The organism is Streptomyces rapamycinicus NRRL 5491 (assembly GCF_024298965.1).
Lineage (GTDB): Bacteria > Actinomycetota > Actinomycetes > Streptomycetales > Streptomycetaceae > Streptomyces > Streptomyces rapamycinicus.
Map to the genome: position 1 here is coordinate 7,086,254 of NZ_CP085193.1, position 57,671 is coordinate 7,143,924.

Below are 57,671 nucleotides of genomic sequence, written 5' to 3' on the forward strand. Positions count from 1 at the left end.
CGAGAATCGGCGCCCGCACGGTCCTCCAGGGCGCGGTAGTCGGCGACGGCGCCCTCGTCGGCCCCGACAACGAACTACGAGACGGCGTCCGGGTGTGGTGCGGAGCCGACATCCCGGCCGGCGCGGTCCGCTTCTCATCCGACCAGTAACAAGCCTGACATCCAGCCGCCCCACCACACCCCCGCCTACGGCGAGAAACCCAGCCCCCGGGGGAACCCCAGCCCCCGGGGGAACCCCAGCCCCCGGGGGAACCCCAGCCCCCGGGGGAACCCCAGCCCCCGGGGGAACCCCAGCCTGCCCGGCGGAAGCCCAGCCTGCCCGGCGGAAACCCAGCCCCTCCGGCGCTTGAGGAGCGGGATCCGGGGCGGAGCCCCGCAACCCCAGCCACCCGGCGCTCGAGAGACGAGACCCGGGGCGGGGCCCGCAACCCCAGCCCCTCCGGCGCTTGAGGGGCGTGGCCCGAGGCGTGGCCCGCAACCCCAGCCACCCGGCGTTTGAGGAGCGGGACCCGGGGCCGAGCCCCGTATTCCAGCCCCTCCGGCGATTGAGGAGCGGGGCCGGGGGCGGAGCCCCGGCGGGGGCCGAGGGGGCGGAGCCCCATCGTTTCGGGAAGGGGCGGGGTGGGGGCTCCCCGCCGAAGGCGCCCACCGCCCCGCACCCAGCAACGGCGATGGCGACCGCTGGCGGGGCGGGGGCTCACCGCCGAAGGCACCCCCGCACCCAGCGACGGCAACCGCACCCAGCAACGACAACCGCGACCGCGACCGCAACGGCGACCGTGCCCAAGAGCCCGAGGCAGGCCCTACATCCCCCGAAAGTCCCGCACAGCCAAACGAGGCGCCCGCCGAGGCGGCGTCCGCCCGGACAACAAAATCAGTCGCGCCGCTCGATACCGCTGCCCCGCATAAGGGGCCAAAAGCTCAAGCATCGCCTCATCATCCGCCCCCCGCACCCCCGTCAGCGCATACCCGACAATTCCCGGCAAATGCAGATCGCCAACCGTGATCGCATCCGGTATCCCATTACTGCGCTGCAATGTCTCCGCCGCCGTCCAAGGCCCAATACCCGGAATCAGCCGCAGCCGGGCCGAGGCGGCGGCAAGGTCCATGGAGGCGGCTTCCTCCAGCCGCCGAGCAACCCGTACCGCCCGCAGAATCGTCGAGGACCGCTTGACGTCCACGCCCGCCCGATGCCACTCCCACGACGGGATCAGTGCCCAGCCCCGCGGATCGGGCATGACCCGCATCCGCATCCCCTCCGCCGGGCCGGGCGCGGGCTCGCCGTGGCGTTGGAGCAGCAGCCGCCAGGCCCGGTACGCCTCGATGCCGGTGACCTTCTGCTCCAGGATCGAGGGGATCAGGGATTCCAGGACCAGCCCGGTCCGGATGAGCCGGAGGCCGGGGTGACGCCGATGCGTCTCGTGGACGAGTCGATGGCGGGGCACGAACGCCGACGGGTCGTCATCCGCCCCGAGCAGGGCGAGCAGCCCGTCCAGCAGCCATTCCGCCCCCGGCCCCCAGGCCCGCCCCTCGATCTCCGCGCCCTTGCGCGCGATCCGTAGGGTCCCGGGCCCGGCCGGAGTCCGGCTCGCCCGCCAGAACGCGCCGTCCGCGCCGACCTGAAACGCGGGATCCCCAGGCCCTCGCTGCAGTACACCGAGGTTACGCGCGAGGTCATAGGGGCCCGGGGGACTCCAGACACGTCTCTCACACACGCGGCCACCCTACGACCCACCGCCGCCCCACCGTTTCGGCCCCCGCCAAACCACCGACCCGCACCTGCCGCACCACGGACCGCACCCGCCAAACCACCGACCCGCACCCCGCCCTGCGGCGCCCAACCGCCCCCACCCACCCCGGCCAACCCCAAGGCGCACCCCAGCAACCGCCCCCGCACCCGCGCTCCCACTCCGCACAACGCGCGCCCCCAATCCCCGCGCACGCGACCCCACCGCGCAACCGGCCCGCACAACCCCGACCACCAGACAACCCAACCCTGGACAACCTGGCCCCAGACACCCCAAACCCCAAACAGCCGACCAAACACCCACCGCCCACCACCTACCGCACCACCACGAACCCCTCGACCCCCCGCTCCGGCCGCGCCACCGGCGGCACCGCCGCCTGGCCGACCGCGACCGTGCCCATCGGGTCCCAGCCGTCCGGCAGGCCCAGGACCTCGCGCACCACGGGGCGGCAGAACATCGTGGACGACACCCACGCCGAGCCCAGCCCCTCACCCGCCAGCGCGACCAGCAGGTTCTGCACCCCGGCTCCGGCCGCGACCACGAACATCTCGCGCTCCGCCGTGTTCCGCCGCGGATCGGGATACGTGTGGGCGCCGTCGGCTACCAGGCACGGCACCACCAGGTACGGCGCCTTCCGCAGCACATCCCCGCGCCGCACCCGCTTGGCGATGCTCTCCTCCGAGAAGCCGTCCCCGCGCAGATCGGCGATCCAGGCGTCCCGCATCGCGTCCAGCAGCCGCGTCCGCGACTCCTCCGACTCCAGCAGGACGAACCGCCACGGCGTCGTATGGTGCGGCGCCGGCGCGGTGACGGCCGCGGCGACCGCGCGCCGCACCGCCGCGCCGTCCACCGGCTCGTCGGTGAACTCCCGCACCGTACGGCGCAGCGTCACCGCCTCCCGTACGGCCTCGGAGGTGCCCAGCCGGAACATGTCGTCCGCGGCCCCGCGCACCAACGCCCGCGCGCCCCCGTCCTCATCAACCCCCCGCCGCCCGGACCCCTCAGCCCCGTCCGGGCCCTCGGACTCCTCAGCCCCGTCCGGCCCCTCGAACGCGGCCACCCCGTCCAGCCCCTCGAACTCCACCACCTGCGGAAGCCCCCGCAACACGGCCACCGGCAGCCCCGCGGCCTTGCCCTTGACCAGGTCACCCGCGGCGGCCAGTTCGTCAGCGGTGGCGACGATGGTCGCGCTCAGCGCGTTCCCGTACGCGTCGACTCCGCCGCGCAGATCGTCCAGGACCCGCACTCCGGCCGCGCCGATGGCGACATCGGTGACCCCGGTCCGCCAGGGCCGCCCGAACGTGTCGGTGACGATGACGCCGACCTCCACACCGAGCGCCTCCCGCAGCCCGGCCCGGATCGCCCGCGCCGAGGCGTCGGGGTCCTCGGGGAGCAACAGGATCGTCCCGGAAGGGGTGTTGGAGGCATCGACCCCGGCGGCGGCCATGACCAGACCGTGGCGGGTCTCGACGATCCGCGTACGGCCGCGCCGCGCCACGACCCGTACCGTCTCGGCGTCTATGGCCGCCTCGCGGTCGGCCGCCTCGACGACGCGCCCCTCCGCCTTGCTGACGATCTTGGAGGTGACCAGCAGCACATCGCCGTGCGCGAGCCCCGGCAGACCGCCCGAGGTCGCGGCGTCGGCGATCAGCTTGGCGAGGTCGTCACCGGGCCGCACCTCGGGCATCCCGGGCAGCGCCCACACCTGGTACGACTGGTACGACTGGGGCGACGCATGTGACGCATGTGACGCATGTTCCGTCATGCCCGCACCTCTTCCGCCAGCGCCAGTGCCTCGGCCGCCATCGCCGCCGTGGCCTTGAGGTCCGCCATCATCAGCGGGATCGCCCGGCAGCGGATCCCGGCGGCCTCGACCTCCTCGACCGCGCCCGCGTCGACGGTGTCGACGAGCCAGCCGTCCAGCAGCCCGGAGCCGTAGTGCTTGGCGACGGCGGCGGCGGTGGACTCGACGCCGACGGCGGCGAGCACCTTGTCGGCCATGCCGCGCACGGGCGCGTCGCCCACGATGGGGGACAGGCCCACGACCGGGACCCCGGCGTCGGCGATGGCCTCGCGCACGCCGGGCACGGCGAGGATCGTGCCGACGCTGACGACCGGGTTGGACGGCGGGAAGAGGACGACGTCGGCGTCGGCGATGGCCTCCAGGACGCCGGGTGCCGGTTTGGCCTGGTCGGCGCCGACGGGCACGACGGCATGGGCGGGCACGGAGGCGCGCAGCCGCACCCAGTACTCCTGGAAGTGGATGGCCTTACGGCCCTCACCAGCGGGGTCGTCGATCAGGACGTGGGTCTCGACGCGGTCGTCCGTCATGGGCAGCAGCCGCACCCCCGGCTGCCACCGGGCGCACAGCGCCTCGGTGACGGCGCTCAGCGGATAGCCGGCGCCCATCATCTGCGTACGGACTATGTGCGTGGCGAAGTCGCGGTCGCCGAGGCCGAACCACTCGGGCCCCACCCCGTACGCCGCCAGCTCCTCCTTGACGGTGAAGGTCTCGTCGGCCCGGCCCCAGCCCTGCTCCTCGTGGATGCCACCGCCGAGGGTGTACATCACGGTGTCGAGGTCGGGGCAGACCTTGAGGCCGAAGAGGTGGATGTCGTCGCCGGTGTTCCCGATGACGGTGATGTCGGCGTCCGGAGCCGCCGACATCAGACCGCGGAGGAAACGGGCGCCGCCGATACCGCCTGCCAGAACCACAATGCGCATGGAGGACAGTGTTGCAGCAGCCCCGGACATCGGGGGCGTTCGGGGCGGCTCAGCCGCCGAGGGCGCCCAGCGCGTCCACCCCGGCCCCGGCGGGCAACTCGGCGCTCTGGGTGGGGTGCAGCGGCATCTCGGTCAGCCCGGGGGAGTAGATGTGCAGACTGACGGCCGGTTCGAGGGCGTCGTTGACCACGTCGTGCACATAACCGGGCGCGAAGACGCGCTGTGCGCCGGCACACAGTGTGTGCCGCGCGCCGCGCGTCCCCACCCGCTCGGTGAGCTCGCCCTGGAGCACGGTCAGCACCCCGGAGGAGCGGCCGTGGTCATGGGCCCCGCTGCCCTGTCCGGGCACCCAGCTGAGCAGCCACACCTCATAGCCGGGGCCGGTGCGCAGCCGGTGGTACCAGCGGCTGGTGGCGTCGTACTGGACGAGTTGCGCCCAGCCGTCGCGGTCGGCCGCGATGGTGCGGGCCAGGCCCGCGAAGTCGGAGACGGTGGAGGGATGTGCGGGTACGGGCGGCAGCAGATGCGGGATGTCGAGCGGGTCACCGGCGATCTGGACGTCGCTGTTCATGCGGTGGGGTTCCTCGGGCGGGAAGGGCGCGGAATGAGCGCCGTAAGGACGCGGTGGGGCGGAGGGGCGCGGTAAGGGCGCGAGGTGCGATCCGGACGCGGTGTGCGGTCTCAGTACGAGACGCCGCGTGCGGAACGCGGAGAAAGCTGGAGCTCAGGAGGCATCAACAGCTCGAACAGCGACAGCGAACCCGCACAGCGCAGCGGAACCCGTGGTCACGGGTCGGCAGGGGCGCATGGGTCACTGACATGCGACCTAGGAGACCCGGATCGCCGCGCCGCTGTCAACTTCATCTCACGTTTCAGGTCAAGGTTCACCTCATCCGGTCGCTGTGGAGGCAGAAAGGTTTGTGCGCGCGTTGTATTGGTGACACGGCGCATCAACGCGCATCACTCCGCACCACCCGCCCACTCCGCACCATCTCCCGCGCGATGCAACGGGACCGGCGCCGATGGCGTCCTCCTCAGTGAGTAAGAGGAGGGATCCCAGGCAACGGATGGGGATGCTGTCGCGTTTAGGCCGATTTGAACACTTTCCGCGCAGCCTTGGTTCCGCAGAGTGAATAAGAGGCCCAATAGCAGATCTCGGCTTGACTGGCCCGGATCGGCACACTTGTAATTTCACTCGTGTCGTTCTGCCGCTTCACCAACGGCATCAGGCACGGGGACGCAAAGACAGACGAGGGGCGCACATGACCGAGTTGTTCCAGCAACTGCTGGTCGAAGAGGCGGACGAGGAGCTCGGTTGGCAGGAGCGCGCACTGTGCGCCCAGACCGATCCCGAGTCGTTCTTCCCGGAAAAGGGCGGATCCACCCGTGAGGCGAAGAAGGTCTGCCTCGCCTGCGAGGTCCGTTCCGAGTGCCTCGAGTACGCCCTCGCCAACGACGAGCGCTTCGGCATCTGGGGCGGTCTGTCCGAGCGCGAGCGCCGCCGCCTGAAGAAGGCCGCCGTCTGACCCACGGCGTCCCGGGATCCGCCAGACCCGCCGGGCCCGCAGTCAGACCCGCCGGGCCCGTCGCCAGGTCCGCCGGGCCCGCAGTCAGGGCCGCCGGACCCTCCTCAGGGCCGCCGGACCCGTCGGACCTGGCAGAACCGCATGACCCGCGCTGACATATCCGCACAGTTCACGGCGGAGTGAGCCACCGCGACCGGTCCGCCCCCGAGCCCATGGCGACGGGAGGCGGACCGGTCGCGTACACAGCCGTTAGTGTGGGGCCCCGTCCGAGACGCTCCAACGCCCCCATGGGGCGCGCGCGTCCACCGCAGTCCAGCGAACCGGGGCCCGTACCTCGATGTCCGTGCACAGCCACCCGGCGGCCCAGTATCCGGCCGCCACCGCCGCGTTTGCGCCCGCTCAAGAACCGGTTCAGACACCGGCCTATCCGCGTCATGTCGTCACCGCCGTCCTGGTCGCCCACGACGGCGCCCGCTGGCTGCCCGACGCGCTGTCCGGTCTGCTCGGCCAGGAGCGCCCGGTCCAGAGCGTCATCGCGGCCGACACCGGCAGCGCCGACGACTCCGCCCGGCTGCTCACCGAGACCCTCGGCGAGGAGCGGGTGCTGCACATGGCGCGCCGCAGCGGTTTCGGCACGGCCGTCGCCGAGGCGGTCCGTACGGCCCCGGTGCTGGGCCCCGAGGAGCTCACGTACCTCAAGCGCCCCAGCGGCTGGGACCCCGTCAACCGCACCTGGCGCGACGACGCGTACGACATGCCGGAGCTGCCGCACGGCGAGCCCGTCCAGTGGCTGTGGCTGCTGCACGACGACTGCGCGCCCGAGCCCGACGCCCTGGCCGAGCTGCTGCGGGTGGTCGACGCCGAGTTCACCGCCAACCGCGAGCCCGCGATCGTCGGACCCAAGCTGCGCGGCTGGTACGACCGCCGGCAGCTGCTCGAAGTCGGCGTCAGCATCGCCCGCAGCGGCCGCCGCTGGACCGGTCTGGAGCGGCGCGAGCAGGACCAGGGCCAGCACGACCAGGTGCGCCCGGTGCTTTCGGTGTCCAGCGCGGGCATGCTGGTGCGCCGCGATGTGTGGGAGCAGCTGAGCGGTTTCGACTCCCGGCTGCCCCTGATGCGCGACGACGTCGACCTGTGCTGGCGCGCCCAGGCGGCCGGGCACCAGGTGCTGGTGGCCCCGGACGCCGTACTGCGGCACGCGGAGGCGTCCGCGCGCGAGCGGCGGCCCATCGACTGCGTGGGGCGCTCGGTGGCCCACCCGTCACCCGACCACCACCCCCCACGGAGACGCTTCGCGTCGCGCCGTTCGTCGCCGCATCGCGTGGACAAGGCGGGCGCCGTCTACACCCTGCTGGTCAACACCCGGGGCGCGCTGCTGCCCTATGTGATGCTGCGGCTCCTGTTCGGCACGCTGCTGCGCACCCTGGCCTATCTCGTGGGCAAGGTGCCGGGGCAGGCCCTGGACGAGGTCGCCGGTCTCTTCGGCGTGCTGCTGCGGCCGGGGCGGATCCTCGCCGCACGTAAGCGCAGAGGCCGCCCCGCGACGGAGCCGAGCGAGCTGCGGCCGCTCTTCCCGCCGCCGGGCGCGACCGTAAGGGCGACGGTCGAGCAAGTGGCCAGCAATATTGGCGGCCGTTCCGAGCCCGAGCTGTCCTCCGGCGGTCGGCACGGCGCGGTCGAGTCCGGGCCCGGCGGCGACGACGCCGACTTCCTGGAGATCGAGCAGTTCGCCCGGCTCAAGCGGATCGCGCGCAAGCCCGGCCCGATGCTCTTCCTCGTGCTGCTGGTGGTCTCGCTGGTCGCCTGCCGGGATCTGCTCGGCGCCGGCGCGCTCGCGGGCGGCGCCCTGCTGCCCGCGCCCGCCCATGTCTCCGAGCTGTGGTCGAGCTATGTGGACGGCTGGCATCCGGTCGGCACCGGCGGTACGCAGTCCGCGCCGCCGTATCTGGCCGCCCTCGCCTCGCTGGCCACGGTCTTCCTGGGCTCCACGGGTTTCACGCTGACCCTGTTGCTGGTGTGTTCGGTGCCGCTGGCCGGGTTCATCGCGTACTTCGCCTCCCGGCCGCTGGTCGAGTCCCGGCTGCTGCGCGCCTGGGGCAGCGTCGCGTACGCCTTCCTCCCGGCCGCGACCGGGGCGCTCGCGGGCGGGCGGCTGGGCACCGCCGTGCTCGCCGTACTGCTGCCGCTGATGGCCCGGGCGGCGGCCGCCGCGACCGGTTTCACCGGCAACGGGACGCGGCTGCCGAGCTGGCGGGCGACGTGGGCGTACGCGCTGCTGCTGACGTTCACCATGGCCTTCACCCCGGTCGTCTGGCCGATGGCGCTGCTCCTGGGCGCCGGTGTGCTCGTGCTGCGCCACCGGCAGAGCGGCACCGAGCAGCTCATGGGGTACGGGCTGCGGTTCCTGAGCCTCGTCGGCACCCCGCTCGTCGTGCTCGCCCCCTGGTCGCTGGACCTCGTCGCCGACCCGGCCCGCTTCTTCGAGGAGGCCGGGCTGGACCGCGGCGCCGGGTCCGCGTCCGCCCTGGACCTGCTCGCGCTCAGCCCCGGCGGCCCCAACGGCGGCGGCACGCTGCTGCTGCTCGGCTTCGTCCTGGCCGCGCTCGCCGCCCTGATGCGCGGGGAACGGCAGACCGTGGTGCGCACCGCGTGGGCCGTGGCGCTCACCGGCTTCCTCTTCGCGGCGCTCACGAACGGCTCCGGCTGGGCCGGGCCCGCGACCCTCGTCTACGGCCTGGCGCTGCTGACCGCCGCCGTGGTCGGCGCCGAGGACACGCGGGAGCGGGTGGCGGCGCAGAGCTTCGGCTGGCGCCAGCCGGTGGCGCTGCTGATCGCGGTCGCCACGGTCGCAGCGCCGCTGTACGCCGCCGTCACCTGGATGACGGGCGGCGCGGACGACCCGGTGGGGCGGCGCGAGCCCTCACAGGTCCCGGCGTTCGTGGCGGCCGAGAGCGCCACCGAGGACCAGGCCCGCACCCTGGTGCTGGGCGGCGACAGCAGCGCCGCCCACGCCGACTACGCCCTGGTGCGCGGCTCCGGCGCCCGGCTCGGCGACGGCGAACTCGCGGCGGCGGGCGGCGCCGACACCCGGCTCGACGGCGTGGTGGCCAATCTGATCGCGGGCTCCGGCGCCGACCAGACCCGTCAGCTCGGCGGCTACGCGGTGCGCTATGTGTACGTCAAGAAGGGCATGCCGCCCGAGATGGAGCGGGTGCTGAACGCGACCCCGGGCCTCACCCAGCTCAGCCGGGAGCACGGCGGGGTGCTGTGGCGGGTCGACCAGCGGGTCTCGCGGGTCTCCATCGTCCCGGCCGAGTCCTCGGGCCGCCCGGCGGGCGGCGCGGCGGCCAAGCCGGTGCACGTGGCCTCCGGCCCCGTCGAGGCGCACACCACCGTGCCGGACGGCACGGCCGGGCGGGTGCTGCGGATCGCCGACCGGTCCGCGCCCGACTGGCAGGCCACGCTCGATGGCAAGCCGCTGAAGCCGACGACGGTCGACGGCTGGGCGCAGGGCTTCGAACTCCCGGCGAGCGGCGGCCGGTTGGACCTCACCTACGACACGCCCATCACACACACCGCATGGGTGTGGGCGCAGGGGTTGCTCGCGGTCGTGCTGCTGGTGCTCGCGCTGCCGGGCCGCCGCCGGAACGTCGACGACGACATGCCGGACGCGGAGGGCGCGGCCGCCGCCGTCACCGCCGAGGACCTGGCGGGCGACGGCCGCCGGGCGCGGCGGCTGCGGGCCGCGGCGGAGGCGCAGGCCGCGCAGGACGGGGGCGCCAAGGGGCGGCCGGAGACGGACCCGGCCGCCGCGGACGCCATGCCCGGGCGGCCGGGCGAGATCCCCCCGCAGCCGGGCGAGCCGCCGATGCCGGGGCAGCCGCCCATGCCGGGCGAGCCCCCCATGCCGGGCGAGCCGCCGCTGCGGCCGACCGCCGAGCCGGCCGCCATGGGCGACCCTTACGGCGACAACGCGATGGCGAACGCCCCTTACGGCGACCAGACGGCCGCCGGTGACCCGTACGCGGCGGTGCCGCACCAGCAGCAGTACGGGCAGCAGTGGGACGCGCAGACGTACGCCGACGCCGGATACGGCCAGTACCCGGCCGGTCAGTACCAGGGCGAGCAGTACGCGGGGGAGCAGTACCAGGGCGAGCAGTACCAGGGCGAGGGCTACGCGGGCCAGTACTCCACCGGCCAGTACCCGGCCGGTGACTACCAGGGCGGCTATCAGGACACCGGCTATCCGGCCGGCTACCAGGAAGGCCAGTACCCGGCGGACCCGTACGCGGCCGGCCAGTACGCCGACCCTTACGGCTACGACCAGCAGCAGCCCTATGCCGACGGCGGCTACCCCCCGCAGGGCGACACGACGTACGGCGGCGCCGACCCCGAGGACCGCCGCGACGGGAGCGATCAGCAGCGATGAACCGCACCACCCTGTCCCTGATCGGCGCCGCCACGGCGCTGGCCGTCGTCACCGGCGTCGCGGCCCTCACGGGGGGCTCCTCAGACGACGCGGACACCTCCGCGAAGGCCGCCACCCGGCTGCCGGTGCAGCGCTCGACGCTGCTGTGCCCGACGCCCTCCTCCTCGGATGTGAGCGACACCACCTACACCGCGTACACGCCCAAGCGGGACGGCGTGGCCGCCAAGGACGGCGCCGCCGAACTCCTGCCCGCCCAGAACCCCGCTGACGACACGACGGATCCCGGCGGCAACGACGGCGGTAAGGGCGACGGCAAGAACGGTAAGGACGGCAAGGACGGTAAGGACGGCGGGAAGCGCGGCCAGGCGGCCCCGGGCGGCGACAAGCCCGTGCTGCCCCTGAAGGAGCCCGGGAAGCCCGTCACCACCGAGGAGAGCAGTGCGGGCGCGCCCGCGCTCATCGGCACCGCCGACGGCCGCTTCGCACCCGGCTGGACCGTCCAGCAGACCACCACGATCGACGAGGGCAGCGGGCGCGGCCTCCTGGGCACCGCGTGCACCGCGCCCGACACGGACTTCTGGCTCCCCGGCGTCAGCACCGACCGGAGCCGCCAGGACTTCGTCCATCTGACGAACCCGGACGACGCCGCGGCCGAGGTGGACCTGAAGCTCTACGGACCCAGCGGCCGGCTGAAGCCCTCCACCGACGAAGCGATCACGGTCCCGCCCCGCTCCACGGTCCCGGTCCTGCTCTCGACCCTCACCGACCAGCGGGCGCCCGGCGCCTCGCTCCATGTGACGGCCCGCACCGGCCGGATCGGGGCGGCCGTGCAGGCCGTGGACCAGAAGGCCGGCGGCGACTGGCTCCCCGCCTCCGCCGTGCCCTCGACGAGCGTCGCGATCCCCGGCATCCCCAAGGACGCCACCTCGGCCCGCCTGATCGTCTTCGCGCCCGGGTCCGACGACGCGGACCTCAAGGTGCGGCTGGCCGGGCCGAACAACTCGATCACCCCGGCCGGACATGAGTCGCTGCACGTCAAGAGCGGAATGACGGCCGCGATCGACCTCGGCGACGTGACCAAGGGCGAGCCCGGCTCGCTGCTGCTCACCCCCGAGGGCGGCGACGGCCCAGCCACACCGGTCGTGGCCGCGCTCCAGGTGACCCGGGGCAAGGGGAGCGACCAGGAGACGGCGTTCATCCCCGCGACCGCCCCGATCGAGCGCAGCGCCACCGCGGCCGACAACCGCACCAAGGGCTCCACGCTCTCCCTGGTGGCGCCGCGCGCGTCCGCCAAGGTGCGCGTCACCGCCTCGGCGGGCGCCGGGGGCGGCAGCCCGGTCAGCAAGACCTACGAGGTCAAGGGCGGCACCACCAAGGCCCTGGAGCCACCGCGCCCGGCCTCGGGCAAGGGCCCGTACGCGGTGACGGTCGAACGGCTCTCCGGCGGCCCGGTGCACGCCTCGCGGATGCTGGCACTGTCGGAGGGCGGCGTGCCGATGTTCACGATCCAGTCGCTGCCGGACGACCGGGGCACGGTCGCGGTGCCCGAGGCGGGCCAGGACCTGTCCCTGCTGAACGACGACTAGGCCGGGGCTTCGCCCCTGGCCCCCGGGGTCTGGGGGGCGAAGCCCCGCATTCCAGCCCTCCGGCGCTTGAGGAGCGGGGTCTGGGGCGGAGCCCCAGTTGTGGGAAGGGGCGGGTAGGGGAACAGCCCGCCGCAGGCGCCACAGCCCGCCGGACGCCTCCCGGCCCCGCCGCACGGCGTGCCCGCCGCTCCCGCCGTACCGCGCCGCGGGCTAGTCCTGCCCGTACCGCGGGTCCACGGACTCCGGCGCCAGCCCCAGCAGCTCCGCCACCTGCTCGACCACGACCTCGTGCACCAGCAGCGCCCGCTCGTCCCGGTTCTTCGCCCGGATCTCGACCGGGCGGCGGTAGATCACGATCCGGTCCGGCGCGTCCCCCCGGGCCGCGATGAAGTGCCCGAGCGGCACGGACTCGCCGTCCCAGCCGTCCGCTCCGCCGGGCCCGTCCGGGCCACCGCCCGACCCCGGGCCGCCGAGCCCCGACGTGGGCACCTCGAGCACCGTGAAGTCGACCCCGGACAGCTGTGGCCAGCGTCTCTCCAGCCGCTCCGCCGAGTCCTGCACAAGATCGACGAAGGATTCCGCGCGGCTGACCGAGAGCGGCACCTGGGGAGGTGCGATGGGACCGCGCATGCCCCGTCCGTGGCGATCGCGACGACGGGGACGCGGCTCGGACTGGTGGGGGTGTACGGGCCTGGTCATCACTCCGAGGGTAGCCGTCGCCGACCCGCCCTCATGCGCTTACCGGACAGCCGTGCCGGATGTCGCCAAATGAGCATTCCAGCCACGCTTGGGTCCAAAAACGGACGTCTCTTGAGTCGCTTCCCTGGCCCAGGATGATCCCTCTCGGTTCGAGTGCTGACCGGATTCGTTGTCGGCGGTTCTGGTCGCGTCGGAGGTCCACGCTGGTCAGCCAGTAAGTTCACGTTTCGGGTGGACGGTGCGAACTAGGACGACACGGCGGAGTGAGCTGGTGGAGAGTCGTCGCGGCCCGCTCAAGAGTGCGGTACCGTCCAACGTCGTGAGCCCTGTACGTCGCTGTTCGCGCACCGCCTGCGGCCGCCCCGCCGTCGCGACGCTGACGTACGTCTATGCGGATTCGACCGCCGTTCTCGGGCCGCTCGCCACCTACGCCGAGCCCCACTGCTACGACCTGTGCTCGGAGCACTCCGAGCGGCTGACCGCCCCGCGCGGCTGGGAGGTCGTCCGGCTGGCCGTCGACAGCGGTCCGCCCCGGCCCAGCGGTGACGATCTGGAGGCACTGGCCAACGCGGTCCGCGAGGCCGCCCGCCCGCATGAGCGCGCGGCGGGGGCGGCGGCCGGCTCCGGGGGATCCGGGGGCGGGCACGGCGGCCGGGAGGGCGATCCGCGTGAGGTCGCGCGCCGCGGCCATCTGAGGGTCCTGCGGTCGCCCGAACCCTGATCGCCCTTCGCTCCGGCGATCTCCCGCGACCTTCGCGCGTACCCCGACCCGCTTTCTCCGCGATCTTCCCGCGTTCCGCGGTATTCCGCGGCGTTCCCCCGGGATCACTTGCTGACGGAGCATTGACTGTGAGTTGGCGCGGACACGACCATGCCTGCACCCCAGGGTCCTCCGTTTCCGCATCACGGATGTGACCTTCCAGGGATGGCCCATGCCGGGAGGCCCGTGTGTTCGTGCAGCAGTTGGACCCCGTCGCCGATTCACTCTCCCTGTCCGCCCTCGTCGCCGCCCTTCCCCTCGTCACCGTCCTCGTCCTGCTCGGCGGGGTGCGGATGCGCGCCCACTACGCGGGCCCCATAGGGCTCGTCGTCGCCGCCCTCGTCGCCTGCCTCCCGTACGGGATGCCCGTCGGCCAGACCGTCTCCAGCGCCGCCCAAGGGGCGCTCTTCGGCCTCTTTCCCATCCTGTGGATCGTCGTCAACGCCCTGTGGGTGTACCGGATGACCGTCCGCACCGACCATTTCGACGTGCTGCGCCGCTCCTTCGGCCGGCTCTCGGACGACCCCCGCGTCCAGGCTCTCGTCATCGCCTTCTGCTTCGGAGCGCTCCTGGAGGCGCTGGCGGGGTTCGGCGCACCGGTGGCGATCTGCTCGGTCATGCTCGTGGCGCTCGGCTTCGACCCGGTGCGCGCCGCCGTCGTCGCGCTCGTCGCCAACACCGCGCCGGTCGCCTTCGGCGCCATGGCCACCCCCGTGGTGACGCTCGCTCAGGTCACCGGGCTGCCGCTGGACTCCGTGGCCTCCGTCGTGGGCCGGCAGACCCCGCTGCTCGCCCTCGTCGTCCCGCTGCTGCTGGTCGCGCTCGTCGACGGGCGGCGCGGGCTGCGCGAGACCTGGGTGCCCGCGCTCTCCTGCGGGGTCGCCTTCGCCATCGCCCAGTTCACCGTCTCCAACTACCTCTCCGTCCAGCTCGCCGACATCGCGGCGGCGCTGGTCGGCGCGGCCGTGCTGATGGCCGTGCCCGCCGCCCGGCGCCCGGCCGAGGAGCCGGTGCGCGCCGCCGTGCTCACCGGCGTACGCAGCGACGACCTGGACCGTGAGGACCCGCGCCGGGAGGTGGTGCGCGCCTACGCCCCGTACGCGCTCATCGTCGCGATCTTCTCCATCGCCCAGATCGGCCCGGTCAAGGACCTCCTGGCCAAGGCCACCCGCGCCTTCGACTGGCCCTTCCTGGACGTCGCCGGCCCCGATGGAAAGGCGGTGGGCGCCAATGTCTTCTCGATGCCGCTGATCGCCACCGGCGGCACCCTGGTACTGGTGGCCGGGGTGGCCACCGCCGCCGCCCTGAAGGTGACCGCGGCCGACGCCCTGCGGGAGTGGGCCGCCACGGTGCGCGAACTGCGTCATGCGATCCTTACGGTCACTTCGGTGCTCGCGCTCGCCTATGTCATGAATCTCTCCGGGCAGGCCGCCACCATCGGTCACTTCGTCGCGGCCGCCGGGGCCGGACTGGCCTTCCTCTCCCCGGTGCTCGGCTGGTTCGGCGTCGCCGTCTCCGGCTCGGACACCTCCGCGAACGCCCTCTTCGGCGCCCTCCAGGTGACCGCCGCCCGCGAGTCCGGGCTGTCCCCGGATCTGCTGGCCGCCGCCAACAGCTCGGGCGGGGTGCTCGGCAAGATGATCTCCCCGCAGAACCTCACCATCGCGTGTGCGGCGGTCGGGCTGAAGGGGCGCGAGGGCGATCTGCTCCGTAAGGTGCTGCCGTGGAGCCTCGCGCTGCTGCTGGTGATGTGCCTGATCGTCGTCGCGCAGTCGTCGTTCCTGCTGGGCTGGATGCTGCCGTGACCCGGGCCGGGGGCGGTCCGTGGCAGGGCGCGCAAGTTGGCCGACAGCACGCCGCGCGACGGGGCTCACAGTTCCGGCCCAGGTCCTGCGGGTAGGTTTTGAGGTCCGCAGGGACGTACCCAGAGACGTCCGCAGGGACGTACCCAGAGACGTCCGTAGAGACATCTCCACGAGGACCTCCAGAAGGGGTTGGCTGTGCCCGACTTGTCGCAGATCGTGAAGGCGTACGACGTGCGCGGTGTGGTCCCGGACCAGTGGGACGAGTCGCTCGCCGAACTCTTCGGCGCCGCCTTCGCCCGGGTGACCGACGCGGACGCGATCGTCGTCGGCCATGACATGCGCCCCTCCTCACCCGGTCTGACGCGGGCCTTCGCGCGCGGCGCCGCCTCGCTCGGGGTGGATGTGACCGAGATCGGACTGTGCTCGACCGACCAGCTCTACTTCGCGAGCGGACATCTCAACCTGCCCGGCGCGATGTTCACGGCCAGCCACAACCCCGCGCGGTACAACGGCATCAAGATGTGCCGCGCGGGCGCCGCCCCCATCGGCCAGGACAGCGGGCTCGCCGAGATCCGCTCAATGGTGGAGGGCTGGGCGGAGGGCGGCGCGCCCGAGCCCGCCGCCGAGGCCGGCACCATCACCCAGCGGGACGTCCTCGACGCCTACGCCGCCCATCTGCGCTCGCTGGTGGACCTGACCGCCATCCGGCCGCTGAAGGTCGTCGTGGACGCGGGCAACGGCATGGGCGGCCACACCGTCCCGACCGTCTTCGAGGGCCTCCCGCTCGAACTCGACGCCCTCTTCTTCGAGCTGGACGGCACCTTCCCCAACCACGAGGCCAACCCGCTCGACCCCAAGAACATCGTCGACCTTCAGGCCCGGGTCCGGGAGACCGGCGCCGACATCGGGCTCGCCTTCGACGGCGACGCCGACCGCTGCTTCGTCGTGGACGGGCGCGGCGAGCCGGTGTCCCCCTCCGCCATCACCGCCCTGGTCGCCTCCCGCGAGCTGGCCAAGCACCCGGGCGGGACGGTCATCCACAACTGCATCACCTCCTGGTCGGTCCCCGAGGTCGTCAAGGAGAACGGCGGCACCCCCGTCCGCACCCGCGTGGGCCACTCCTTCATCAAGGCCGAGATGGCCCGCTCCGGCGCGATCTTCGGCGGCGAGCACTCCGCGCACTACTACTTCCGCGACTTCTGGAACGCCGACACCGGCATGCTGGCCGCCCTGCACGTCCTGGCCGCGCTCGGCGGCCAGAAGGGCCCGCTGTCGGACCTGGTCGCCCAGTACGACCGGTACGCGGCCTCCGGCGAGATCAACAGCACCGTCGACGACCAGGCCGGGCGCATGGAGGCCGTCAAGGCGGCGTACGAGCGCCGCGAGGGCGCCGAACTCGACGAACTCGACGGCCTCACGGTCACCACCCCCAACTGGTGGTTCAACCTCCGCCCCTCCAACACCGAGCCGCTCCTCCGCCTGAACGTCGAGGCCCGGGACCAGGAGACGGCAGCCGAGGTCCGCGACGAGGTCCTCTCCATCGTCCGCGCGTAGCCCTTACAGCTGTCGTCGTGAGGCCGGTCCGCCTCCCGAGGGAGGCGGATGGGCCCGCAGGAAGGCCCGTACGCCCTTACGGCTGTCCTCGCGCGGCCGTAAGGGCCTGCGCGGGGGCGGCGCGGCGTCTGGCTGCGCGTCGCCGTCCGCGGCGTCCATACGGGCCCGTGATGTCCTTATGGGGCTCGCGTGCAGCCGTCCGCCTCCTCGGGCAGGTCCGCGGCTCCGCAGGGAGGCCCGCAGGTCCCGCGGGGTGTCCGTGCGCGGGGCCTCTGCGGCGCTCCGCGTCTTACGGGGGGGTAGGGGAGGCTCGCGGTGCCCTTACGGAGATCCGCGCGAGCCTTGTGGTCGTCCGCCTCCTAATGGCGCCCATGGCGTCCGTCGGGGCCCGTGGCGCCGTTGCGGACGCCTGCGGGTCCTACGGCTGTCCCGCGCGGCCTCTGTGTCCGTCAGGGCATCCCCCGCGGTGGTCCCCGCGTCCTCAGGGAGGTCTGCGGCGTCCATAGCGGCGTCCATACAGGTGTTGGAGTGCGGCCCCCCCCCGCAGCCGTCCGCATCCTTACGGAGGCCCGCACGGCCTGCGGCTGCTGTGCGCGGCCGCTGGCCGGTCCGCGTCCTACGGGGCCCGCGGAAGGCCCCGCAGGCCCCTGCGGAGGTTACGGCCGTCAGCGCGCGGCTCGCGCAGCCGTGCGCGCCCTCGCGGAGGCCTGGGCCCCTGTGGCCCTCCGCGCGGCCCGGGGCCGTCGGCGCCCTCAAAGAAGCCATCCGCGTCCGTACGGAGGCCCGCGCTCAGGACACACACCACCACCGGGGCCCGGGGCGTCCCCCGGGCCCGGCGTACACAGGCCGCGCGTCCCCCGGGGCTGCGGCGTACACAGGCCGCCCGTCCCGGGCTCCCGGTGTACACCGGCCGCGCCCCGGCCCCGCCCGGCGGTACGCTGACCTCGCCGGACCGATGTCCGGCTGGACCCATACCCGAAGGGACGACCCCATGCCGCTCGAAGCCGGTCTTCTGGAGATCCTCGCCTGCCCGGCGTGCCACGCCCCGCTGCGCGAGGAGCGGTCCCCGGAGACCCTCGAGCTGGTGTGCACGGGCGAGGGGTGCGGTCTCGCGTACCCCGTGCGGGACGGCATCCCCGTGCTGCTCGTCGACGAGGCGCGCCGCCCGGCCTGACCCAGCGGCCCGCCGGGGCCCCAGCCCCGCGCGGTCCCACGCGTAAGCCCCGCGCGATCCCACGCGTACCGCCCGCCACGGCGATCGGAGGCCGAAGCACGATGCTCGACGAATCCCTCCTCGACGCCCCCGAGGCCCTCGCCCGCGCGGATACCCGCGGGCTGCTGCGCGGAGCGGCCGAGGCCGGTGCCCGCGTCCGCACAGCCGCCCGCCACGCCGCCGAGGCCGGGATAGGCGACCTCAAGCCGGACGGGCGCCCGCGCGCCGTCATGGTCGCGGGCCCGGGGGCGGCCGGAAGCTGCACCGCCGACCTCCTCGGCGCGCTCAGCGGAGGCAACTGCCCGGTCAGCCTGATCGCGCCCACCGGCGTGGCCCCCGCGCCGGGCGCCCTGCGCTGGACGCTGCCCGGCTGGGCGGGCCCGCTGGACCTGCTGGTCGTCGCGACCCCGGACGGCACGGAACCGGGCCTTCCGCGCCTGGTCGAGCAGGCGTACCGCCGCGGCTGCGCGATCGTCTCGGTCGCCCCGGGCCAGTCCCCGCTGGCCGACGCGGTCGCCCAGGCCCGCGGCCTGATGGTGCCGCTGGCCACGACGCCCCAGGGCTCGGCCCCGTACGCCACAGGCGGGTACGCCGCCGACGGGTACGGCACCGACCCGTACCGCGGGGACCCGCACGGGCCCGGCGCGCCCGGCACCGAGGACTCCGCCCTCGCCGAGGGCGCCCTGGGCGACGCCCCCGCCCCGTACGGGACGCCTTCCGTCCCGCAGCCCGTCGAGCCGCCCGGCACCGCCCCCGACGAGATGACCGGCCCCGCGCTGCCCGGCACGCTGTGGGCCCTGCTCACCCCGCTGCTCCTGCTGGTCGACCGGATCGGCCTGGTGTCCGCGCCGCCCACCGCGCTGCAGCAGGTGGCCGACCGGCTCGACCAGGTCGCCGAGCGCTGCGGTCCGGCCATCGCCACCTACACCAACCCCGCCAAGACGCTCGCGGCCGAGCTCGCCGGGGCGCTTCCGCTGCTGTGGACCGAGGGCCCGGTGGCCGCCGCGACCGGACGGCGCTTCTCGGGGCTGCTCGCGGCGCTCGCCGGGCGCCCCGCGCTCGTCGCCGAGCTCCCGGGGGCGCTCGCCGCGCATGGTGCACTGCTGACCGGGGCGTTCGCGGGCGGTGCCGACCCTGACGACTTCTTCCGCGACCGGGTGGAGGAGCCCGAGGCGCTCCGCGCCCGGATCGTGCTGCTCCACGACGAGCCGGTGGGTCCCGTCTCGGCGGTGCCGACCGCCCGGGAGCTCGCGCTGGCGCACGAGACCGCGTTCAGCGAGCTGGAACCGGCCGAGGGCAGCCCGCTGGAGAGTGCCGCGGAACTTCTCGCCATCACGGATTTCGCCGCCGTTTACCTCGCGCTCGCTTCGCCGGATAGAACTTGAGGCCGTCATGGACCTTGAGCACGACCGTGCGACCGTAAGGCCGTGCTCAAGGCCGTAAGGCACGCACCACCCGCCCCACGTCCCTCACTGCACAGTCAGGAACCGCACCGCATGGACCGCCTCGTCAACACCGTGCGCCCCTACGCCTGGGGCTCCACCACCGCCATCCCGGAGCTGCTGGGCGTCCGGCCGACCGGGGAGCCGCAGGCCGAGATGTGGATGGGGGCGCACCCCGGGGCGCCGTCCCGGGTCGACCGGGGCGCGGGCTCCGTCGCGCTCTCCGAGGTGATCGCCGCGGACCCCGAGGGCGAGCTCGGCGCGGACGCCGTGAGGCTCTTCGGGCCCCGGCTGCCGTTCCTGCTGAAGGTGCTGGCCGCCGCCTCGCCGCTGTCGCTCCAGGTCCACCCGGACCTCGCGCAGGCCAAGGAGGGCTTCGCGGACGAGGAGGGGCGCGGCGTCCCGGCCGACGCCCCGCACCGCAACTACAAGGACGCCAACCACAAGCCCGAGCTGATATGCGCGCTCACGCCGTTCAACGGGCTGTGCGGCTTCCGCGACCCGAACGAGGCGGCCGAGCTGCTGGCTGCCCTTGAGGTCGACTCGCTCAAGCCGTACGTCGACATCCTGCAGGCCCACCCGGAGTCGCACGCCCTGCGCGAGGTGCTGACCGCCGTCCTTACGGCCGACCCGGAGGCGATGGCGGAGACCGTAAGGCAGGCCACTGCCGCCGCCGAGCGACTCGGCGCGCAGGACGGGCCGCACGCCCCGGCGTACGCGGCGTACGCCTCCATCGCCCGGCACTACCCGGGCGACCCCGGCGCGATCGCCGCGATACTGCTCAACTTCGTGACCCTCCAGCCCGGCGAGGCCCTCTACCTCGGCGCCGGTGTGCCGCACGCCTATCTCGACGGCCTGGGCGTCGAGGTCATGGCCAACTCCGACAATGTGCTGCGCTGCGGGCTTACGCCCAAGCATGTGGACGTCCCCGAGCTGCTGCGCGTCGTCCGCTTCGAGAGCGGCGCCCCCGCCGTGCTGCGCCCCGAGGCGGACCCCTCCGGCGAGGAGCTCTACACCACCCCGATCGACGAGTTCCGGCTCTCCCGCCACGTTCTCGCCGACGGCGCCGCGCCCCGCCCGCTGCCGACGACCGGCCCGCAGATCCTGCTCTGCGCCTCGGGTGAGGTCTCCGTGTGCGGCGCGGACGGCGAACTCCCGCTGAAGCGTGGGGAGTCGGCCTTCGTGCCGGCCGGCGAGGAGGCCGCCCTGAGCGGCGATGGCACTGTGTTCAGGGCCACAGTGACCGCCTGAGGTACGGCCCGAACGAGGGGCTGGAACAATGGCCCGCCGTGAGGCGGTAAAGCACTGGCAAAGCCGCCATGAGCTGCCATGTAAGCGGAAGGGAAATTCGGCACATATGAGTGCATCAGGCGGAACCAAGGCGATTGTTGCCGCGCTGGGCGCGAACCTGGCTATCGCCGCAGCCAAGTTCGTGGCGTTCGCCTTCAGCGGCTCGTCGTCGATGCTCGCCGAAGGCGTGCACTCGATCGCCGACTCGGGCAACCAGGGGCTGCTGCTCCTCGGCGGGAAGAAGGCCAAGCGCGAGGCCACCCCCGAGCACCCCTTCGGCTACGGCCGCGAGCGCTACATCTACGGCTTCCTCGTCTCCATCGTGCTGTTCACCATCGGTGGTGTCTTCGCGCTGTACGAGGGCTACGAGAAGATCCAGCACCCCCATGAGCTGGAGCACTGGTACTGGCCGGTCGGGGTGCTCGTCTTCGCGATCATCGCCGAGGGCTTCTCCTTCCGTACGGCCATAAAGGAGTCCAACGAGATCCGCGGCAAGCTGAGCTGGTCCCAGTTCGTTCGCCGCGCCAAGGCCCCCGAACTCCCCGTCGTCCTCCTGGAGGACTTCGGCGCCCTCGTCGGCCTGGTCCTCGCGCTCGGCGGCGTCGGCCTCACCCTGCTGACCGGCGACGCCGTCTGGGACGGCATCGGCACCCTCTGCATCGGCATCCTGCTGGTGCTGATCGCCCTGGTGCTCGCGGCCGAGACCAAGTCGCTGCTGCTGGGCGAGGCGGCCGACGCCACGGAGGTCGCCAAGATCCGCGAAGCCGTCGTGGACGGCGAGACCGTCACCAGCGTGATCCACATGCGCACCCTCCACCTCGGCCCCGAGGAGCTGCTGGTCGCCGCCAAGGTCGCGGTCCAGCACGACGACACGGCCGCGGAGGTCGCCCGCGCGATCGACGCCGCGGAGGCCCGTATCCGGGAAGCGGTCCCGATCGCCCGAGTCATCTACCTGGAACCCGACATCCTCCGAACCTCGACGTCGGCCTGAGCGAATCCGGCGGAGCCGCCCCACCGTCGGCCCTTCGAACCCGAGCTCGCGGGTTCGAAGGGCAACACGTATCACCGGGTTTGTGTCCATCTGTTCCGCGGGCGGAACGGGTGGGCACAAACCCCCACCGTCCCGCACTCGGCAACGCACCCTGGTCCGGACGGTGCGCGCCGGACAGGCCGCCGGGGGGGGAGAGACCCCCCCCCCACCCCCGCCCTACCCAATCTCCCCGAGCACCCCCAAAATCCGCTCCACATCCCCCGCCTCAACAACCGCTCCCGAAACTCCTCAGCCATCAACTTCCGCGACAGCGACGCCAGAATCCGCAGATGCTCATCCCCCGCATCCGCCTCCGGCACCGCGATCATGAAGACCAGCCGAGCCTTCGTCCCATCCGGCGCACCCCACTCGATCCCCTCGGGGGAACGCGCGAAGCCGACGACCGGAGCGGTCACCGCATCCGTCTTGGCATGCGGAATCGCGATCTCCTCGCCGAGCCCGGTCGTGCCCTGGTCCTCCCGGGCAAACGCGGCCCGCACCAGCTCCTCCGCATCCGTGACCTTGCCGGTCGCGGCCAGCAGCTCAGCCATCTCACGGATCGCGGCGTCCTTACCGTCGGCCGCCAACCGCTCCTTCACGGTCTGCTCGGTGAGATACCCGGACAGCACCTGCCCCGCAGGAACGGCCCCGACCTCGCCGACCCCACCGGTCACCCCTTGGGAAGCGACCGCCTTACGGGCACCAGCGGCACCGCTCGCCTCCCCGGTACGGTCACCGCCGCCCACTCCGGCAAGAACTGGCTCTGCCGCGCCCGACGACGCCCCGGAGGAACCACCCGCGGCGGCACCCGCAGCACCCACGCCACCCGCAGCACCGTCCGAATCCACAGCACCCCCACCCACTGACATCAACCCAATCGTCACCAACGCCGTCACCGCAGTACCCACCACCACCGCGACAAAGAACATCGGCACCCCACCGACCGCACCGAGCACCGCCACAATCGGCCCCCCATGCGGCACGTTGTCCTCGACCGACGCCACCCCGGCTATCGCCCCGGCGACCGCGCCACCCACCATGTTCGCCGGAATGACCCGCGCAGGACGCGCCGCCGCGAACGGAATCGCGCCCTCCGTGATGCCGAAGAAGCCCATGAAGAGCGCCGCGAGCCCGGTCTCCCGCTCCTGGTCGTCGAACATCCGGCGGCGCAGCAGCGTGGCCAGCCCCTGGCCCAGCGGCGGCACCGGAATGGCCGCCGCACACGCCCCCATGACCTCGGGGTTCTTGGACACCAGCCCGGCACCGAAAAGGAACGCCGTCTTATTGACCGGACCACCCATATCGAACGCGATCATCAGCCCGAGAATGATGCCGAGCACCGCCGCACTCGTGCCGGTCAGCCCGCCGAGCCAATCGGTGAGCTGCTCGAAGACCCAGGAGATCGGCTCGCCGAGGACGTAGATGAAGAAGAGGCCGAGCGCCGAGGTCGCCACGATCGGGATCACAATGATCGGCATGATCGGCTGGACGAACTTCGGAACCTTGACCCGCTTGATCCACAGCACCAGATAACCGGCCAGGAAGCCGGTGACGATCGCCCCGATGAACCCGGCGCCCGCCTCACTGTCGTACAGCTCGCCGTGCGCCGCGATCCAGCCGCCCACCATGCCGGGCACCAACGCGGGCCGGTCCGCGATGGCGTAGGCGATATAGCCGGACAGGGCCGGGATCATCAGCTCGAAGCCGATGCTCCCGATGTCGTTGACCGTCTTCCAGAAGGAGTCGTCGGGGATGACGATGCCCTTGGACGTCGTATCACCGCCCAGGGCCAGCGAGACCGCGATCAGCAGACCGCCGACCACCACGAACGGGATCATGTACGAGACACCGTTCATGAGCGCCTTATAGGTGACGCTGCGCCCCTTACTGCCGCCACCGCCACCACCCCCGGAAGCCGCCGCCCCCGAGGCGCCGCGCCCGGCACCAGAGCCGTCGCCCTCGTACACCGGCGCGTCCAGCACCTGCTCGATCAGCCGCTGTGGCCGGTGAATGCCGTCGGCGACCCCGACGACAAGCACTCTCTTACCGACGAAACGACTGCGGTCGACGTCCTTGTCGGCGGCGATGATGATGCCGTCGGCCTAGCTGACATCGTTGTCAGACAGTACGTTCTCGGCCCCGATCGAGCCTTGGGTCTCCACCTTCATGCTGTGGCCGAGCGACTCCGCCGCCTGGGCCAGCTTCTCAGCGGCCATATAGGTGTGGGCGATACCCGTGGGACACGCGGTCACCGCGAGCAATTTGAGCCCCGGTCCGCTGGCCCCCGCACCGTTGGGGGGATCGGCTGGACTGGTCACGTGGTTCTCCTTAACGCGTTGAGCGGACGCGGGAAGCTGCCAGCGTCCCCGCGCTCGCGGCATCGTGCAATACATCCGGCCGGGATCAAAGCGACGGGCTGAACCCGGAAACGGCGCGACCGTGGCCCTGGAACGACGCGCCCGCCGACCTTCGAAGCAGCGCGCCCGACCCGTCCCCAAAGCGGCGTGCCCGACCCGTCCCCAAAGCGGCGTGCCCGACGCGCCCCAAGCAGCGCACCCGTCGCCCCTGGTCATAGCCGTACGGCCGAAGATGACCGATGGGGGCTGGGGTTCGCTCCGCCGATCGGTGTAGATTCGTGACCGAGCCAGACGTCGCTGCTGATGGCGGTCGGGCGGCCCGCATCCCGGGTCGGCCGAGGGAGAGAGGGCCTCCGACGGACTGCGCACTGTGAGGTAGAAGGGGACAGGTGTGCCCGCTGTCATGGGGGCCCTGCCCGACGCCTCGCATGCCCAGCCGAACCACTCTCGCTCGCACACGATCGAGGAGGAGCAGCACTTATGACGACAGCCGTCTCCGGTCAGGACTTCAAGGTCGCGGACCTCTCCCTGGCTGCCTTCGGCCGTAAGGAGATCACCCTCGCCGAGCACGAGATGCCCGGCCTGATGGCGATCCGTAAGGAGTACGCCGAGCAGCAGCCGCTGGCCGGCGCCCGTATCACCGGCTCCCTGCACATGACGGTGCAGACCGCCGTGCTGATCGAGACCCTGGTCGCCCTCGGCGCCCAGGTCCGGTGGGCCTCCTGCAACATCTTCTCCACCCAGGACCACGCCGCGGCCGCGGTCGCCGTCGGCTCCGAGGGCACCCCGGAGAACCCGCAGGGCATCCCGGTCTTCGCCTGGAAGGGCGAGACCCTGGAGGAGTACTGGTGGTGCACGGAGCAGGCGCTGACCTGGCCCGGCACCCCCACCGGCGGGCCCAACATGATCCTGGACGACGGTGGCGACGCCACCCTCCTCGTCCACAAGGGCGTCGAATACGAGAAGGCCGGCGCCGCCCCTGACGTCGCCACCGCCGAGAACGACGAGCACCGCGTCATCCTCGAGCTGCTGAACCGCACCATCGCGGAGAGCCCGCAGAAGTGGACGCAGCTGGCCTCCGAGATCCGCGGGGTCACCGAGGAGACCACCACCGGCGTTCACCGCCTCTACGAGATGCAGCGGGACGGCACGCTGCTCTTCCCGGCGATCAACGTGAACGACGCGGTCACCAAGTCCAAGTTCGACAACAAGTACGGCTGCCGCCACTCCCTGGTCGACGGCATCAACCGCGCCACCGACGTGCTGATCGGCGGCAAGGTCGCGGTCATCTGCGGCTACGGTGACGTCGGTAAGGGCTGCGCCGAGTCGCTGCGCGGCCAGGGCGCCCGGGTGATCATCACCGAGATCGACCCGATCTGCGCGCTTCAGGCCGCGATGGACGGCTACCAGGTCGCCACCCTGGACGACGTCGTGGAGACCGCCGACATCTTCATCACCACGACCGGCAACAAGGACATCATCCTGGCCGCGGACATGGCCAAGATGAAGCACCAGGCGATCGTCGGGAACATCGGCCACTTCGACAACGAGATCGACATGGCCGGGCTCGCCGCCCTTCCGGGCATCGTGAAGGACGAGGTCAAGCCGCAGGTCCACACCTGGACCTTCGCCGACGGCAAGACGATCATCGTGCTCTCCGAGGGCCGTCTGCTGAACCTCGGCAACGCGACCGGCCACCCGTCGTTCGTGATGTCCAACTCCTTCGCGAACCAGACCATCGCCCAGATCGAGCTCTACACCAAGCCGGAGTCGTACCCGACCGACGTCTATGTGCTCCCCAAGCACCTGGACGAGAAGGTCGCCCGCCTCCACCTGGACGCGCTCGGCGCCAAGCTGACCACGCTCCGGCCCGAGCAGGCCTCCTACATCGGCGTCCCGGTGGAGGGCCCGTACAAGCCCGACCACTACCGCTACTGATCGCATCCGCTGATCGCACCGGCGCCGCCGACCCCACCGTCGGCGGCCGCTGACCCGGCCCCCGCCCCCGGCGGGGGCCCAAGGGCCCGTCCGCGCCATCCGGCCGGGCGGGCCCCACGCTCGTCAAGGACCTCACCATGCCTCGCGGCCGCTACTCCCTCCACGACCCGCACGATCACGCCCCCCTGGGCGAGGAGCACTTCCAATGCGCTCCCGGCCCCAGCGGATGGCGCTATGTCGCACAGCGGACCTCACCCTCCGGCGACCACACGGGATCCGTGGACCTCACCCTCGACGAGCTCGGCCGCCCGCTCAGGGTGGAACTGCACGCGTCCAGCTGGCAGGTCAGGGGCGCCGCTCTGGACGGGGTCACCTGGGTCCGCACGGACCCCACCGGGGAGCACGCGACCGAGGGCAACGTCCGCGCCCACTCCTTCACCGGCGCCTCCCCGGCCTTCCTGGTCGCGGTCTCCCGACTGCTGCGCCTGGAACCGGGCGGCGGTGCCGTCCGTGTACGCCTCGTGGCCTTCACGGATCCGGTCCTCGCGCCCCTCACCCTGGATCAGTCCTGGGCTCTCCTCGACAGAACCGGTCACACCACCGACACCGGGCCACTCGTTGTGGACGAGTACCAGGTCAGTGAGGTGGACACCGGCGAGGTCCGGACGGTCCACATCGCCGGCGACGTGGTGCTCGCCGCCCCCGGTATCGAGCTGGAGCACCTGGAGAGCCCACCGTCGTCCTTCGCGGCCTGACGGCCATCCCACCCCCTCTGACCTGCGGCGTTGAAAAACTTCCGGGAACCTATTGACCCGGGGAGCACCGGCGCGTACGTTTGAAGGTCGCGGCGAACGGAGTGCACAGACGCTCCGGCCGGACCGCACTCAAGAATCTTGCCCGGAGTCCTTGACCAAGGTAGTCCGGGGAGGTAGGTTTAAACGGTTGTGGTGAGCAGAGTCTGCTCACCCCCCAAAGCGCATCTGAACCGCTCCGCAGACGGATGGAAATCCAAACGGAGCACCTTTTGACACCCGCAGGCATCACGCGAAGCCGATTAGGTTCGGCGGATGATCGTCTGCTAAAGTCGAAAACACGCCGAAAGGCAAGGCCTTCTAACGGCCACCGGAAACGGAATTCGGATCGGAAACGACCGGAAATCGGATCTGGTAAGGTTGGAAACACCGAAGGGAAGCGCCCGGAGAAGCCGGTGAAACGGTTTCGAAGGAAGCGTCCGTTCCTTGAGAACTCAACAGCGTGCTAAAAGTCAACGCCAGATATGTTGATATCCCGTCCATTCTTGGACGAGGTTCCTTTGAAGAAGAACACAGCGAGGACGCTGTGAACCATCGGATTTATTCCTCCGGTGGTTCCGCTCTCGTGATGTGTTGCCGGGATATCCCGGAAGCATTCACGGAGAGTTTGATCCTGGCTCAGGACGAACGCTGGCGGCGTGCTTAACACATGCAAGTCGAACGATGAACCGGTTTCGGCCGGGGATTAGTGGCGAACGGGTGAGTAACACGTGGGCAATCTGCCCTGCACTCTGGGACAAGCCCTGGAAACGGGGTCTAATACCGGATATGACTACCGACCGCATGGTCTGGTGGTGGAAAGCTCCGGCGGTGCAGGATGAGCCCGCGGCCTATCAGCTTGTTGGTGGGGTGATGGCCTACCAAGGCGACGACGGGTAGCCGGCCTGAGAGGGCGACCGGCCACACTGGGACTGAGACACGGCCCAGACTCCTACGGGAGGCAGCAGTGGGGAATATTGCACAATGGGCGGAAGCCTGATGCAGCGACGCCGCGTGAGGGATGACGGCCTTCGGGTTGTAAACCTCTTTCAGCAGGGAAGAAGCGCAAGTGACGGTACCTGCAGAAGAAGCGCCGGCTAACTACGTGCCAGCAGCCGCGGTAATACGTAGGGCGCAAGCGTTGTCCGGAATTATTGGGCGTAAAGAGCTCGTAGGCGGCTTGTCGCGTCGGATGTGAAAGCCCGGGGCTTAACCCCGGGTCTGCATTCGATACGGGCAGGCTAGAGTTCGGTAGGGGAGATCGGAATTCCTGGTGTAGCGGTGAAATGCGCAGATATCAGGAGGAACACCGGTGGCGAAGGCGGATCTCTGGGCCGATACTGACGCTGAGGAGCGAAAGCGTGGGGAGCGAACAGGATTAGATACCCTGGTAGTCCACGCCGTAAACGTTGGGAACTAGGTGTGGGCGACATTCCACGTTGTCCGTGCCGCAGCTAACGCATTAAGTTCCCCGCCTGGGGAGTACGGCCGCAAGGCTAAAACTCAAAGGAATTGACGGGGGCCCGCACAAGCGGCGGAGCATGTGGCTTAATTCGACGCAACGCGAAGAACCTTACCAAGGCTTGACATACATCGGAAACATCCAGAGATGGGTGCCCCCTTGTGGTCGGTGTACAGGTGGTGCATGGCTGTCGTCAGCTCGTGTCGTGAGATGTTGGGTTAAGTCCCGCAACGAGCGCAACCCTTGTTCTGTGTTGCCAGCATGCCTTTCGGGGTGATGGGGACTCACAGGAGACTGCCGGGGTCAACTCGGAGGAAGGTGGGGACGACGTCAAGTCATCATGCCCCTTATGTCTTGGGCTGCACACGTGCTACAATGGCCGGTACAATGAGCTGCGAAGCCGTGAGGTGGAGCGAATCTCAAAAAGCCGGTCTCAGTTCGGATTGGGGTCTGCAACTCGACCCCATGAAGTCGGAGTCGCTAGTAATCGCAGATCAGCATTGCTGCGGTGAATACGTTCCCGGGCCTTGTACACACCGCCCGTCACGTCACGAAAGTCGGTAACACCCGAAGCCGGTGGCCCAACCCTTGTGGAGGGAGCTGTCGAAGGTGGGACTGGCGATTGGGACGAAGTCGTAACAAGGTAGCCGTACCGGAAGGTGCGGCTGGATCACCTCCTTTCTAAGGAGCACATAGCCGACTGCGGGCAGATGTCCTGCACGGTTGCTCATGGGTGGAACGTTGACTATTCGGCACACTTGGCCTGCTCTGGTCGCTAGTACTGCTTCGGCGTGGAACGTGATAGAGGGGGGCGAGGGTGTCGGGCACGCTGTTGGGTGTCTGAGGGTGCGGGCAGGAATGCTGCTTGTGTCTTCGGGCCGGTCCCGGTGTACCACGCCAAGGGTGTGGGTGACGGGGTACGGGTCGTTGTTTGAGAACTGCACAGTGGACGCGAGCATCTGTGGCCAAGTTTTTAAGGGCGCACGGTGGATGCCTTGGCACCAGGAACCGATGAAGGACGTGGGAGGCCGCGATAGGCCCCGGGGAGCTGTCAACCGAGCTTTGATCCGGGGGTGTCCGAATGGGGAAACCCGGCAGTCGTCATGGGCTGTCACCCATACCTGAACACATAGGGTATGTGGAGGGAACGCGGGGAAGTGAAACATCTCAGTACCCGCAGGAAGAGAAAACAACCGTGATTCCGGGAGTAGTGGCGAGCGAAACTGGATGAGGCTAAACCGTATGTGTGTGATACCCGGCAGGGGTTGCGCGTACGGGGTTGTGGGTTCGTACTTCAGTCGTCTGCCGGCGGCTGGGTGAGTCAGAAATTGTTGATGTAGGCGAAGGGCATGCGAAAGGCCCGGCGTAGAGGGTAAGACCCCCGTAGCTGAAATGTCAGCAACTTGCTTGTGCGATACCCAAGTAGCACGGGGCCCGAGAAATCCCGTGTGAATCTGGCGGGACCACCCGCTAAGCCTAAATATTCCCTGGTGACCGATAGCGGATAGTACCGTGAGGGAATGGTGAAAAGTACCGCGGGAGCGGAGTGAAATAGTACCTGAAACCGTGTGCCTACAAGCCGTGGGAGCGTCGCCGTGTTCTTCGGAGCACGGTCGTGACTGCGTGCCTTTTGAAGAATGAGCCTGCGAGTTTGCGGTGTGTTGCGAGGTTAACCCGTGTGGGGGAGCCGTAGCGAAAGCGAGTCCGAATAGGGCGATTTAGTAGCGCGCTCAAGACCCGAAGCGGAGTGATCTAGCCATGGGCAGGTTGAAGCGGAGGTAAGACTTCGTGGAGGACCGAACCCACCAGGGTTGAAAACCTGGGGGATGACCTGTGGTTAGGGGTGAAAGGCCAATCAAACTCCGTGATAGCTGGTTCTCCCCGAAATGCATTTAGGTGCAGCGTCGTGTGTTTCTTGCCGGAGGTAGAGCACTGGATAGGCGATGGGCCCTACCGGGTTACTGACCTTAGCCAAACTCCGAATGCCGGTAAGTGAGAGCGCGGCAGTGAGACTGTGGGGGATAAGCTCCATGGTCGAGAGGGAAACAGCCCAGAGCATCGACTAAGGCCCCTAAGCGTACGCTAAGTGGGAAAGGATGTGGAGTCGCAGAGACAACCAGGAGGTTGGCTTAGAAGCAGCCATCCTTGAAAGAGTGCGTAATAGCTCACTGGTCAAGTGATTCCGCGCCGACAATGTAGCGGGGCTCAAGCGTACCGCCGAAGTCGTGTCATTGCAGTATGTGGTCCAACGATCGCTGTGATGGGTAGGGGAGCGTCGTGTGCCGGGTGAAGCAGCCGTGTAAGCGAGTTGTGGATGGTTCACGAGTGAGAATGCAGGCATGAGTAGCGATACACACGTGGGAAACGTGTGCGCCGATTGACTAAGGGTTCCTGGGTCAAGCTGATCTGCCCAGGGTAAGTCGGGACCTAAGGCGAGGCCGACAGGCGTAGTCGATGGACAACCGGTTGATATTCCGGTACCCGCTTTGAAACGCCCAGTATCGAATCCTCTGATGCTAAGGCCGTGAAGCCGCCCTGATCTCTTCGGAGTTGAGGGGAGTGGTGGAGCCGCTGATCCAAGGTGGTAGTAGGTAAGTGATGGGGTGACGCAGGAAGGTAGTCCAGCCCGGGCGGTGGTTGTCCCGGGGTAAGGGTGTAGCCCGAGGGGTAGGTAAATCCGTCTCTCATGTGGGTGAGACCTGATGCCGAGCCGATTGTGGTGAAGTGGATGATCCTATGCTGTCGAGAAAAGCCTCTAGCGAGTTTCATGGCGGCCCGTACCCTAAACCGACTCAGGTGGTCAGGTAGAGAATACCGAGGCGTTCGGGTGAACTATGGTTAAGGAACTCGGCAAAATGCCCCCGTAACTTCGGGAGAAGGGGGGCCATTGCTGGTGATGGGATTTTCTCCTTGAGCTGGTGGTGGCCGCAGAGACCAGCGAGAAGCGACTGTTTACTAAAAACACAGGTCCGTGCGAAGCCGTAAGGCGATGTATACGGACTGACGCCTGCCCGGTGCTGGAACGTTAAGGGGACCGGTTAGTCGACTTTCGGGTCGGCGAGGCTGAGAACTTAAGCGCCAGTAAACGGCGGTGGTAACTATAACCATCCTAAGGTAGCGAAATTCCTTGTCGGGTAAGTTCCGACCTGCACGAATGGCGTAACGACTTCTCGACTGTCTCAACCATAGGCCCGGTGAAATTGCATTACGAGTAAAGATGCTCGTTTCGCGCAGCAGGACGGAAAGACCCCGGGACCTTTACTATAGCTTGATATTGGTGTTCGGTTCGGCTTGTGTAGGATAGGTGGGAGACTGTGAACTCTGGACGCCAGTTCGGGGGGAGTCATTGTTGAAATACCACTCTGGTCGTGCTGGATGTCTAACCTGGGTCCGTGATCCGGATCAGGGACAGTGTCTGGTGGGTAGTTTAACTGGGGCGGTTGCCTCCTAAAGGGTAACGGAGGCGCCCAAAGGTTCCCTCAGCCTGGTTGGCAATCAGGTGTTGAGTGTAAGTGCACAAGGGAGCTTGACTGTGAGACCGACGGGTCGAGCAGGGACGAAAGTCGGGACTAGTGATCCGGCGGTGGCTTGTGGAAGCGCCGTCGCTCAACGGATAAAAGGTACCCCGGGGATAACAGGCTGATCTTCCCCAAGAGTCCATATCGACGGGATGGTTTGGCACCTCGATGTCGGCTCGTCGCATCCTGGGGCTGGAGTCGGTCCCAAGGGTTGGGCTGTTCGCCCATTAAAGCGGTACGCGAGCTGGGTTTAGAACGTCGTGAGACAGTTCGGTCCCTATCCGCTGTGCGCGTAGGAGTCTTGAGAAGGGCTGTCCCTAGTACGAGAGGACCGGGACGGACGAACCTCTGGTGTGCCAGTTGTTCTGCCAAGGGCATGGCTGGTTGGCTACGTTCGGGAGGGATAACCGCTGAAAGCATCTAAGCGGGAAGCCTGCTTCGAGATGAGGGCTCCCACCCACTTGATGGGTTAAGGCTCCCAGTAGACGACTGGGTTGATAGGCCAGATATGGAAGCCGGGTGACCGGTGGAGTTGACTGGTACTAATAGGCCGAGGGCTTGTCCTCAGGTGCTCGCGTCCACTGTGTTGGTTCTGAAGCAACGAACCGTCCGACCCCCATACTTCTATGTTTTTGGGTGTGGGTGGGTCCGGTGGTGTGTTTCATAGTGTTTCGGTGGTCATTGCGTTAGGGAAACGCCCGGTTACATTCCGAACCCGGAAGCTAAGCCTTTCAGCGCCGATGGTACTGCAGGGGGGACCCTGTGGGAGAGTAGGACGCCGCCGAACAATATTTAGCCTCGGTCCCGAGCATTATGTGCTCGGGACCGAGGCATTTTTGCGTTCCCGCTCGATCGGATGTTCCACCGGATCGAGTGAAAGAGCATCAGCGCTCTGGCGCTGCGTGGTCGATGTCACGCAGAGTAGTCGGTGAGGGTCGGTCAGACTATCCGTTGACGGTCAGTCAAGAGGCCCAAGGGGCAGCGGAGCTGTGCGCCGAGCGGGCGGAGGGGGAGGTGATGGCCTGTGAGTATGACGGGCTGTGCGGTGAGGGGGCGCAGGGTGACGCCCCGTTCGTCCCCGCCTGTTGTTATGCCGTCAGTTCCAGGACGTGGAGCCGACGGTCGGCTGGTCCTCGCCATGACCTTCTGCCGAGTCTCCCGGCATCCCCGCGGCGCGGGTGAGCTCGAGGTCGAGGGCCTCGCGCCGGATGCGCTGGTCCATGTAGAGGAGGGCTGTCACGCCCGCGCTGATCGGGAAGGTGATGGTCGAGCTGATCACTCCGCCGACGCCGACCACGATGAGGAAGGTCCAGCCGACGGAGACGGATTCGCCGGACAGCCAGTCCATGGCGTTGTCCCCGCCGATCACCATGGCGACCAGGCTGGTGGGGATCTCGACGATGGCGCCGACGATGAAGACCAGGACGACGGCCAGCAGTTGGATGCCGAAGACGCGCCCCCACGAGCCGCGCACCAGCTTGAAGGAGCGTCGCAGGGCCTTGATGATCCCCTGCTTCTCCAGCATCAGCGCGGGAGCGGCGAGGCTGAAGCGGACCCAGAGCCAGGCGGCGACGCATGCCGCGGCGAGCCCGCCCAGAGAGGCCAGCGCGGCACCCTCGCTCGGCACGCCCGCGACGGCCAGCAGCAGACCCGGCGTCATACCGGCGGCGATGACGGCCGCGGCGATGGTGGGGATCAGCAGGAGCAGCCCGCACAGCTGAAGGAGGTGCGGCCGGGCACCGGCCCATGCCTCCTTGGTGGACACGGTCCGGCCCAGCACCGCCCGTGCGGCGACCACGGTCAGCAGGGCGGTGGTGACGATCGTTCCGAGGACGCCGAGCAGCAGGGTGACTCCGCTGTCTCCGAGGGTGTCGCCGACGGCGCGCAGCGCCTGGCCGACGGTGGCGTCCGGATCGTCGAGGACATCGCTCTCGTTCCCTCGGGCGTCGTTGAACCACAGCCCCGTGGCGGCCGTGATCAGACCTTGGGTGGCGATCGAGACGATCAGCGAGATAGCGAGGACCGTGCGCCAGTGGGCGCGCATGATGGCCACCGCACCGTCCAGGATCTCGCTGACGCCCAGCGGCCGCAGCGGAATGACACCGGGGCGGGGAGCGGACGGCTGACGCCGGCCGGCGCCCCATCCGCCACCCGGCGCGGGAGCGGGCGGCACCGGTGGTGGCGTGCGGCCTCCCGATGCGGCCCAGCGGCCGGGCGGCGGCTGGCGGCGGGCCCACTGTTCGCCCCATGCTCGCTGCTCCGGGGCGGGCTGGTCGGCGGGCTCGCCCTGCTGCTGAGCGCCGTGGTCCGGTTCGTCGGAAGGGGACGATCCGGGCGGGGCCCAGCCCGGAGAGTCGTTCATCGTCGCTCCGTAGGTTGTTCGTTGACCGGCCGCGGCGTCCGCGGCGGGCGGATGTCAGCCATCGTGCCACGGTGCGCTCCACCCCGTGCCGGTCACTGGGGGCGGTCCGACACTTCAATAGTCGGTGGCGCACAAGGCAAACTGGGCGGATGGCTGATCAGCATCCGGTGTCCCCGGAAGGCTCCATACCTCCCATCGCCCTGGCGCTGCGCTGGGAGGAGCCCCCAGAAGGACCCGTACTGGTACTTCTCGACCAGACCCGGCTGCCCGCCGAAGAGGTCGATCTGGTGTGCACCGATGTGCCGGCGCTGGTGGAGGCGATCCGCTCGCTCGCCGTGCGTGGCGCCCCGCTGCTCGGCCTCGCCGGGGCATACGGGATCGCGCTCGCCGCGGCCCGCGGCTTCGATGTGGACGAGGCCGCCGAATCGCTCGCCCATGCCCGTCCCACGGCCGTCAACCTCGCCTATGGCGTCCGCCGTGCCGTCGCCGCGTATCACGCCGCGCTCCGGGACGACGCGGACGATGCTCAGGCCGCCGCGGCGGCCCTTGCCGAGGCCCGTGTTCTGCACCGGGAGGATGCCGAGGCCAGCGAACGCATGGCGGCCCGTGGTCAGGCGCTGCTCGAAGAGCTGCTGCCTGCCGGGGGCCATCGGATCCTCACCCACTGCAACACCGGCGCCCTGGTCTCCGGAGGCGAGGGGACCGCCCTCGCCGTGGTCAAGGCGGTGCACCGGGCGGGGCAGCTGCGGCGGCTCTGGGTGGACGAGACCCGGCCCCTGCTCCAGGGGGCACGGTTGACCGCGTACGAGGCGGCGCGCGCCGGGATGGCGTACACGCTGCTCGCCGACAACGCGGCGGGCTCGCTCTTCGCGACCGGCGAGGTGGACGCGGTGCTGGTCGGCGCGGACCGGATCGCCGCGGACGGCTCGGTGGCCAACAAGGTGGGCAGCTATCCGCTCGCGGTGCTGGCCCGCTACCACCATGTGCCGTTCGTGGTGGTAGCCCCGACCACCACGGTGGACCCGGCCACCCCCGACGGAGCCGCGATCGAAGTCGAACAGCGTCCTGGATATGAAGTGACAGACATCACAATTCCGTATGTCCCCATCGCCGGGCAGGAGGTGAGCACCGGAGTGCCGGTCGCTCCGCTGGGCACACAGGCCCACAATCCGGCCTTTGACGTCACACCACCGGAGTTGGTGACGGCGATCGTCACCGAGGACGGTGTGATTTCCCCGGTCACCGCGGACGGTATCGCCGAGCTGTGGGCCAGGTCACGATCGGGTAATGGGATGATGTCGGAGTGAGCCGCGATTTTGGCCCCTCTACCTGCGCGGATGCGCGGGCAGAGGGGCCGTGACATCTCCGGATGACATCAGTCGGGCTGTTCGTCATCCTCGGCTGTCACCGTCTGCAACCGGTCGAGGCGATCCGGTTGCCGGAGCAGTAGGTCAAGCTGACCAATCGCCTCGATAACGTCCGGGTCCAGTGCCTCGGCATAGATGTCCAACGTGGTCGAGATCCTGCTGTGCCGCAAGACGGCCTTGACGATCCTCGGGTGCACCCGGAGATGCACCAGCAGGGTGCCGCATGACTTCCTGAGCCCCTTGGGGTTCATCTTGCCGAGTCCGGCGCTGCCAGTGACCCGCTGGACGGTCTGATACAGGCAGTCGGCTTGCAGCGGCTGCCCCGTGCGGGTGACGAACACGTGCCCATCGGGATCGTCCGTCCAGGGCCGGCCGCTCGCCAGAGCGCGCTCCCGCAGCCAGGCCGTACGCATGCGCTGCCAGCGAAGCGGCGCGATGCACTGAGCGGGCAGGGGGAGCGGTGCTCTCGACGTCTCGGTTTTGGTCTCGACGTCGATGGTGCCGGCGCTCGTACGCTGCCGCTGCTGCTCCACCCACAGCACGCGCTTTTCGAGGTCTATGTTCTCCCAGCGCAGACCGCAGATCTCAGCGCGGCGTAGACCGAGCAGGGGAATCAGCAGCAGCGCCGGGTAGTAGACCGTCCGCCGCCGCGCCTCGGCGAGGAAGCGCAGGACCTTGACCGCGTCCCAGCTCTTGCCGCTGTCAGTGGATGCCCGGACGTGTACGAGCTTGGCAACGTTCCGGGTCAGCCCGATGTCTTCCACCATGGCGGCGGTCAGCGACGCCTTGAGGACGCGGTGGGCATGGCGGGCGGTCTTGGCGCCCTTATCCTCGGCGAGCTTGGTCATGACGGCCCGGAGCTCTTTGACTCCGAGCTTGAGCATCACCTTCCGGCCGAGCCGCGGACGGAGGTGGAGCCGGACGGCGCTTTCGTACGTCCGGTGACTCCCGTCCGAGAGGCTGGGCTTCACGATGGACGTCAACCAGTAGTCGAACCAGTCGCCCATGGTCATGTCCCTGGTGGGAGTCGGAACGCCGTTCTGAACCCGTTCGATCAGCTTGCGGCGCTTCGCGTCGCACTCGTCGTAGTCGTTGCCGTAGGCGAACTTGCGCTTGGTGGTGCCGTCAGGCTGCGGCACGTAGACCGCAGCCTGATACCGCCCGTCACTGCGCTTCGTGACGGTGCCCGCACCGTTGGGGCGGCGGCGTGCCATCAGTGGTTTTCCTCCATTCGCCTGCGGATGAACGCCGGGATCTCGGCGGCGGGTATGCGGCGCGCCCTGCCGATGGTGAAGCTGCGCAGCTCACCGGAGCGGATGAGGTCGTAGAGCGTGTCCCGGCCGATCCGCAGTGCTGTCATCGCTTCGCGGGGGGTGAGGGCTTCGGTGGACTCGTCAAAGGGCGCGGGTGTGGTCACGGCGCTCAAGGCGGTGTCTCCTTGCGAGAAATGTGTCCAGGCGTCGAGAGGGCCGATGCGGACTTTCCGGGGTGGGGGCCTGCCTCGGGAGTTCGCGTCTGTCCGAAGCGCGGATTTCTGCGTCATTGCGTCATCAGCGTCATTTGGGCTTTTGGCCTGACGTTTTGTGTGACGCAGTGGCCAGCGGGTGCGTCATCGACGCGTCATGGGCTGCGTCATCGGGTGACGCAGGTGACGCAGGATGACGCAGAGGTCGCCGTCTGCGTCATGCCTGTATCCGCTGGTCAGGGGCCGTTTTTCCGCCTGCATGACGCAGATGACGCAGCGTCTTCCCTCTTAGGACAAAAGAGAGGGTGTCTGTTGTGGTGCGGTGCGGCTCAGGGCGTGAAGAAGGAGCCGCTGCGCGGCGCGCCCTTTGGGCGGCGTTCCGCCGAACAGCAAGAGGAGCACGCCTCGGCGCGGGGTGCTCCTCTTGCTGTTCGGGAGCGAGCGCGTGGTCGCGGGTCAGAACACCGGCTTCTGCTCGTGTGGGGGCGGGGCCGGTTGGCGGGTCATTTCGAGGTAGCGGCCCTCGCTGGTGCGGCCCCAGTCGATGAGGACGCTACGGGCGGCAAGCGTCGGCTGGAGGCGCTTGAGCCGATCCGAGAGGACCTTTCCCGTGGTCGGCCATCCCTTGGGCAGGGGACGCAGTTCGTCGCCGCTGTAGAGGCGGGTGAGGCAGTGCAGCCACTCGGTGGAGGTCATCCGCTGCGCCGTACCCGGCTCAATGGTGTCCGCATACCGCAGGACGGTCTGCGCGAGGAGATCGCCTTCGATCACGTCGTCGTTCAGGTCGTCCAGACTGGCCCGGTAGGCGTTGAGCGCTCCGAGGCCGGTGGCCGCATCGAGCTGCGCACACAGGTGCGCGAAGTCCGCCATCCGCAGGTCCGTGGGGGTCTCCGCCTCGACTGCGCGGACCTTGACCGTGAGGTCCAGGAGAGACCCGAGAACGACGGGCAGAACTTCCGCGTACTCCGCCCACAGCTCGGCTTCGGTGCGCCGGACGCGGGGCCGCTCCAGACGCAGAGGCAGGAGCCGTTCCGCGAGGTCGGGCCGGATTACGCCCACGTCGATGCCTGTCAGGAGCAGGGGACGGCGGTAGCGGGCGCGGAAGACGTCCCCGTCGGTGAACAGGGCGCGTTTGATGGTCTCGGCTCCGGTGACGATGCAGCACATGGCGTCGGACAGGTCCGGCGCCAGGTGGGAGAGGTTGTCCAGGGCCGTGACCCATCCGGCCGCCACCGCCGCGATCAGGTTCTCCTCATCCTTCGGAGCCCGGCGCAGGTCACCACTCATGCCCTCGATGATCCTCACGAGCATCCGCCCGCCAGTGGATTTGCCTGCCCCCTGCGGGCCCGTGAGGAAGGGGGCGGGGACGGGCACGGACGGCCCGAGGCAGCCGATCAGCCAGGCGATGGCCAGGCACTCGGTCTCCGCGTTGGCGAAGTTGCACAGCCGTAGCAGCAGATCGATGCCCTTGCCGTCGGTGTCCTTGGCGGGCAGGGGGAGTTCCCCGGTGAGCTGGGTGCGTCGCCAGCACACCTCGCGCGGGTCGGGGACGACGATGTCCCATCCGGTGGGGTGGATGCGGACGGACTGTCCGTCGTTGCGGCCCAGGTCCAGCCAGGTCGCTCCGTCGAACCCGGGGGCGACGCGGATGTGGACGGGTTGGACGTCCTCGGTCAGTGCGAGTGCTTCGATCAAGTCCAACGCCTCCTTGAGTGCAGTTCCGTTGAACACGCCCCGCCCGTCCCTGAACAGGCCAACCAGGAGTTCCTGGCGGTGGCTGCCCGTGGTGCCTTGGGAGCGGATCGGGCGGGCCACGGGGTGGCCGTTCTTCTGCGCGTACACGGTTCCGTCGGCGGTGCGGAAGTACCGGAAGTGCGCCTGTGCGTAGTCGGTGATGACCTCGCGGGCGGGGTTCTTCTCGTCGTCGGACATGGTCACAGTCCCAACGTGGTGCGGGCGTTGGTCCACGCGTCGGTGCAGTGCCGGGCCGATTCGCCCTTGGCCTGAGCGGCGGTGAACAGTCGCGCGATGTGAGCCTCGGTGAGGCAGCCGCACCGGCCATGGGTGGACAGCACGGCGAGGAACGCCCGGTAGACCGTGGCGTGGATCGCGCTGCGGGCCTCGGTGATGCGCTGCTCGGCCATGGCGATGCCACGGTCCAGGTAGGTGGGCGTGCGATGAGGGCACACCCTTTCCCCGGCGGCCCATGCGGGCATGGCGATGGACTGCGGGGCCGACCGGACGGTGGGGGGCTCCTTCACGGCCAGCGCGCGCACGACGTCCGGCAGGGCCGCCGTGGTGCCGGTGCCGGGGCCGAGCCACCGGGCGTAGGCCATCGTGGACTTGATGTCGATGCCGTCGCGGACTGCGTTTACGGAGCGCATGGCGCCCTGGTAGATCCAGTGTTCACCGCGGGTCGTGGGCACGATCCGGGTGGCGGGCAGGGTCTGGCGGGCCCATGTGACGGCTGCGGTGTCGTCGAGGTCCACCACGGTCAGCCCGGCGCCGCCGGGGTGGTAGGCGACCGTCACGGCCTCCCGCCACGCCGACGCCCACACGGGCGAGGCGATGACGGACGGGTCGGTGGTGGCGGCGGCCCACGCGTGGCAGGGACCGGGGCACTGGCAGGGGCCCGCGTCCTTCATGTTCGGCCGCCCGCCACAGGCGGCCCTGCCGGTCCGGGGGTCCTTCGCGCAGGTGCGGCAGTTCCCGAACGGGACCTTGCCCCTGCGCAGGGGCAGCACCGGCAGACCAGCCGCGGCCAGCTCCAGCGCGGTCCGCAGCGGCGACAGGGCGGGAGGGTCTCGCCGGATGACGGCGGGTTGGGTCATGCTGGATGTCTCCAGTTCTGTTGATGGATCGGGAGACCGGGGCGGCCGTGACTTTGGCGAGAGACGGCCGCCCCAGCCGTGTCTAGGCGATGCTCAGGCTGAGCTGGGACGGGGCGGGGCCTGCGGCTTCGGGGGCGAGGGTGCCGAGCAGTGCCCGGTAGGCGTGGGCGGCCTGGTGGATGACGACGCCGTTGCCGAGGATCTTGAGCTGGTCGGAGCGGGACAGCCCGAGGTCCGTGCTGGTGACCCAGCCGGGATCGGCGCCCATCATCCATTCCACGAAGGCAGGGGACAGGCGGCGGTTGCCTTTGGTGCCCGGTTCGGTCGGCTCGGGTGCGGGGCGGCCGAGGACGGCTTCCCAGCGGTGGATGGCGGGTCCGTAGTCGGTGCCGTTGGTGGCTACCCACCGGCCGTCCAGGCGTACGGCTTGGCCGGGGAGGTAGTAGTTTCCGGCCCTGTCGCGCTGGTTGGGCCCGCCGTGCGGTCCGTCGGATGCCTTGGGGGTGGGCAGCAGATCGCGGACCAGGTACTCAATCGAGGGGCGCGAGCTCGCACCCTGCGATGCGGACCGGTTGCGGCCGTAGCGGCAGGCAGTCGGGGTGGGCAGCAGGGTCACGGCGGTCCGTAGGTTCATGCCGCCCTGCCGTTTGGGGGAGATGCCGGGGCCGCCGGTTCCGTCGGCGGCGGCGGGGGTGGGCAGCAGGGTCATTCGGCCGTCGGGGGCAGCAAGAAGACCACTTCGTCCTCCAGCGTGGGCCCGTGTCCGCCCGCTTTGCGTTTGTCCGGGTGCTGGGGCCCGCCGTTGCGTCCCAGCTGGGAGGTGGGGGTTTTCAGCAGCGGGATACGCGATGGCGAACCAGCGGTCTCGGCGGTGGCAGGCTCCGACTTCGGGATCTCCAGCGCGTAGGCACATCCATCGCGCGTCGTACCCGCACGCGGCCAGGTCGGCGGCGACGACGTCGAGTCCGCGGCTGCGGAGGGCGGCGACGTTTTCCAGGAAGACGATTCGGGGTCGAAGATGGCGAATGGCGTGGGCGATGGTTTTCCAGAGTCCTGAGCGGTCACCGGCGATGCCTCCCCGAGGTCCGGCGTTGGAGATGTCCTGGCAGGGAAAGCCGGCGGTCAGTGCCTCCGGGCGTGGCAGCGAGGCGGCCAGGTCCGCCCAGTCGACGGCCGTGATGTCGCCCAGGTTCCGGGCGTGGGGCAGGCGGGTGGCCAGCAGCCGGGATGCGGCTGGGTCCTTCTCGCCGACCATGACCGTGGGCAGGCCGGTGACCGCTTCCACGGCCAGGTCCAGCGCGCCGGATCCGGTGCACAGGCTGATGTTGCCGCTCTCCGGCGGCACGGTGCGATGGGTCATGCTGGATGTCTCCAGTTCTGTTGATGGATCGGGAGACCGGGGCGGCCGTGACTTTGGCGAGAGACGGCCGCCCCAGCCGTGTCTAGAACGGGGGCTCGGCCCACGGGTCGGCGTCGGGGCGCTGCCGGCGCAGCCACCGGGGGCAGCGCGGGAGGGGCAGCAGGGTCCAGCAACGGCTTTGGTCCCAACAGGTGCAGGGCTCCCAGTCGGTACCCGCGTATTCGCCGGTCTCGTAGTCGCCGTAGTCGTGTGCGGTGCCGCCGTCTCCGTCGCAGTCGGGGCAGTCGGGGCGGGGCGTGTCGGTGAGGATCAGGGCCCGGCGGCAAGCTGAGAACTGGATGCGCAGCCGGGTCATGCGGTTCGCCCTCCAAGGTGTGCCGGGGTCTGCGCGAGGTCGACGGTGCGGATGTCGGTGAATCCCTCGATGGCCAACTGCTCCGCTGTGGGGGTCGTCTGGTGCAGCTCGCGCACCACGTCCTGCGGGACTTGGCGGGTGCGGGCGGCGTTGCGTGCCTGGCAGATGGCCAGCGGCAGCTCGAAGAGGATGGCCACGGCGGGGCGCTGGTAGTAGCGGGCGTGGGCGAGGAGTCCGGCGCGGACGTGGGGCAGCACGTTGGTGCTGTCCACGACGGTGGTCAGGCCGCGTGCGAGTCGAGCCTCCAGCAGGAGGTTTTGGATCTGGGCCGCCGTGGGTGTGGCGGACTGGTCGGCGGCATTGTCGGTCGCCATCTGGCGGTAGTCGTCCAGGCACAGACGGCCGGTCGGGAAGTGACGGCGGGCATAGGTGGACTTGCCCGCTCCAGGCGGGCCGACCAGGACGATGAGGCTTCCTGAGAGGTGCGGAGTTTCCATACGGCTGGCGTTCCTCACTTCTTGGACTGGGCGAGCTTGAGGGTGATGCCGCCGACGCCGAGGGGTCCGGCGGTGGCTCCGGCGATGGCGGTTGCGGTGTGGGTGGCGACGTCCATCAGCCAGCACAGGGCGGCGGCCAGTCCCCAGCCCCCGGCGACGACGGCCCCGGCGATGGCGAACGGGATCAGGACGCGCTGCCACGGGAAGCCGGTGGGGTTGGTGTCGTTGACGACGATGACGACCGGCTGTCCGCTGGCTTGTGCGCGTTGGTAGACGTCGGCGGGTATGTGTGGGGCGATGTGCCCGGGGATGGTGTGGTGCGGGTCAGGCGGTTGCATAGCTGCCTCCGGGGCCGGTTGGTGCGGGTGGTCGGGGTGTGTCAGCCGATGTGGCTGAGGGAGTCCGCGAGGGACTGCAGGGCGTCGTTGATCGTGGGGGCGGCGCCGGTGGAGGCAAGGCAGAAGCCGAAGAGGGCGGCGATGGTGGCGCCGCCGGGGCCGAGGTGGCGGTTGCGGAGCATGAGGGCCAGGAGGGCTCCGAGGAGGAGCACGGTGGACAGGGAAACGATCACGGCAGCTCCTTACTGAACGTGACGAGCGAGGCTGTGAGGGTGTGGGGGTCCCACGGGAAGCGAGGAAGGAAATCGAGACCGCCTGAATCCGTCCGAGGGGCGGATTCGTGGGTGGCCGTGTGGGACCCCCACAGCCCCCACACGCAGGTCACAGACCCCCACAGGCTGTGGGCCCCCCACAGAGCCTGTGGGGGGCGTTGTGGGGGACGTGGGGGTCTGCGTGTGAGAGGGGCGCCGGTTACCGTGCGTCGCGATAGCGGCGGATGGCTTCGGCGAGGGTCTCGGCGAGGTAGCCGGTGCGCGGCTCGCTCTTGCCGACCCGGACGGTGCCTTTGCCGGGCCGTTCGACACCGACCGCGCGCAGGATGCGGCCGAGCTCGGTACCCAGCTCGGTGGCGCCGAGGCCGAGTTGCTCGGCGAGGTCGGCGGTGTGCATACGCCCGCCCGCGGCCCTCACGGCGTCGTGCGCGCGCTGGAGCAGCGGCGGAACGCGGTCGGGCTCGTCGCCATCGGTGGTGTTGCTGGTCTCGGGGGGTTCGGTGCGGCTGTAGGAGAGGTTGAGGCCGCGGGGCCGCTCGCGGTCCGTGCGGTCGGCGGGGCGGGTGCGGTCGGGTTCCTCGGTGGTGCCGTAGGTCTGATCGATCTCGGCGAGGAACCGGGCTGCGAGCTCATCCGGATCGTCCTTGGCCTGGCGCTGGTAGGACAGGTTCAGTGACCTGTGACGCCTCTCGCTGTCGTCACCGGCCGCCGGCGGTTCGGGCTTGTCCAGGACCGCGGTCGCCGTTCCGGCCGCGCCGGGAGCCTGGTCCTCGTCGGTCTCGCCGTTCCTGACGGCCTCGGCTGCTGTGGCGAGCCAGCCCGCTCGCTGCGGGCTCCACCGCTCGCGGTAGTCCGCCCCTGCTGCCTCGACCGAGACCTGATCCAGGGTGGGGCGGCGGTCGTTGGTGGCGAGTACCACGCGGCGCACCATGGACGGGAGGGATTTCCAGCCCTTGAACTCGGTGGGGGCGAAGCCGTTGGCGCCGCTGTCGCCGATGATGCCGGCGCCCTTCTCGTTGAGCTGGTTGCTGTCGATGCGCGCCTTGGGGAAGAGCTTGCCGACGTTGTGGCCGGAGTTCTCGCCGGAGGTCAGCGCGAGGGACAGCGGGGAGAACCGCTTGACCACGGTGTCGCCGATCGTGTTGAGGTTGCCGTCCACGGCAGTGAGGACCTTGCGGATGCCCATCGCGCGGGTGGTGCGCATGACTTCCTTGATGAGTTCGGCCAGCTCCCGCTTCTCCGGCTCGCGCCGGTTGTTCGCGTGCGCCAGGGCCTCGGCACCCTCATCAATGACGATTTCGATCTGTGGCAGCTCGGGGGAGATGGGCAGCAGGGTGGTGTCCTGCTGCCGCATCAGCTTCTGATACCCCAGCTGACGGGCCTTGTTGATGCGCAGCGCGGCCTTGAGCAGCCGGATCGCTTCTTTGGGCGTGGCCGCGAGCCAGTCCACCCCCGGCCGGGTACCGGCCGGAGCGGGGTTGTCCGGGTCGTCGGGCTCGATGAGGCCCTGTGCTTCCAGCCAGGGGGTGACCCAGGGGATGCCGATCGCGCCCTGCTTGAGGTCGATGACCCAGATCAGGACGTCGGTGCAGCGGACGAATCCGGCGAGGATGACGTCCATGAACGTCGACTTGCCCGATCCGGGCGGGCCGAGCAGCAGCGCGCACGCCTCCCGAAGGAAGACGCGGATCTCCTCCCCATTGGGACGGAGGCACCAGGGGATGCCGGTGAGGATCGACAGGGGGCTGTAGTCGTCGGGGTAGAGCTTCTCCTCCCGCATGATGTTCTTGGTCATCACATCCAGGACGACCAGCCCTTGTGCGGCGCCTTCCTCGACATGGACGGTGCAGCCCAGCGGCAGGCGGGCGTCGGCAGCGAGGGCGCGGGAGCGGGAGCTGATGCGGTCCCAGGTCGCCGCGCCGCCGGGCAGCTCGGCTTCGACGGAGAATCCGGCGCCGGTGTCCCAGAACTCCACCGCGACGACCTTGACGTCCACCATGCAGGCCCGGCGGATGCGGTCCTGCCATTCGGTGGCGATCGTGCGGCGGCGGCCGTCCATCTCAGCGGCGGCGGCCCGCGCCTGGGCGGTGAACCGCTCCTCTTCGGCGGCTTCTTCCCAGGCGGCGGTGTGGGAGGCGGCTGCCCCGATGCCCACACCGAGGGCGGTCAGCGTTCCGGCCGCCGCCCACGACAGCGGCCCATGCGCCATGGCCCAGGCGGTCCAGCCTCCGGCCACCAGCCATGAGGCGGCGCGGGCTACGGCGGTGCGGAGGGTGAGTTTGCGGCGGACGCTGTGGCCGATACCGTGCCCCACGGCCCCGGCCGCGCCGATCAGCAGCGGCCAGCCCTCGGGCATCCCGGTCGCGGTGCCCAGCAGCGCAGCCGCCGCCGCGCCAGTGGTCGCCGACAGGGCCCCGGTGATCGGCCCGTGGCTGCGGGCCCAGTCCAGCGGCGGCAGCGTGCTGCCGGCGCCCGGGGTCTTGGTCTTCTTGGTGCTGGAGAGGTCGAGTTCCTTGGGGGTACGGCGTTCTCGGCTCATCGTCTTCTCTGTCACCTGGGGACTCCAGACGGAAAAAGGGACCGGGCCCGCACACCAGCGGTGTGCGGGCCCGTGCGGGGTGGTGGCGGGGGCTACTGGTTGTTGGTGGTGTCCCAGCCCTCTTCGGCGTTGTTGCGGGGCTCCTCGTGGCGCCGGATGTCCTGCTCGTGGACCACGCGGAAGGTGTCGAACGCGTCCTCGGCCTCATCGATGGCCAGTTGCAGCGCCTCGTAGATCGCGTCCAAGGAGGTGCCGACTTCCGGCTCCAGCGGGAATTCCTCATCCGCCTTCTGCGCGAGGATCGCGAAGGTCTTCGCCACGGACTCAAGGGCTTCGGGGAAGCCCTTGATCGTGTCGTGGACGTGCATCATCCCGTCCGGGTCGTAGTTCTTCGCCGCGGCTTCCATCTCGGATGCCGACTCGTTGAACAGGAAGCCGGGCCCGGCGGTGGTGGACATGGTGGAACCTCCTGTGCTGGTGCCTGCGTAGGCGTGATGGCTGCGGGGAGCGCGCCGGACCCTGGAGCCGATCGGTTCCTCGTCCTCGTCGGCGGCGGCGTTTTCGAGCGTGGTCTTGTGCTCGGCGCGGATGGTGATGTCGCGGTCTTCCCGGGCCCGCCGCGCCGCGGCGGCCAGCCGGGCGTAGACGCGCTGGCCCGGCCACATCAGCCAGCGCCAGCGCAGCCGGACCCCGATCGGGTGGGTGATCATCCCGATGGCGAAGAACGGCACGCTGATCGCGGCGGCCACGATCTTGCGGCCGTAGCAGCGCAGTGCGGAGGCGGTCAGCCGCCGCCACAACCGCCACCGGGCCCACGCCCGTTTCCGCAGCTCCCGCATCCCGGCCAACCGTCGCGCGGTGCGCTCATCCTTGGCCGCGCGAACGTGGGAGCGCATCCGGCGCATGGCCTGCCGCATCCGCTCCCGAGCCGAACCCACCAGGCCCCTGATGCCCCTGCCCCGGGCGCGCCGGTCGCGACGGCCGGCCGTCCCGGACTTCGGGGGCTTCGGGGACTTGGACAAGTTCAGCCGCTTGTCTCCCGGCCGCACGCGGCCGCTGGAGGAGGGACCCTTGCCTCTTGCTGCCCGCTGATCGGCTTTCCGAGCGGCCTTCGCCGCTCGCCGGGCGTCGCTCAGGTTCCGCCGGTCAGCGGTGTCCTGACGGCGCCGCTCGCCGCGCGTGGGGGCCGCCGCCTGACGCTCCGCACGGGCCGCCTTGACCGCGCCGAACGCGCCCTTGACGCCCCTGGGGTTCCGGCCAGCCTCGCCAGCCCGGAGCTTGGCCGCCTGACCTGATGCGCGCAGCGACCGGGCCCCACTTCGGCCCGCACTGCCCGGAGCCGTATGGGTGCCGTTGCCTCGGCCTCGGGGGCTGCCTCCGGCTCGGCCAGTACCGGCATGGGCCGCGCTGGAGCCGTGCCGGGCGCGGTGGCCGGTCTTCCTGTTGGCCCGGTTGGCGTCCTGCTTGGCCGTTGACCGGCGGCGCAGTGCCGCGGCACCGGCCGCGGTCGCGGCGATGCCGACGGCGGCAAGGCCGGTGACCGGGGCTCCGGCGGTGAGGACGGAGGCGGATACGGCGGCGACGGTGCTGTTGGCGCCGATGACCGTCAGCGGAACGGCAGGAAGGCCGCCTGGAGTATGCACCGGCCGCACGCCCGGACCATCCGGCTTGGCCGCCGGGGGGTGGTCGGGTGCGGGAGGTGCGTCGGGGATCTCTTCGTCATCGGTCGCGGTCTCGTCGGCGGTCAGGATGGTGTCGGACACTGGTCACACTCCTTTCCAGGAGCAGCAAGGGCGGCCCCGGTCGGGCCTGGACAGCGGGCCGGGGCCGCCCGGTGCGTCACTTCGAGTCGTTGAGGTAGTCCGCCAGAGCCAGCAGCGCGGTCGCCAACTGCGTTTCGACGGTCAGCGTGGCGGGGTCGTGGCTCTGGTGGGCGATCTGCGCGTTCTGGATGTGGTCATACGCCTGAGCGGCCAGCTCATCGGGCCGCAGACGCTTCAGCTCACGGACGGAGGTACGACCGGAGAACAGCCGAGCAATCACCGCGGGGTCCTTCCTGTCATCAGGACTGATGGGGGAATCGGTCTGTACTCGCCGCTCAGAGCCCGTTGGACTCCAGCGCGAAGAACATGACGTTGGCGTTGGCCAGCTCCGGGTGCGCCTGTGTGATCTCCTTGCGCAGCACCTCGTAGAGGTCGGCCCGGGTGTCACCGGGACGGGGCGTGAAGGTGTTGGCGAAGCGGCTTCTGCAGGGTCAGGATGAAGTGGTGCGAGCCCTGCTGCTGAGCGGCCGGACGGGCGGTCTGCTGAGTCTGGGCGGTCACTGCGGGTTTCTCCTGTCGCATCGGGTTGATCGGGCGGCGCGCGGCCTCTTGGCGGGCCGTGACCGCGTGGGATGTCGAGATCAGCTCGCCGGGTCTGCTCGCCGGGTCTGCGAGACTGCCGCTCGCCGGGGCTCACCGGGTCTGCTTCACTGGTGCGGTCGACTGCTTCCGGCAGTCGCAACGAGGGCCAGCCCAATTCCCGTGGGCTGGCCCTCATTGGTGGTGCCGGACGCTTCTCAAGCGCCGGATTCCTCGTGGGACATCAGCGAGCCCCACGCCCGGCGAATCCGCTGCTCCCCGCCGACGAAACCGGCCTCGCGGAAGGCGGCCACGGCCTGGCGGTAGGACAGCGGCGGGTCGTCGGTGTAGCGCAGGTGTCGCAGGACGACCACGAGCTGTTCATCGCTCAGCGGCTCCCCCACGACCGGAGTAGGCACACCGGCAACAGCCGCGATCTCCTCCAGCGTCACGGGGGGCTCCTCCGGGGGCGTCACGGGCGTGACGGGCTGCGACGGCACAGTCTCCAATTCGGGCGTGACCTGCGTGCCTCCATCCGTCACGGGGGGCGTGACGCCCGTGACGGGGGGTGTGACGCCCTCCTCGTCTGCGCCTTCGACCGCGTGCGGGGCCGGGGCGGGCGTGACGCCGTGGGCAGAGGGCGTGACGGGCGTGACGGGCAGGCCGAACATGCCCGCAAGCGCGGCGTCCGCGCCGTCCGTCATCCGCCCGCGCTGGACGTCGACCAGGTTCGCCCCGAGCAGGGCATCACCCGCACCGACCTTCTTCGCCAGCTTCCACGACTCCAACTCCGAGCCGTTGCGCGCCTTCTCGTCGGGGTGGTTGGCGGCGCGGGCGCGGTGGTAGGCGAGCCGCTGCATCACGGCCGCGTTCCGGCGCTGCGCTTCGGCGTCCACACCGGTGCGGTAGACCACGATCCGCCGGGCCAGCAGCCCCATGCCCTCCGCGGAGACGCACATGGCCATCGGGGTGACGGCGAACACCACCGCCTCCGTCACGGTCTTCGCGACCGCGGCACCGGTCAGAGAGGCCACCGCCGGCAGCGTCCACAACCCGATCCGCACGGCCGCCGGGGCCGACTGCCCCAGCATGGTCAAACCCACCAGGACCAGCGCCAGGACGAGCGTCGCGCCCTCGCCAGCCGCGACCACGCCCAGCGCGGTAGCCGACCGGTGGAAGACGGATGTGATGTTGCTGTAGGTGCCGACCCCGCCCATGCCGCCGAAGGCGACCATGGGCACCGCGGCGGCGCACAAGACGATCCTCTGTCCCCTGGACAGGGGCCTTTCCGGGGTGTCGCTCATTGGGAACTCCTGGTTCTCGAAGAGGGGTTAGGCCGCGGCCTGTTCCTCGGTGGCGATGCACAGTCCGCACATGCCGCGCGAGCGCGGTATGCAGTAACCGACGTCCAGCCGGCAGCGGGGGCAGGTGCGGCGGGCGAGCATCGCCAGCGCCAGCGCGCCCCACTTGCGGGAGGTCATCGGCCGGACCGGCTTGGCCCGGTCGACGCGGTAGAGGTAGGCCACCCGCACCTCCCCCGTGCGGCGGTTGACCCGCATCACCTGCGCCGCGATCGGCTGTCCGCCCGGGCGCAGGCCGCGGGCCCGTAACTGCCGCCTGGTGGCCAACCCGTCATCCGGCGCGAAGCGCCAGGGATACGTCGGGATCCCCCAACGGGCGCCGGCCGGGTCGAAGCACTTGCCGAACGCCGGCGACATCAGACCGCCGCCTCAACCTGCGCCGATGCGGGAATGTCGCCGTAGCCGACCAGCTCCAGCTCAGCGCCCGCGTAGGCGGTGGCCGTGCGCAGGACCTGAGTGCGGCCGTCACGCTGTACCCGGTGGCTCACGTCCTCCGGCGCGATGCCAAGCGCCTCGCGCCACGCCTCGAAACCGGGAAGGTCGGAGTGGAGCGACAACTCCAACCGCTCCGGGTAGATGGGCGAAATGCTCACGGTCGGGGCCGGAAGGTGCCCGAAGTCCGCAGCCAGCAGACGCAGCGTGCGCAGCGGCACGACCAGGTCGTCAAACGCCAGCCCCTCGCTCATGCCGCAACCGCCGTCCGCACTGCGGGGCGCCGCACCGACCGGCGCGGGCGCTGCCCGGCCGGCCGCCTGTCCTTCATCGGACTGGTGCGCAGCAGCGCCGCCGCGTACGCCGCGGCCTCCGGGGCCGACTCGCGCAGCTCCGCGAGCACCGCGCGGGCCACGTCCAGACGCGCCCTGCGGTCCTCGTCAGTCTCCGCGGCCGAACCGGTGAACAGCTCCAAGTCGATCCCGAACGCCAACTCCGCGAAATCCTTCGCGGTAACGGCCTCATGACCAGCAACGATGCACTTCATGGGACGTGCTCCTCTCAGATGGAAAACGGCCCTAAAGCAGCGGCCCCGGTGTTCCAGCACCGGGCCGCACGCCGTTATGTATGTGGCTGAGGGACAGCCGTGGGGGATGCTCAATCCATGTGGGGGTGGGGCCGCGGATGACGGACAGGAAGCGGGGGACGTTCATCCCGCTCGTGCTCGCCGCTCACCGGCCGCCCCGCGCCTGAACGTCGCGCTCGCTGCGCTTGTTCTGCTCAGCGTTCCTGCGGGCCAGTTCCTCCCGCTCTGCCTCTGTCAGACTGGTGATCACAGGTTCCTCCGCTTCAGGTGCCTGTACGCGGTCCCCGGGGTGCCACCCGGGGGCCGCCTCTGTTTTGACCGCTCTCACGAGTGGCCACAGCCACCCGGCAACCAGCGCCGGAGCGTGGTTGTCGGGGACTGTGAGCACTGGTGCTCAACAGCTGCGACCGATGGCCGCTGCATGTTCGCGGTACGCGGTCTCTTCCATCGCGTGTGATCGCCTTTTCCGGGAGGCGACGTACCCGTCGTACGCGGCTCTGGATCTGTGCCTCATCCCGCTCGCCCGAGGAGTTCGCAACTCGGGGTCTTGGCGCGGCGTTGGTTCCCTTGGGCAGATCCGTTCTTTTGAGTCGGTGGCGTGTCCCCCTGCACGGGGTGTGGGGCTCCGGTTGTTGCCGGGCCCGGTCTCGACCGACTGGTCTCCACTCACCTCGGCCGGTGTGGTCACGGCCGTCACGCTGTGGTGGATCACGCTGTTGAGTTGTTGAGCAGGTCAAACACAAGCCATCGGCCCCTTTCGGGGTGGTTGGCGTTGCGATTACAGATTGACCTAGGTCAATCTGGATGTCAAGGCGCTTCGCCGAACCAGGGATTGACCTGGGACGGCTACGCTCGTGACATGGAGCTAAGCCCTGACGCGCCCAAGCCGACGGCCAAGGAGATCGCCGCGAAGTTCCGCGAGGACATCGCGAACGAGGTCTACGGGCCGGGGGATCGGCTGCCCGCAGCCCGTGGGCTCGCGAAGCAGCTCGGTGTCCAGCTCATGACCGTGCAGAGTGCTTACGGACAGCTCCGGTCCGAGGGGCTGGTCATCACCCAACAGGGGCGCGGAACGTTCGTCCGCGATCCTGCTGTGCCTCTCGGTACCGAATCCGGCAGCAGCCCCGCGTTCACCGCGCTGGCGTCGGAACTCAGCACGATTCACGAGACCCTCCGACAGCTTGGTGACCGACTGGACCGCCTGGAGCGGCTTGTCGAGGGCAACGGGACTCCGCCCGCTCAATGAGCGTGTTGGCGCGGCTCAGCAGGTTCGCCGCTGTCGCTCGCGCCGTGCGCAGACTCGCCTTGATCAAGGCGAATTCGGCGGCGGACATGCCCAGTTCAGTGATGCGGTGCTCGTTGCTCCCTGACATGCCAATGAGCATGTGGGCGCCAACGCAAAAGGACCCGGACAGACTGTCCGGGTCCGATTTTTTTGCAGGTCAGGCGGGTTGACGAGTTCTCAGGTGACCGTCTCGTCCACTGCGTCGAGCACTGCCGTCCAGGGCAACTCTCGGCCGGACGGTGCCTCGCGCGGCTCGTACAGCGGCCAGACCTCCGGTCCGTACACAAGCCGTACGTCTGCCTCGCGGAGGGCGGCGAGGTGCCCCCGCCACGCGGGATGCCGGGCGTGCGCCGCGTTGACGCGGGGGAAGACGACGACCGGTAGGTCGATGGTGCCGATCGCCTCGCAGACCTGCGTGAGCGCCTGGTTGTCGGCGACGCCGGTCGCCAGCTTGGCGACGGTGTTCGCGCTCGCTGGGGCAACGACGTAACAGTCCACTTGGGGGTGCGGCCGAGCCTCACCCGGCAACCGGGGCACGTCCCGTACGGGGAGCCCTGTCACCTTCTCCAGCCGCTCGACTTCGCCGATGGTCCGCAGCCACTCACCCGCGGTTGGCGTCAGCGTGACGGCCACCTGCCAGCCGCGCGCCATCGCGGGCTCGACCAGGCCCGTGCGCAGCGACTCCACACCGCCGGCGCCCGTGGCCACGACCCCGAGGACTCCGCGTGCCTTCGTACTCACTGCACCGCCTTGCATCGCTGGGCCATCGCAAACAGCTCGGACGAGCGAGCGCCCCCGGTGACCGGGGCCTGTTTGATCAGGTCTCGCAGCGTCTCCCGCACACGAGGATTGTTGCGCACGAGCTGCGGCGACGTGCCTTCGGCGGTCCGCAGCTCGGCGAAGGCATCGTCCCCCTTGCCCGCCAGCGTGAGCGCGCGAGCGAAGTCGATGCGGTGGGATACGCCGCGTTCCGGCGGCATGTGGTCCACGTCGATGTCTCCGTGTTCCACAACGTACGAGACGTTCTCAAGGTCGAGTTCCGCCGACAGCCTGTGCAGCACGACGTTCGTCGGCCCGAAGCTGGTCTGCCAGTGGTTCTCATCCGAGCCGAGCCGGTTTGCCAGTGTCTCGGCCCGGCCCAGCAGGTTCACTGCGGTCGCGCGGTCCTGGTGGCGGGCCGCCGCGATGGCTGCCCGCAGGTGGATCATCCCAAGCAGACTCAGCGCGGCCGGGTCGTCCTCTTCTATGCGTGACGACAGCCATACCGCCGTGGTCTCACCCAGCTCCATGGCGTCGTCGTATCGGCCGTTGGCCAGTAGCGCATGCGTGCCCGAGCGGGCCGCCGACGCCAGAACGAGCGGATCACCAGACTCGTCCGCAGCCCGCATGGCCCGCTCCGCGGCGAGCCACGAGATATCGGATTCGCCGATCTTTGCGAGCGTCGTCGCGGCGAGATGGTGGGTGCGGGCCGAGACGGCCCAGCAGTCGCGCCGCTCCTCCGGCGAGCGCACGGCCCGGTCCTCCAACTCCTGGGCGGTCTGGAGGAGAGCGGGAAGCGCGGCCACCACCTTGCCCAGGTGGCCGGTCTGGTAGTCGTTCCAGCGCTGCTCAACGATCGGTACGACCGGTCCCGGCACCGGTAGCTGTGCCTCGGCCTCCGGGCCGAAGAGCAGCCGAGAGAGGCGGCGCGGGCTCATGAGCGCATCGCGCACGGCGGGGACGTCGTCCTGCTGCTTTTCGTCCTCCAGCAGCGTGGGCTGCCCGATCAAATCTCCGAGCGGCACCCGCAGGACGCGCGCCAGCTCGGCGAGCTTGTCGATGCGGGGCGGCTTCCGGCGGCCCCGCTCCACCTTGGCCAGCCAGTCTGTGCTGTGGCCTACGAGCCCGGCCAGGACCTCTTGGGTGTAGCCGCGACGGTTGCGGTAGAAGGCGATCCGTTCCCCGATGCTGAGGTGATCTCCAAGACCACGCATTGCGTGCTGCCTCCCGGCGAGTAGGGGCGTTGCTCACGGTACCGATCCGCCCACGGGGCGGACAGGTGATCTGTCTGCTCTCTCGGCGTGAAGCCAGCATGAGCAGCGGAACGGACAGCACCCCGGACATTGTGTCCGGGGTGCTGCGGTCATACGTTTGGCCTTCCACTACGGCGATAGACGCTGGTCAGCCACAATGGTGGGGCTCTGCCCGATCCGCGCGGCGGGGCCTGCCCTGACATCCACGGCTGACATCAACGGCGACGGGACCCCACCGACAATGACCGACACCAGCCGACACCGGCCCATGGAAAGTGGCCTAGGTCACCCTGCTCTATGGGCCGGATGCGAAAATGGGATGATGTCGATATGAAGGGACGCGTCCTTGTCGTCGACGACGACACCGCACTGGCAGAGATGCTCGGCATCGTGCTGCGCGGCGAAGGCTTTGAACCGTCGTTCGTGTCGGACGGCGACAAGGCTCTTGCCGCCTTCCGCGAGACCAAGCCCGATCTTGTGCTGCTCGATCTGATGCTGCCCGGACGGGACGGCATCGAGGTCTGCCGGCTGATCCGGGCCGAGTCCGGGGTGCCGATCGTCATGCTCACGGCCAAGACCGACACGGTCGATGTGGTGGTCGGGCTCGAGTCCGGGGCGGATGACTACATCGTCAAGCCGTTCAAGCCGAAGGAACTGGTGGCCCGGATCCGGGCGCGGCTGAGGCGTTCCGAGGAACCGGCGCCGGAGCAGCTGGCCATCGGCGATCTGGTGATCGACGTGGCGGGGCACTCGGTGAAGCGGGACGGCCAGTCGATAGCGCTGACGCCGCTGGAGTTCGATCTTCTGGTGGCGCTGGCCCGTAAGCCGTGGCAGGTGTTCACCCGTGAGGTGCTGCTCGAGCAGGTGTGGGGCTATCGGCATGCCGCCGACACCCGGCTGGTGAATGTACATGTGCAGCGACTGCGGTCGAAGGTCGAGAAGGACCCGGAGCGGCCGGAGATCGTGGTGACCGTGCGCGGTGTCGGCTACAAGGCCGGGCCAAGCTGAGATGACCGGTGGTACGGCGCCGCAGCCCGGTGGACCGGGCGGCGGGGCTCCGGAGGGTGCCCGGATCGGGCGGCCCGACCCGGCGGGTGAGATACCGCTGCTGCGCAGGTTGTGGAGCGGCGGCCATCTGCTGCCCGACGGGGCGTCCGGAGGGCCGGCCCACCCGGTGGTCCGGCTGTTCGGCCGGTGGGTGCGCCGTCCGCTGCTGCCCGCTGCCCGGCTGTGGCGGCGGAACATCCAGCTGCGCGTGGTGGCCACCACGCTGCTGATGTCGCTCGGTGTGGTGCTGCTGCTGGGCCTGGTGGTCATCGGCCAGGTGCGCAACGGTCTGCTGGACGCCAAGCGCCATGCGGCGCAGGGCCAGGCCGTGGGCGGCTTCGAGGTGGCCGAGCAGATGGCCGACCGCAAGAGCGACAACCGTGGCCAGGACGGGGCCGGTGCCGGTGCCCAGGACTCCGGTGCCTGGCTGAACGCGCTGGTGGAGCAGCTCGCCAGCGGCGGCAAGGGCGCCTATTCGGTGGTGGCGCTCAGTTCCGACTCCGGTGAGACGCCCTATGTGGCCAGCCGGGGGCCGCGGGCCTCCGGCGATGTCCAGCCGGACAGTGTGCCCGCCGATCTGCGCCGTCGTGTGGACGAGGGCCGGACCGCGCCGTACGAGCGCTACGGGAAGATCGTGCACGCGGGCTCCGGGGACTCCGAGCCCGCGCTGATCATCGGCAAGCGTCTGGACGACAACAACGGCGACGCCTACCAGCTGTACTACCTCTTCCCGTTCACCCAGGAGGAGAAGTCCCTGAGCCTGGTCAAGGGCACCCTGGCCACGGCCGGGGTGTTCGTGGTGGTGCTGCTCGGGGCCATCGCCTGGGTGGTGGTCCGGCAGGTCGTGACGCCCGTAAGGATGGCGGCGGGGATCTCCGAGCGGCTGGCGGCCGGACTGCTCCAGGAGCGGATGAAGGTCACCGGGGAGGACGACATCGCCCGCCTGGGCGAGTCGTTCAACAAGATGGCGCAGAATCTCCAGCTCAAGATCCAGCAACTGGAGGAGCTCTCCCGGATGCAGCGCCGCTTCGTCTCCGATGTCTCCCATGAGCTGCGCACCCCGCTGACGACCGTAAGGATGGCGGCGGACGTCATCTACGAGGCGCGTGAGGACTTCGATCCGATCACCGCGCGCTCGGCCGAGCTGCTGTGGGGCCAGGTCGACCGCTTCGAGTCGCTGCTCAGCGATCTGCTGGAGATCAGCCGGTTCGACGCGGGCGCGGCCGCGCTGGAGGCCGAGCCGATCGATCTGCGCGATGTGGTGCACCGGGTGGTGGACGGGGCCGAGCCGCTCGCCGAGGCCAAGGGCACCCGGATCCTGGTGCGGGGCGCCGAGGCGCCGGTGATCGCCGAGGCGGACCCCCGCCGCGTCGAGCGGGTGCTGCGCAATCTGGTGGTCAACGCCGTGGAGCACGGTGAGGGCCGCGATGTGGTGGTACGGCTCGCGACGGCGGGCGGCGCGGTGGCCGTCGCGGTGCGGGACTACGGCGTCGGGCTCAAGCCCGGCGAGGCGACGCGGGTGTTCAACCGCTTCTGGCGGGCCGATCCGGCCCGTGCGCGCACCACCGGCGGCACCGGCCTGGGCCTGTCGATCGCGGTGGAGGACGCGCGGCTGCACGGCGGCTGGCTCCAGGCGTGGGGTGAGCCCGGCGGCGGTTCGCAGTTCCGGCTGACGCTGCCGCGCACCGCGGGCGATGTGCTGCGCGGCTCGCCGGTCCCGCTGGAGCCCGATGACTCCCGGCGCAACCGCCGTCCGAGTGATGCCGTGACCCCGCAGCCCGCGGCGGAGCGGCTGGCGGCGGTGCCCGCGCAGCCGCGGTCCGCGCTGCCCGCCGATGCCGTGGCGCCGTCCGCCGATCCGACGGCCCTGCCGGGCAATGGGGCCCGGGTGGTGCGTGGCACCCCGGAGACGCCGTCCGACGGGCCGCGGAGCGGCCAGGAGCCGTCCGCCCGGCCGACGCCATCGAACGAAGGGGAGGGCCGCCCTCGTGGGCGCTGACCGTGCCGACCGTCGCCGTTTCCGCCGCCGTGGGCGCCGCCCGGGCGGCCGGGGCCTGAGCGCGCCCGTGCTGCTGGCCTGTGGCGCCCTGCTGGTGTCCGGCTGCGCCTCGATGCCCGACAGCGGCGATGTGCGGCGGGTGGACTCCTCACCGCGCTCCGACGTCGACTCGCAGGTGCGGGTGTACGGGGTGAGCCCGGGCAAGGGCGAGCAGCCCGCGGAGCTGGTCTCCGGCTTCCTGGAGGCCACGACGAGCGACGAGGAGAACTTCGGCACGGCGAAGGAGTACCTGACCAAGAGCGCGGTCAAGCGGTGGCAGCCCTTCGCGGCCACCACCGTGCTGGACCAGGTGCCCGACGTGCGGGTGGAGACGGACCCGGGCGACCGGGACGGCAACGGTAAGACGGTCGTGCTGTCGGGCAAGCGGATCGCAGTCGTGGACGAGACCCACGCGTACAAGCCCGATGAGCAGCCGTACGAGGAGCGCATCCATCTCACGCTGAGCGGTTCGGAGTGGCGGATCGACGGGCCGCCACGGGGGCTGATCCTCGGCGAGTCCGACTTCCAGCGCATCTACCGCTCGGTCAACAAGTACTACTTCGCCGATCTCGGCCCGGACGCCGAGGATTCGAAGGCCGGGGACAACGTGCTGGTGGCCGATCCGGTCTATGTGCGGCGCCGTATCGACCCGGTGACCGCGACCGTCAAGGCGCTGCTGGACGGTCCCACGGGGTGGCTGGAGCCGGTGGTCAGCAGCTCCTTCCCGCGTGGTGCGGCGCTCGGCCGCCGGGACGAGCGGCTGTCGCTGGACGACTCGAACGCGCTGAAGATCCGGCTGAACGGGCGGGCCGCGCAGATCAGCGCGGCCCGCTGTGCCCGGATGGCGGCGCAGACGCTGTTCACGGTCCAGGATCTGGGCGAGGGATCGTCCGAGGTCAGCGGGGTCCGGCTGGAGCGGCAGAACGGCTCGGAGCTATGTGCCCTCTCCAGTGACGCGGCGCGGGCCTACGCCCCGGACGGGGTCGAGGGCCATCCGCGCCACCAGTACTTCGTGGACTCCGAACACCGGATGGTCCGGCTCTCCGACGACGAGGACCGGCCACAGCCGGTGCCGGGGCCGTTCGGCGCCGATGACGCGGGTCTGGGCTCGGTGGCTGTCTCCCGCGACGAGCGGGACGCGGCGGGGGTCACCTCCGACGGCTCGGCGCTGTATGTGACCGAGCTCGCGGCGGGCGCCGACCGTGGCAAGGTGCGGGTGCGCAGCCGGGGCGGCAGCGTGGAGCACGGTCTGACGGCGCCGAGCTGGGACGGGCTGGGCGGTCTGTGGGTGGCCGACCGGGATCCGCGGCA

Annotated in this window: 42 protein-coding genes, 3 rRNA genes and 1 pseudogene (2 of these 46 running past the window's edge); 21 read left to right on the plus strand and 25 right to left on the minus strand. The window is 70.1% G+C overall.

Features of this window, described 5'->3' with window-relative positions; all coding sequences use genetic code 11:
- Positions 1-149, plus strand: partial view of a mannose-1-phosphate guanylyltransferase gene (gene manB / locus LIV37_RS29805; protein ID WP_121824350.1) — the final stretch only. It extends 958 nt beyond the left edge of the window; only the last 149 of its 1,107 coding nucleotides appear in the window; its start codon lies off the left edge, out of view; it ends in the stop codon at positions 147-149.
- A 653-nt stretch (positions 150-802) separates the two neighbouring features.
- Here the strand turns inward: manB and LIV37_RS29810 are convergent.
- From LIV37_RS29810 to LIV37_RS29825, 4 genes are all read right to left on the minus strand, one after another.
- Entirely contained in the window at positions 803-1,714 is a 912-nt protein-coding gene (locus LIV37_RS29810) for a DNA-3-methyladenine glycosylase family protein (protein WP_020870807.1), read from the minus strand.
- A 346-nt stretch (positions 1,715-2,060) separates the two neighbouring features.
- A complete protein-coding gene (locus LIV37_RS29815; RefSeq protein WP_020870808.1) occupies positions 2,061-3,512 on the minus strand; it encodes a coenzyme F420-0:L-glutamate ligase in 1,452 nt (483 codons plus the stop codon).
- Complete coding sequence (cofD, locus tag LIV37_RS29820; protein WP_020870809.1) at positions 3,509-4,471, minus strand: 2-phospho-L-lactate transferase; 963 nt, start codon at positions 4,469-4,471, stop codon at positions 3,509-3,511. Before cofD ends, LIV37_RS29815 begins: the two co-directional genes overlap by 4 nt.
- Positions 4,472-4,520: 49 nt before the next feature.
- Positions 4,521-5,042 (minus strand): cysteine dioxygenase, encoded by a 522-nt coding sequence (locus tag LIV37_RS29825; RefSeq protein WP_020870810.1) that lies wholly within the window; start codon positions 5,040-5,042, stop codon positions 4,521-4,523.
- Between the two features lie 691 nt (positions 5,043-5,733).
- Here LIV37_RS29825 and LIV37_RS29830 point away from each other — a divergent pair.
- The 3 genes from LIV37_RS29830 (at position 5,734) to LIV37_RS29840 (ending at position 12,012) form a co-directional block, all read left to right on the plus strand.
- Entirely contained in the window at positions 5,734-5,997 is a 264-nt protein-coding gene (locus LIV37_RS29830; protein ID WP_004952403.1) for a WhiB family transcriptional regulator, read from the plus strand.
- Between the two features lie 337 nt (positions 5,998-6,334).
- A complete protein-coding gene (locus LIV37_RS29835; RefSeq protein WP_121824349.1) occupies positions 6,335-10,426 on the plus strand; it encodes a glycosyltransferase family 2 protein in 4,092 nt (1,363 codons plus the stop codon).
- Positions 10,423-12,012 carry a DUF5719 family protein gene (locus tag LIV37_RS29840; protein ID WP_020870813.1) on the plus strand — a complete coding sequence of 530 codons (1,590 nt, stop codon included), beginning with the start codon at positions 10,423-10,425 and terminating at the stop codon, positions 12,010-12,012. Before LIV37_RS29835 ends, LIV37_RS29840 begins: the two co-directional genes overlap by 4 nt.
- A gap of 210 nt (positions 12,013-12,222) precedes the next feature.
- Here the strand turns inward: LIV37_RS29840 and LIV37_RS29845 are convergent, their stop codons facing one another.
- On the minus strand, positions 12,223-12,642 hold the full coding sequence (locus LIV37_RS29845; protein ID WP_020870814.1) for a metallopeptidase family protein: 420 nt from the start codon (positions 12,640-12,642) through the stop codon (positions 12,223-12,225).
- A 340-nt stretch (positions 12,643-12,982) separates the two neighbouring features.
- Between LIV37_RS29845 and LIV37_RS29850 the strand changes: the two genes are divergently transcribed.
- From LIV37_RS29850 to LIV37_RS29880, 7 genes are all read left to right on the plus strand, one after another.
- Positions 12,983-13,432: a DUF3499 domain-containing protein gene (locus tag LIV37_RS29850; RefSeq protein WP_020870815.1), complete on the plus strand. Its 450-nt coding sequence runs from the start codon at positions 12,983-12,985 to the stop codon at positions 13,430-13,432.
- Between the two features lie 227 nt (positions 13,433-13,659).
- On the plus strand, positions 13,660-15,276 hold the full coding sequence (locus LIV37_RS29855) for an L-lactate permease (RefSeq protein ID WP_020870816.1): 1,617 nt from the start codon (positions 13,660-13,662) through the stop codon (positions 15,274-15,276).
- A 195-nt stretch (positions 15,277-15,471) separates the two neighbouring features.
- Entirely contained in the window at positions 15,472-16,830 is a 1,359-nt protein-coding gene (locus LIV37_RS29860) for a phosphomannomutase/phosphoglucomutase (protein ID WP_020870817.1), read from the plus strand.
- A gap of 991 nt (positions 16,831-17,821) precedes the next feature.
- A complete protein-coding gene (locus tag LIV37_RS29865; protein WP_020870818.1) occupies positions 17,822-18,004 on the plus strand; it encodes a Trm112 family protein in 183 nt (60 codons plus the stop codon).
- A gap of 101 nt (positions 18,005-18,105) precedes the next feature.
- A complete protein-coding gene (locus LIV37_RS29870; protein WP_020870819.1) occupies positions 18,106-19,428 on the plus strand; it encodes an SIS domain-containing protein in 1,323 nt (440 codons plus the stop codon).
- Positions 19,429-19,539: 111 nt separating this feature from the next.
- Positions 19,540-20,736 carry a mannose-6-phosphate isomerase, class I gene (manA, locus tag LIV37_RS29875; RefSeq protein ID WP_020870820.1) on the plus strand — a complete coding sequence of 399 codons (1,197 nt, stop codon included), beginning with the start codon at positions 19,540-19,542 and terminating at the stop codon, positions 20,734-20,736.
- Positions 20,737-20,842: 106 nt separating this feature from the next.
- Positions 20,843-21,766, plus strand: coding sequence for a cation diffusion facilitator family transporter (locus LIV37_RS29880; protein WP_020870821.1), 924 nt, complete (start codon positions 20,843-20,845; stop codon positions 21,764-21,766).
- Positions 21,767-21,982: 216 nt separating this feature from the next.
- Here the strand turns inward: LIV37_RS29880 and LIV37_RS29885 are convergent.
- A pseudogene (locus tag LIV37_RS29885) lies at positions 21,983-24,123 on the minus strand (fructose-specific PTS transporter subunit EIIC).
- Between the two features lie 519 nt (positions 24,124-24,642).
- Here LIV37_RS29885 and ahcY point away from each other — a divergent pair.
- From ahcY to rrf, 5 genes are all read left to right on the plus strand, one after another.
- A complete protein-coding gene (gene ahcY / locus LIV37_RS29890) occupies positions 24,643-26,100 on the plus strand; it encodes an adenosylhomocysteinase (protein WP_020870822.1) in 1,458 nt (485 codons plus the stop codon).
- 137 nt (positions 26,101-26,237) lie between these two features.
- Entirely contained in the window at positions 26,238-26,855 is a 618-nt protein-coding gene (locus LIV37_RS29895) for a hypothetical protein (protein ID WP_020870823.1), read from the plus strand.
- Between the two features lie 652 nt (positions 26,856-27,507).
- Positions 27,508-29,034, plus strand: a 16S ribosomal RNA gene (locus LIV37_RS29900).
- A gap of 282 nt (positions 29,035-29,316) precedes the next feature.
- A 23S ribosomal RNA gene (locus tag LIV37_RS29905) occupies positions 29,317-32,437 on the plus strand.
- A 104-nt stretch (positions 32,438-32,541) separates the two neighbouring features.
- Positions 32,542-32,658, plus strand: a 5S ribosomal RNA gene (rrf, locus tag LIV37_RS29910).
- The 16S, 23S and 5S rRNA genes sit together here, the layout of an rRNA operon.
- Before the next feature lie 309 nt (positions 32,659-32,967).
- Here rrf and LIV37_RS29915 read toward each other — a convergent pair.
- Positions 32,968-34,233: a DUF7544 domain-containing protein gene (locus LIV37_RS29915; protein WP_121824347.1), complete on the minus strand. Its 1,266-nt coding sequence runs from the start codon at positions 34,231-34,233 to the stop codon at positions 32,968-32,970.
- Between the two features lie 149 nt (positions 34,234-34,382).
- Here LIV37_RS29915 and mtnA point away from each other — a divergent pair, with 149 nt between their 5' ends.
- Positions 34,383-35,540, plus strand: a complete 1,158-nt coding sequence (gene mtnA, locus LIV37_RS29920) for an S-methyl-5-thioribose-1-phosphate isomerase (protein WP_121824346.1) — start codon at positions 34,383-34,385, stop codon at positions 35,538-35,540.
- Between the two features lie 68 nt (positions 35,541-35,608).
- Here mtnA and LIV37_RS29925 read toward each other — a convergent pair whose 3' ends face one another.
- From LIV37_RS29925 to LIV37_RS30000, 16 genes are all read right to left on the minus strand, one after another.
- A complete protein-coding gene (locus LIV37_RS29925) occupies positions 35,609-36,814 on the minus strand; it encodes a tyrosine-type recombinase/integrase (RefSeq protein WP_020870826.1) in 1,206 nt (401 codons plus the stop codon).
- On the minus strand, positions 36,814-37,017 hold the full coding sequence (locus LIV37_RS29930) for a helix-turn-helix domain-containing protein (RefSeq protein WP_309471206.1): 204 nt from the start codon (positions 37,015-37,017) through the stop codon (positions 36,814-36,816). The genes LIV37_RS29925 and LIV37_RS29930 overlap by 1 nt, the downstream gene beginning before the upstream one ends.
- Positions 37,018-37,521: 504 nt before the next feature.
- Entirely contained in the window at positions 37,522-38,997 is a 1,476-nt protein-coding gene (locus LIV37_RS29935; protein WP_121824344.1) for an ATP-binding protein, read from the minus strand.
- A gap of 2 nt (positions 38,998-38,999) precedes the next feature.
- A complete protein-coding gene (locus tag LIV37_RS29940) occupies positions 39,000-39,896 on the minus strand; it encodes a bifunctional DNA primase/polymerase (RefSeq protein ID WP_121824343.1) in 897 nt (298 codons plus the stop codon).
- Between the two features lie 82 nt (positions 39,897-39,978).
- Positions 39,979-41,256, minus strand: coding sequence for a DNA cytosine methyltransferase (locus LIV37_RS29945; RefSeq protein WP_020870830.1), 1,278 nt, complete (start codon positions 41,254-41,256; stop codon positions 39,979-39,981).
- Positions 41,257-41,338: 82 nt separating this feature from the next.
- Positions 41,339-41,611, minus strand: a complete 273-nt coding sequence (locus tag LIV37_RS29950) for a hypothetical protein (RefSeq protein WP_020870831.1) — start codon at positions 41,609-41,611, stop codon at positions 41,339-41,341.
- Positions 41,608-42,108 (minus strand): AAA family ATPase, encoded by a 501-nt coding sequence (locus tag LIV37_RS29955; protein WP_020870832.1) that lies wholly within the window; start codon positions 42,106-42,108, stop codon positions 41,608-41,610. Before LIV37_RS29955 ends, LIV37_RS29950 begins: the two co-directional genes overlap by 4 nt.
- A gap of 14 nt (positions 42,109-42,122) precedes the next feature.
- Complete coding sequence (locus LIV37_RS29960; protein ID WP_020870833.1) at positions 42,123-42,446, minus strand: hypothetical protein; 324 nt, start codon at positions 42,444-42,446, stop codon at positions 42,123-42,125.
- Positions 42,447-42,487: 41 nt separating this feature from the next.
- Positions 42,488-42,679 (minus strand): hypothetical protein, encoded by a 192-nt coding sequence (locus tag LIV37_RS29965; protein ID WP_020870834.1) that lies wholly within the window; start codon positions 42,677-42,679, stop codon positions 42,488-42,490.
- Between the two features lie 238 nt (positions 42,680-42,917).
- Complete coding sequence (locus LIV37_RS29970) at positions 42,918-45,272, minus strand: P-loop NTPase family protein (RefSeq protein ID WP_121824342.1); 2,355 nt, start codon at positions 45,270-45,272, stop codon at positions 42,918-42,920.
- Positions 45,273-45,349: 77 nt separating this feature from the next.
- The gene (locus tag LIV37_RS29975; RefSeq protein ID WP_121824341.1) at positions 45,350-47,020 is read right to left on the minus strand and encodes a hypothetical protein; all 1,671 of its coding nucleotides are present in this window, start codon (positions 47,018-47,020) and stop codon (positions 45,350-45,352) included.
- A 76-nt stretch (positions 47,021-47,096) separates the two neighbouring features.
- Entirely contained in the window at positions 47,097-47,300 is a 204-nt protein-coding gene (locus LIV37_RS29980; protein WP_020870835.1) for a hypothetical protein, read from the minus strand.
- 517 nt (positions 47,301-47,817) lie between these two features.
- Entirely contained in the window at positions 47,818-48,903 is a 1,086-nt protein-coding gene (locus tag LIV37_RS29985) for a hypothetical protein (protein ID WP_020870837.1), read from the minus strand.
- 27 nt (positions 48,904-48,930) lie between these two features.
- The gene (locus LIV37_RS29990; RefSeq protein ID WP_020870838.1) at positions 48,931-49,317 is read right to left on the minus strand and encodes an RRQRL motif-containing zinc-binding protein; all 387 of its coding nucleotides are present in this window, start codon (positions 49,315-49,317) and stop codon (positions 48,931-48,933) included.
- Entirely contained in the window at positions 49,317-49,646 is a 330-nt protein-coding gene (locus LIV37_RS29995; RefSeq protein WP_020870839.1) for a hypothetical protein, read from the minus strand. Before LIV37_RS29995 ends, LIV37_RS29990 begins: the two co-directional genes overlap by 1 nt.
- The gene (locus tag LIV37_RS30000; protein WP_020870840.1) at positions 49,643-49,939 is read right to left on the minus strand and encodes a hypothetical protein; all 297 of its coding nucleotides are present in this window, start codon (positions 49,937-49,939) and stop codon (positions 49,643-49,645) included. Before LIV37_RS30000 ends, LIV37_RS29995 begins: the two co-directional genes overlap by 4 nt.
- Positions 49,940-50,837: 898 nt before the next feature.
- Between LIV37_RS30000 and LIV37_RS30005 the strand changes: the two genes are divergently transcribed.
- Complete coding sequence (locus LIV37_RS30005) at positions 50,838-51,224, plus strand: GntR family transcriptional regulator (RefSeq protein WP_020870841.1); 387 nt, start codon at positions 50,838-50,840, stop codon at positions 51,222-51,224.
- A gap of 216 nt (positions 51,225-51,440) precedes the next feature.
- Here the strand turns inward: LIV37_RS30005 and LIV37_RS30010 are convergent, their stop codons facing one another.
- Together LIV37_RS30010 and LIV37_RS30015 are read right to left on the minus strand one after the other, a co-directional pair.
- Positions 51,441-52,004 carry a flavoprotein gene (locus LIV37_RS30010; RefSeq protein WP_243146142.1) on the minus strand — a complete coding sequence of 188 codons (564 nt, stop codon included), beginning with the start codon at positions 52,002-52,004 and terminating at the stop codon, positions 51,441-51,443.
- Positions 52,001-53,236 carry a helix-turn-helix domain-containing protein gene (locus LIV37_RS30015; RefSeq protein WP_020870843.1) on the minus strand — a complete coding sequence of 412 codons (1,236 nt, stop codon included), beginning with the start codon at positions 53,234-53,236 and terminating at the stop codon, positions 52,001-52,003. Before LIV37_RS30015 ends, LIV37_RS30010 begins: the two co-directional genes overlap by 4 nt.
- Positions 53,237-53,605: 369 nt before the next feature.
- On the opposite strand from LIV37_RS30015, the gene mtrA reads away from it, so the two are divergent.
- The 3 genes in view from mtrA to LIV37_RS30030 are tightly spaced (at most 1 nt apart) and all read left to right on the plus strand, a layout consistent with a single transcriptional unit that may run on beyond the window.
- A complete protein-coding gene (gene mtrA, locus LIV37_RS30020; protein ID WP_020870844.1) occupies positions 53,606-54,283 on the plus strand; it encodes a two-component system response regulator MtrA in 678 nt (225 codons plus the stop codon).
- 1 nt (position 54,284) lies between these two features.
- Complete coding sequence (mtrB, locus tag LIV37_RS30025) at positions 54,285-56,321, plus strand: MtrAB system histidine kinase MtrB (RefSeq protein WP_020870845.1); 2,037 nt, start codon at positions 54,285-54,287, stop codon at positions 56,319-56,321.
- Positions 56,311-57,671, plus strand: partial view of an LpqB family beta-propeller domain-containing protein gene (locus LIV37_RS30030; protein WP_185058003.1) — the 5' portion only. 517 nt of this gene lie beyond the right edge of the window; only the first 1,361 of its 1,878 coding nucleotides appear in the window; its start codon is at positions 56,311-56,313; its stop codon lies beyond the right edge, outside the window. Before mtrB ends, LIV37_RS30030 begins: the two co-directional genes overlap by 11 nt.

Excerpts from the sequence above, each read along its gene's own strand:
- LIV37_RS29815 (WP_020870808.1), bottom strand. The coding sequence starts at position 3,512 with ATGACGGAACATGCGTCACATGCGTCACATGCGTCGCCCCAGTCGTAC.
- cofD (WP_020870809.1), bottom strand. The coding sequence starts at position 4,471 with ATGCGCATTGTGGTTCTGGCAGGCGGTATCGGCGGCGCCCGTTTCCTC.
- LIV37_RS29825 (WP_020870810.1), bottom strand. The coding sequence starts at position 5,042 with ATGAACAGCGACGTCCAGATCGCCGGTGACCCGCTCGACATCCCGCAT.
- LIV37_RS29830 (WP_004952403.1), top strand. The coding sequence starts at position 5,734 with ATGACCGAGTTGTTCCAGCAACTGCTGGTCGAAGAGGCGGACGAGGAG.
- LIV37_RS29835 (WP_121824349.1), top strand. The coding sequence starts at position 6,335 with ATGTCCGTGCACAGCCACCCGGCGGCCCAGTATCCGGCCGCCACCGCC.
- LIV37_RS29840 (WP_020870813.1), top strand. The coding sequence starts at position 10,423 with ATGAACCGCACCACCCTGTCCCTGATCGGCGCCGCCACGGCGCTGGCC.
- LIV37_RS29845 (WP_020870814.1), bottom strand. The coding sequence starts at position 12,642 with ATGCGCGGTCCCATCGCACCTCCCCAGGTGCCGCTCTCGGTCAGCCGC.
- LIV37_RS29865 (WP_020870818.1), top strand. The coding sequence starts at position 17,822 with ATGCCGCTCGAAGCCGGTCTTCTGGAGATCCTCGCCTGCCCGGCGTGC.
- LIV37_RS29870 (WP_020870819.1), top strand. The coding sequence starts at position 18,106 with ATGCTCGACGAATCCCTCCTCGACGCCCCCGAGGCCCTCGCCCGCGCG.
- manA (WP_020870820.1), top strand. The coding sequence starts at position 19,540 with ATGGACCGCCTCGTCAACACCGTGCGCCCCTACGCCTGGGGCTCCACC.
- LIV37_RS29880 (WP_020870821.1), top strand. The coding sequence starts at position 20,843 with ATGAGTGCATCAGGCGGAACCAAGGCGATTGTTGCCGCGCTGGGCGCG.
- ahcY (WP_020870822.1), top strand. The coding sequence starts at position 24,643 with ATGACGACAGCCGTCTCCGGTCAGGACTTCAAGGTCGCGGACCTCTCC.
- LIV37_RS29895 (WP_020870823.1), top strand. The coding sequence starts at position 26,238 with ATGCCTCGCGGCCGCTACTCCCTCCACGACCCGCACGATCACGCCCCC.
- LIV37_RS29915 (WP_121824347.1), bottom strand. The coding sequence starts at position 34,233 with ATGAACGACTCTCCGGGCTGGGCCCCGCCCGGATCGTCCCCTTCCGAC.
- mtnA (WP_121824346.1), top strand. The coding sequence starts at position 34,383 with ATGGCTGATCAGCATCCGGTGTCCCCGGAAGGCTCCATACCTCCCATC.
- LIV37_RS29925 (WP_020870826.1), bottom strand. The coding sequence starts at position 36,814 with ATGGCACGCCGCCGCCCCAACGGTGCGGGCACCGTCACGAAGCGCAGT.
- LIV37_RS29935 (WP_121824344.1), bottom strand. The coding sequence starts at position 38,997 with ATGTCCGACGACGAGAAGAACCCCGCCCGCGAGGTCATCACCGACTAC.
- LIV37_RS29940 (WP_121824343.1), bottom strand. The coding sequence starts at position 39,896 with ATGACCCAACCCGCCGTCATCCGGCGAGACCCTCCCGCCCTGTCGCCG.
- LIV37_RS29945 (WP_020870830.1), bottom strand. The coding sequence starts at position 41,256 with ATGACCCATCGCACCGTGCCGCCGGAGAGCGGCAACATCAGCCTGTGC.
- LIV37_RS29950 (WP_020870831.1), bottom strand. The coding sequence starts at position 41,611 with ATGACCCGGCTGCGCATCCAGTTCTCAGCTTGCCGCCGGGCCCTGATC.
- LIV37_RS29955 (WP_020870832.1), bottom strand. The coding sequence starts at position 42,108 with ATGGAAACTCCGCACCTCTCAGGAAGCCTCATCGTCCTGGTCGGCCCG.
- LIV37_RS29960 (WP_020870833.1), bottom strand. The coding sequence starts at position 42,446 with ATGCAACCGCCTGACCCGCACCACACCATCCCCGGGCACATCGCCCCA.
- LIV37_RS29985 (WP_020870837.1), bottom strand. The coding sequence starts at position 48,903 with ATGAGCGACACCCCGGAAAGGCCCCTGTCCAGGGGACAGAGGATCGTC.
- LIV37_RS29990 (WP_020870838.1), bottom strand. The coding sequence starts at position 49,317 with ATGTCGCCGGCGTTCGGCAAGTGCTTCGACCCGGCCGGCGCCCGTTGG.
- LIV37_RS29995 (WP_020870839.1), bottom strand. The coding sequence starts at position 49,646 with ATGAGCGAGGGGCTGGCGTTTGACGACCTGGTCGTGCCGCTGCGCACG.
- LIV37_RS30000 (WP_020870840.1), bottom strand. The coding sequence starts at position 49,939 with ATGAAGTGCATCGTTGCTGGTCATGAGGCCGTTACCGCGAAGGATTTC.
- LIV37_RS30005 (WP_020870841.1), top strand. The coding sequence starts at position 50,838 with ATGGAGCTAAGCCCTGACGCGCCCAAGCCGACGGCCAAGGAGATCGCC.
- LIV37_RS30015 (WP_020870843.1), bottom strand. The coding sequence starts at position 53,236 with ATGCGTGGTCTTGGAGATCACCTCAGCATCGGGGAACGGATCGCCTTC.
- mtrA (WP_020870844.1), top strand. The coding sequence starts at position 53,606 with ATGAAGGGACGCGTCCTTGTCGTCGACGACGACACCGCACTGGCAGAG.
- mtrB (WP_020870845.1), top strand. The coding sequence starts at position 54,285 with ATGACCGGTGGTACGGCGCCGCAGCCCGGTGGACCGGGCGGCGGGGCT.